Source organism: Pseudomonas sp. GW821-FHT01A09 (assembly GCF_058986725.1).
Genome location: NZ_JBYSWB010000012.1, coordinates 1 through 55957, shown reverse-complemented (window position 1 = coordinate 55957; position 55957 = coordinate 1). Strand labels below are relative to the sequence as shown.

The following is a 55957-nucleotide window of genomic DNA, read 5'->3' as shown; positions in this document are numbered from 1 at the left end:
CGGATACCACTCCTCGGCCTGGTGGCTGGCAATGCCGATATTGACCTCCCCTTCCATGCCTTCCTTGAGCAGATCGCTCAGGCGCGTGAACAGGTCGGTGAGGCGCGAGAAGCCTTTTTTCAGCTCGACGCCCATTTCCCGCATGTGCTCGGGAATCACGCCGCCAACGAAGCGATGGCGTGGGCGCTCGCGGCCTTCCATGTCTTCGCCAGGTTTGAAGTCAGCGACCTGTTCGCAGGCTGCGAACATGAATTGTTGTTGCGCCTTGATCTCCCGCGCCAGTTCCGGCACCTGCTCGATGAGCTTGCCCAGGTCGCCAGGCAGCGGATGCTGGGCCAACAGCTTGGTGAGATTCTTGGCGGTCTGCTCCAGCCAGTCGGCGGTCGAGCGCAGACGGCTGTAATGAGCGAAGTGACCGATGGCCTTGTCCGGCAGGTGATGGCCCTCGTCGAATACATAAAGGGTATCGCGTGGGTCGGGCAGCACGGCGCCGCCGCCCAGAGCCAGGTCGGCCAGCACCATGTCGTGGTTGGTAACGATGACATCGACCTTGCCCATGCCTTCGCGGGCCTTGTAGAACGCGCACTGCTGAAAGTTGGGACAGTGACGGGTGGTGCACTGGCTGTGATCCGTGGTCAGCCGCGCCCAGTGGTGATCCTCCAGCGCCTGGGGCCAGCTGTCGCGGTCGCCGTCCCACTTATTGCCGGCGAGCTTCTCGATCATGCTGGTGAACAGCTTCTGGCTGACTTCATCGACCTCGATCTTGAAGCCCTCGTCTTCGAACAGCTGGGCCGTGGCGGTCTGCGCGTGGCCCTCCTGCAGCAGGGCATCAAGCTTGGACAGACACAGGTAGCGGCCCCGCCCCTTGGCAAGCGCAAAGGTGAAGCTCAGGCCGCTGTTGCGCATCAGGTCGGGCAGGTCCTTGTGGACGATCTGCTCCTGCAAGGCCACGGTAGCGGTGGCAATGACCAACCGTTTGCCCGCCTCCTTGGCGGCCGGGATAGTTGCCAGGCTATAGGCGACCGTCTTGCCGGTACCGGTACCGGCTTCCACGGCCACGACGGCCGGCGGGCCACTGCGGCGACCTTCTTCGTCGACCTCGATGTCACCCAGGACCTTGGCCACCTCGGCGATCATCAAGCGCTGGCCATAGCGTGGCTTGAGGCTCTTGGCTTCGAGGAAACGCGAATAGGCGCCCTGGATCTGGGATTTGAGTGCTGTGCTGATCATGAGTCTTGGGCGCTGAAGCCTGTATAAATTTTCAGTGTTTCAATCGGGTCGCTATCATACCCCGCTAAACCTCGGAACGCCGAACGGAGATATGCATGGCATTGTTCAACTTCTTCTACACCCTGCACGTCCTGGCATCGGTGGTGTGGGTCGGCGGGATGTTCTTCGCTTGGATGATCTTGCGGCCCGTGGCGGCTGCAACCCTGGAGGGCCCGGTGCGTCTGGAATTATGGGCGGGAATTTTCCCACGCTTCTTTTCCTGGGTCTGGCTGTGTTTGCTGACGCTTCCGATAAGCGGCGTGGCCATGCTACACCTGCGCTACCACGGCTTCGACGGTGCGCCGCGTTATGTGCAGGCGATGATCGGCCTGTATGTGGTCATGGCGGCGCTGTTCCTGCGGGTTCAAGGCTTGCAATTGCCCGAGCTGCGACGCGCGGTGGATGCTCAGGACTGGGCTGGCGGCGCGGCGGTGATGTTGCGCATTCGCCGGCTCGTCGCAGTCAATCTGCTGATCGGCCTGGCGGTGATTGCCCTGGCATCGGCGCGGCCGTGGTTCTGAGCGCCTGGCGGTGATAACAGACATTCAAGCCTTGGCAGCCGGGGCCACGCGAGGTATGGAAATGACGTGGAAGATTCCGGTCAGCAGGATCTGCAAGCGGTCGAACCATGGATGACTGCGGCCGCGAAGGCGGCGGTTGAAGCCGATCAGTTCCAGCACATGCAGCCCCAGCAGCGCCAAGGCGGCCAACTGGATCGACAGCTGGAACGGCTGCCCCAAGGGCACCAACAGATTCACCAGCACCACCCACCAAAACAGCAGAGTAAGCATCTTGCCGAACCACAACAGGCCTTTCATCGGCGACCTCGGTAAAAGCCAAAAAGCCTACCTTAACTGATGCCCAACCCTGTAGCGAGGGGGCTTGCCGCAACGGCCGTGCCAGACCCGGTTGCGTCGGCAGCCCCGATTATCGGGGGCGAGCCCCCTCGCTACATTGATATGGCTTCAACGCGTCAGATGCAACTCCACCCGGCGGTTTTGCGATCGGCCTTCGGCAGTGGCGTTATCCGCTACCGGTTCGCTCTCACCTTTTCCTTCACTGGTCAGCAGGCTGGAAGATACGCCTTTGGCCGTCAGGAATTTCACCACACTAGCGGCGCGACGTTCGGACAGCTTCTGGTTGTAGGCATCAGTGCCAACGCTGTCGGTATGCCCCACAACCTTGATGCCCTTGATGTCGGCTTTCTCCAGATCCGCCACCAACTTGCTCAGCTCGGCCTGGAACTCAGGCGTCAGTACCGAGGAATCGAACGCGAACAGCACGTTTTCAGCATCGCTCAGGGTAATCACCTGCTCGGCCACGGGTGGCAGAGGCGGCGGCGCCGCTGGCGCTTTGGCAGGATACTGCGGCAGCGGGCAACCGTTGGCCATACTCACTGGTGTATGAGGAGGCGTCCCTTTGCAACGATCGCGGCGGTCGAACACCCCATCGCCATCTTCGTCGCCGTCATGGGCGAAGCAGATCAACCCCCCGGCGATAGCCCCCAAGGCCGCACCGCCCCCTGCCCACGCTCCACTTTCAATAGCACCGAGGCCGCCGCCGACCAGGCCGCCCACCACGCTGCAAATAGGCCAGTTCCTTTGGTTGAGCGGTGCGCTGCCATCACTGTGTGTGGTCATTGCGCACCCCGAAAGAACACTACTGACCAGAAGAACGGGGATAAAACCCCGCGTGAGATTTCTCATCGTCTTACTCCTGGTTTCTACCGGCCGATGCCGGTTCAGATGCAGTAAAGCAGGCCCTTGATGCCTCTACAAGCTAAAGCCGGCGCGGGCTGTGGAAAAATTGACAGTCTGAAAAAGTTCCCTCGCAAGTGATTGAAATTTGCCAATTATTGACCTGGCTATAGGCTCCGACGCGGGACCCGGCTAGTCTTGGCAGTTCTGATCGAGGACAACCCATGACTGACGGCTTTTCCACCCGCACACCCCAGCAGGCCTTGGCGGCCCTGCTCGACCAACAGGCCGCCCAGCGCCTGCTGGTGGTCGGTGCCGGACAATTCCCCGCGCTGGACGCCTACGCTGCGGCGCACCCGGGTTCGCAAATTTCGTCCTGCGCCCCAGGCGCCCTGCCTGCGGACCTCGCCAGCCAGCGCTTCGACCTGGCAGTGGTCATCGATTGCCTCGAACATCTGCCCAAGCGCGAAGGCTTACAGCTGCTGGGTGGCATCCGCAACCTCAACGCCAGCCGCATCGCCGTGCTGGTGGACCTGGCCGCCAGCGGTTGGAGCGATACCGACTTCTACTCCCTGGCCCTGCAGGCGAACCAGCGTTTCGAGCGCGACGGCCAGGTGCTGACCCTGTTCACCTATGATCTACGTGAATACAAACAGGTGCCGGACTGGCTCAATGCGCGGTTCTGGGCCAACCCGGAAAATTTCGGCAAATATTGGTGGTGACCCTATGAGCACGGCGATTTGCCCCTGCGGCAGCGGCAACCTGTTGAACGCCTGCTGTGGTCACTATCATGACGGCCACCCGGCGCCCTATGCCCAGGCGTTGATGCGCTCGCGCTACAGTGCCTACGTGCTGGGCCATATCGACTACCTGTTGGCCACCACACTGCCGGCCCAGCAGTCCGGCCTTGATCGCGACGCCATCGAGCAATGGAGCGCGCAAAGCACCTGGCTAGGCCTGGAAGTCGAAAACGCTCAGGTCATCGGCGGACAACCCGAGCATGCGTTCGTCACTTTTGTTGCGCGCTGGCATGACAGCAATGGCGAACACAGCCATCGCGAGCGTTCGGCCTTCGTGCAGAACGAGGGGCGGTGGTACTTCATCGATCCGACGGTGGGACTGAATGCAGGACGCAATGACCCCTGCCCCTGTGCGAGCGGGCAGAAGTTCAAGAAGTGTTGTCAGGGGTATTGCGCGAAATAGAATAAGTGTCAGTGTCTAGGCGGCTTAGGCAAAACGCCTCGGTCAATCTCGAAAACGTTTTCGACTGCTCTACCGTCGCCGGCGCGCACGCTGACCTTGGCACCGAAGGTGCTCGCAAGCTCCAGTGACAAGTCGACGTTCGGAATATGCGGGCATTTGCTAAGCATGGCGGCTATCAATGCATCCCTCGCCGAACTGACGGTCACCGAAGTCCGATTCCCGCCTTCGAACAATGCCGCTGCACGCCGCCGCTCTTCCGTATCGGACTTACTAGTGCTGAAATGGCGACTCTGCGGAGCATCCAGGATAAAATCACCATCGGGCAACATGCGTAGCACCGCGTGTCCCTGCTTAATATTTTCCAGTCGGCAATATAATTTATTCAAATTCGGGCCGTCGAGGTTGGCAATACCGGGAGGCGCGAAGGATCCAATAGCAGGGGGTTGATTTGATACGGAGAGCATGATCTTTACCATCATCGTTGTGAACGGCAAATTTCACTACGTCGGCGAAAGAGCCGCTTTCAAGAAGCGATTACAGGCAAGCATTTCCTATGATGGCTGTCTTCAACTGAGCGCGAGTGCCCTTCTGCTTACTCCACAACCCGCAAATGCGAAGTATCCGGCGCAGGTCCGGCCGGCGCCGCTTTGGCCTGACCCAGATCACTGCCCGCAGGCGCCAGGCTCAGCTGGCTGAGGTCCAGTGCCGGTGGCGGCACATCCGGTTTTGGCGGCTGCATCGCTGCGCCCACTTCGGCAATCGCATAATCAGGTGCGTCGACCTCGGTGAATGCAGCCATATAGACATCCCGCGGCACCACCTCGGCGCGCCCGACCGCAGGCGCAGGCGCCATCTCGATTTCCTCGACCTGGGCGCTGAGGTCCAGCACCTCCACGAGAGCACCTGCGCGCTCGAGCGTCGAGCAATACTTTTCGGCGGCGGCGGCATCGAGGTTGTTCTTGAGCACCAGGCGGCGCCCGGAAAACAACAACTCGATGCGCTGCTCGTCGGCCTGAAACAGCCGCGCGAGATTGGCCTTGACCGCTTCCAGCCGCGCGCCGGGCAGCACCTGGCCAGTGAAAACGATTTCGTAAACGCTCATGGCAATTCTCCTGAGTGGGCCGCACAGGCCGCGCCGGCTGGGGGCAAGTATGACCCACGGGCTTTTTACCCAACAAGGCCCGCGTGATATCCCCTCGCAGGGCTTGCCCCTGCCCCCGCGCTTGTTAGACTGCTGGCAAGAGGGAATCATCGATGAACGACAGGACGCACCTCAGATACGCCGTCTGGTTCAAATACGCGCTAGGCCTGGCATTGCTGCTCGGCCTCGGCGGCTGCTCGTCATGGTTCGGCGGCCATTACCGCGATCCGGAAGTGCATCTGGTGCATGTCGAGGTGGTCAAGGCGAAAGTCCTCGAGCAGCGCTTCGTGCTGCGGTTCAGCATCGACAACCCCAACGACTCGCGCCTGCGAGTGCGCGGGCTGATCTATCGCGTGACGCTGGGCGACGTGCTGTTGACCGATGGCGAGGTCGACGACTGGTTCAGCGTGGCGGCCCACAGCAAGGAGTATTACGAGATCCCGGTGCGCACCAATCTGTGGGAACACCTGCGCGACCTGGCCAAACTGCTCAGGCATCCCGACCGCCCCGTTCCCTATCGTCTGGAAGGCAGGCTGAAAACCGGATTTTTATTCAGGCATAACCTGCATCTGGATCGCAGTGGTGAGATAATTCCCGGCGATTATATTCCGGAGTAAGTTCAAATGACCCAGCAACCCCATGTCCATGGCCCCGACTGCAACCACGATCATGACCATGCACATGACCATCACGAGCCTCACGGCCATGTCCACGGCCCGCACTGCAACCATGCTCCGCAAGAGCCGGTGCGCAATGCCTTGAAGGAAGTCGGCCGCAACGATCCTTGCCCCTGCGGCAGCGCGAAGAAATTCAAGAAGTGCCACGGCGCTTGATCTCGCTGCGGTACGCCTGCCCGCGAACGGTGCTCACCTGGGCCCCGTCGCGGGCAACCCGCCCAAGCCGTCACCTCCGGCGGACCAGCCCCACGGAAAAATAAACACCCCGCCCCGTCTTGCGTGGCGTCGATGCGCTCACTAACGTAGCGCCTTTCCGACGCCAGACCCGCAGGAGTTTCACCCATGGCCTCGTCCGCCCGCCTTCGCTTTCTCCCCACCCTCGGCACTGCCGCCGCCGTCACCGCGTTGATGAGCCTGGCCGGTTGCCAGGGCTGGCTCGAAGACCGCTACTCCGCCAGCGTGCCGCCGACCACCGGGGTGCAACCGCTGACCGGGCTGGCCAACAACGTGTCGATCCGCCACAACCGGCTGGGCATGCCGCTGATCGAAAGCAGCAGCTTCCACGACGCGCTGTTCGCCCTGGGGTATGAACACGCCAGCGATCGCATCAGCCAGATGGTCGGCATGCGCCTGCTCGCACAAGGGCGCCTGGCGGAAATGGCCGGCCCGGGCGTGCTCGACGTCGACCGCTTCATGCGCACCGTCAACCTCAAGCGTCGCGCCGACGAGCTGTACGCCGGCGCCTCGCCACGCCTCAAGCGCTTCTTCGAGGTGTACGCCCGCGGCGTCAACGCCTACCTGTTCCGCTACCGCGACAACCTGCCGATGGACCTGGCCCAGGCCGACTTCAAGCCCGAGTACTGGAAGCCCGAAGACTCGGCGCTGATCTTCTGCCTGGTCAACTTCAACCTCTCGGTCAACCTGCAGGAAGAAATCAACGCGCTGGTGCTGACGCAAAAAGTCGGCGCCGACAAGCTCGCCTGGCTGCTGCCGACCTACCCCGACGAGGCCTTGCCCTTTGACGAAACCGGCAAGCTCAAGGGGCTGAACCTGGGCGGTCAACTGGCCAGCCTTGGCGACCTCGACAAGGTGGTCGCACAACTTACCGACCTGAGCATGCTCGGCGTCGCCGCCTCCAACAACTGGGCCATCGCGCCGTCCCATAGCCGTAGCGGCAAGACCCTGTTCGCCAACGACACACACCTGCCGATCTCCTTGCCCTCGGCCTGGAACTACGTGCAGATCAGCGCGCCGAAATATCAGGCCGCTGGCGTTTCCATCGCCGGTGTGCCGGCCATCGTCGCCGGCTTCAACGGCAAGGTGGCGTGGGGCATGACCATGGTCATGGGCGACAACCAGGACCTGTTTCTGGAGAAGGTCAAACGCGAAGGCAGCCGCTTGATGTATCAAGCCGACGGCAAATGGCTACCGGCCGTGGCCCGCAATGAGACCTTCTTCATCAAGGGCCAGCAGGCGGTCCGCGAGACCGTCTACGAAACCCGCCATGGCCCGCTGCTCAACGGCACCCTGGGGCAAAAGCAGCTCGACCTGCAGCCTTCGAGCTTCAGCAGCGGCTATGGCCTGGCGCTGCAGACGCCGGACTTCAAGGACGACAAGAGCCTCGACGCGTTCTTCGATCTGTCCCGCGCGCAGACCGTGGAGCAGGCCTCCGACGCCAGCCGGCAGATTCGCGCCGTAGCGCTGAACCTGGTGTTCGCCGACGCCCAGCACATCGGCTGGCAAGTCACCGGCCGTTACCCTAACCGCAAGGACGGCCTGGGCCTGGTGCCATCGCCGGGCTGGGATTCGCGCTACGACTGGGACGGTTACGCCGACCCGATGCTGCACCCCTATGATCAGGACCCCGCACAGGGCTGGCTCGGCACCGCCAACCAGCGCACCATCGGCAAGGGCTATGGCATGCAGCTGTCCAACTCCTGGTACTACCCGGAGCGCAGCGAGCGTCTGGCGCAACTGGCCAGTGCCACCCAGCAAGATACCCGCAGCATGATCGCCATGCAGTACGACCAGACCACCACTTTCGCCGACAAGCTGAAGAAGATGTTCGAAGCCCCAGGTATGGCCAAGCCGCTCAAGGCCGCCATCGATGCGTTGCCCGAGGGTGATCGCGCCAAAGCCCGCGAAGCCTATTCGCGCCTGATGGCATTCGATGGCCGCCTGAGCCCGACCTCGGCCGATGCGGCGCTGTACGAGCTGTTCCTGCAGGAGAGCGCCAAGCAGATCTTCCTCGACGAACTGGGCCCGGAAGACAGCCCGACCTGGAAAGCCTTCGTAGCCAACGCCGACCTCTCTTACTCAGCCCAGGCCGATCACCTGCTGGGCCGCGAGGACAGCCCGTTCTGGGATGACGTGCGCACCCCGCAGAAGGAAGACAAACCGACCATTCTGGCCCGCAGTCTGGCCAGCGCGGTGACCGCGGGTGACAACCTGCTGGGCGGCGATCGCAAGGCCTGGCAGTGGGGCAAATTGCATACCTACACCTTCAAGTCCGACAGCACCAAACTCGCGCCACTGCTCGGCGCCAGCCAGCGCCTGGGCCTGAGCGCCGCAAGCAGCACCTTGGACCGCGGACCGTACCCGGCCGGCGGCGATCAGAGCACGCTGAACGCCTCGGCCTATCACTGGGGCGGGCAGAACTTCGACACCTTCCTGGCGCCGGCGATGCGCATCATCATCGACTTCGGCCAGCTCGAGCCGATGATGGGTCTGAACAGCACCGGACAGTCCGGCAACCCGGCCAGCCCGCACTATGCGGATGGCATCGATGCCTGGCTGAAGGCGCAGTACGTGTCGTTCCCGATGCAGCGGCAGAACTTCGACAAAGCCTATGGCACGCAGCGCTTGACCTTGGTGCCTGGCAAATAATCAGTACTGCACCCTGTGGCGAGGGGGCTTGCTCCCGATACGGCGTGTCAGCCGCTATTTCACTGACTGACATACCTTATCGGGGGCAAGCCCCCTCGCCACAAAGGGCGTGCTCCGAGGCGGCGTGTCAGCTGCTATTTCACTGACTGACATACCCTATCGGGGGCAAGCCCCTCGCCACAAGGGGCGTGCTCCGAGGCGGCGTGTCAGCCGCTACTTCACTGACTGACATACCTTATCGGGAGCAAGCCCCCTCGCCACAAGGGGCGTGCTCCGAGGCGGCGTGTCAGCCGCTACTTCACTGGCTGACATACCCTATCGGGGGCAAGCCCCCTCGCCACAAGGTACGCATCTGGCTGAACTTCCCGCCGACGCCCCCCCTCATAATTGACAAGCCCTCCACCCCGGCCAGCCCATGGACCTTGTCATCGCCCGCCCCGAAGGCCTTTACTGCCCCGCTGGCGACTTCTATATAGACCCGTGGCGCCCGGTGCCGCGCTCGATCATCACCCATGGCCACGGCGACCACGCCCGGACCGGTAATGAGCATTACCTCGCCGCCGCCCCCGGCGCCGGCATCCTGCGCGCCCGCCTGGGCCAGGACATCAACCTGCAGACCCTCGACTACGGCGAACGCCTGGTCCATCACGGCGTCACCCTGAGCTTCCACCCTGCCGGCCACGTCCTCGGCTCGGCCCAGGTGCGCCTGGAGCACCGCGGCGAAGTCTGGGTCGCCTCCGGGGACTACAAGGTCGAAGCCGATGGCACCTGCGCGCCCTTCGAGCCAGTGCGCTGTCACACCTTCATCACCGAATCGACCTTCGGCCTGCCCATCTACCGCTGGCAGCCCCAGGCCGAGATCTTCGCCGAGGTCAATCAGTGGTGGCGCGCCAACGCCGAGGCCGGCAAGGCCAGCGTGCTGTTCTGCTATGCCTTCGGCAAGGCCCAGCGGCTGCTGCACGGTATCGACCGCAGCATCGGCGCCATCCTCTGCCACGGCGCCGTCGAGCCGCTGAATCGGGTGTACCGCGAAGGCGGCATCGACATCCCGCCAACGCTCTACGCCGGCGACTTCAAGAAGACCGATCCGCTGCTGCGCAGCGCCCTGATCGTCGCCCCGCCCTCGGCCGGCGGCAGCACCTGGATGCGCCGCTTCGGTGACTACAGCGACGCTTTCGCCAGCGGCTGGATGCGCCTGCGCGGCAGCCGTCGGCGGCGCGGTGTCGATCGTGGTTTCATCCTCTCCGATCATGCCGACTGGCCGGGGCTGCTGTGGGCCATCGAGCAGACCGGCGCCGAGCGGGTGATGGTCACCCACGGCTCGGTCAACGTGCTGGTACGCTACCTGCGTGAGCAGCGCGGGCTGGATGCCCAAGGGTTCGCCACGGAATATGGCGATGAAGACGACAGCCCCGAGAGCAGCGCCGAGCCGACTGCGGATGCCGCACCATGAAAGCCTTTGCCGCCCTGTACGCCGAACTTGACGCCACCACCTCCAGCAACGCCAAGCTGCAGGCCCTGCAGGATTACTTCGGCCATGCCGCCCCTGAAGACGCCGCCTGGGCGGTGTACTTTCTGGCCGGCGGCCGCCCGCGCCAGCTGATCCCCACGCGCCTGCTGCGCGAACTGGCGACGCGGCTTTCCGGGCTGCCCGAGTGGCTGTTCGAAGAGAGCTACCAGGCGGTCGGCGATCTGGCCGAGACCGTTTCCCTGGTGCTCCCGGAAAACCCCCACAGCGCTGAGCAAGGCCTGGCCTGGTGGCTGGAGGACGCACTGCTGCCCCTGCGCGGGCTGCCGCCGGAAACGTTGTCAGAGCGCCTGCCGCCTCTGTGGGCGCAACTCGATCAGCAAAGCCTGATGGTGTGCCTGAAGCTGATCACCGGCAGTTTTCGCGTCGGCGTCTCCAAGCTGCTGGTCACCCGCGCCCTCGCGCAGCTGGCCGACCTGGACAGCAAGCGCGTGGCCCAGCGGCTGGTGGGCTATACCGACCTGTCGCACCGCCCCGTGGCCGCCAGTTACCTCAAACTCATTGCCCCCGAATCCGATGACGAGCACGCCCAGCGCGGCGGCCAGCCCTATCCGTTCTTCCTCGCCCATGCCCTGCAGCAGCCGGTCGAACAGTTCGACACCGTGCTCGGCCCCTGCAGTGACTGGCAGGTTGAATGGAAGTGGGACGGCATTCGCGCGCAACTGGTCAAGCGCGAGGGCCGCCTGTGGATCTGGTCGCGGGGTGAAGAACTGGTCACCGACCGCTTCCCCGAGCTGCATGTGCTGGGTGCAAGCCTGCCGGACGGCACGGTGATAGATGGCGAAATCGTGGTATGGAAGCAACCCGCGCGCAGTACCGAGACCGCGCCTGAAGACTTCGTCCTCGAGGAGCAGCTCGATGACCCGCAAGACGCACCGGCAGTGCAGCCCTTTGCCCTGTTGCAGCAGCGCATCGGCCGCAAGACCCTGGGCAAGAAGCTGCTGGACGAAGTGCCCGTGGTGCTGCTGGCCTACGACCTGCTCGAATGGCACGGCGAGGATCAACGCAGTACCGCGCAGTGGCAGCGCCGCGAGGCCCTGGAGCAACTGGTGGCCAGCCAGGGCCAGGCGGTGCTGCGGCTTTCACCGGTGATCAGCGGTAACACCTGGGCCGAGCTGGCCGAGCTGCGCCAGGAGTCCCGGCGCCTGGGCGTCGAAGGCATGATGCTCAAGGCCCGCGAGGCGCTCTATGGCGTCGGCCGCACCAAGGACATGGGCGTCTGGTGGAAATGGAAGGTCGATCCGTTCAGCGTCGACGCCGTGCTGATCTACGCTCAGGCCGGCCATGGCCGTCGCGCCAGCCTCTACAGCGACTACACCTTCGCGGTCTGGGATGGCCCGCCGGGCAGTTCCGAGCGCAACCTGGTGCCGTTCGCCAAAGCCTACTCAGGTTTGACCGATGCCGAGATGCGCCAGGTCGATGCGATCATTCGCAAGACCACGGTGGAGAAGTTCGGCCCGGTGCGAAGTGTTACCCCCACACTGGTGTTCGAACTGGGCTTCGAAGGCATTGCCTTGTCCAAACGCCATAAAAGCGGGATTGCGGTGCGGTTTCCGCGCATGTTGCGCTGGCGCCACGACAAGCCGGTGGACGAAGCGGACAGTCTGGAAATGTTACAAGACCTGTTGAGTTGAGGTCGTCGAAGCACCACAATGGCGCACGAAATTGGCCACGCACCGTTATGCGCACTGATATAGACAGGCGCATACGTCGCTAAAAAACCATTCGGTCGAAACTGCGACGAAAAGCAATTCCCACGCGCCGCGACACCGGCTCGTTCATGGACTATGGTGCGAATATTGCTATTACCCTGATGTCTGGCGATAGCCGGTAACAGAACTCGCGTGCTCGCACGTATTTTTGGTTTTCAAGGACCGCACAATGAAAAAAGCATTGCTGACCCTCTCTGCACTGGCTCTCTGTCTGTCTGCCGGTAGCGCGCTGGCCAAGGAATACAAAGAGCTGCGTTTCGGGGTCGATCCTTCCTATGCACCGTTTGAATCCAAGGCCGCCGACGGCAGCCTGGTCGGCTTCGACATCGACCTGGGCAACGCCATCTGCACCGAGCTGAAGGTCAAGTGCGTCTGGGTCGAAAGCGACTTCGACGGCATGATCCCGGGCCTGAAAGCCAACAAGTTCGACGGTGTGATCTCGTCCATGACCGTGACCCCGGTCCGCGAGAAAGCCATCGACTTCTCCACCGAACTGTTCTCCGGCCCGACCGCCCTGGTGTTCAAAAAAGGTGCAGGCCTGAGCGACGACGTCGCGTCCCTGAAGGGCAAGACCGTCGGCTACGAGCAAGGCACCATTCAGGAAGCCTACGCCAAGGCCGTCCTCGACAAGGCTGGGGTCAAGACCCAAGCCTACGCCAACCAGGACCAGGTCTACGCCGACCTGACTTCCGGTCGTCTGGACGCCTCGGTACAAGACATGCTGCAAGCCGAGCTGGGCTTCCTGAAGTCGCCACAGGGCGCCGACTACGAAGTCAGCAAGCCGATCGACAACGAACTGCTGCCCTCCAAGACCGCTGTCGGCATCAAGCAAGGCAACAAGGAACTCAAGGCGCTGATCGACAAGGGCATCAAGGCCCTGCACGACGACGGCACCTACGCCACTATCCAGAAGAAACACTTCGGTGATCTGAACCTGTACAGCGGCAAATAAGCGCGACCCTGCAGCAACGCCCGCTCCTCACGAGGGAGCGGGCGTTTTATCGAGCGCAAAAGGTTTGATACATGTTTGATTCCCTACTACAAACTCTGGGGCTTGGCTCCCTCAGCCTGAAGGGCTTTGGCCCGCTGCTGATGGAAGGCACCTGGATGACCATCAAGTTGGCAGTGCTGTCGTTGCTGGTGAGCGTACTGCTCGGCCTGCTCGGCGCCAGTGCCAAGCTGTCCAGCGTCAAGGCCGTGCGCATCCCGGCTCAGGTGTACACCACGCTGATTCGCGGTGTGCCTGATCTGGTCCTGATGCTGCTGATCTTCTACAGCCTGCAGACCTGGCTGAGCAATCTGACCGATGCCCTCGATTGGGACTACATCGAGATCGACCCTTTCGCCGCCGGGGTCATTACCCTGGGCTTCATCTACGGCGCCTATTTCACCGAGACCTTTCGCGGCGCGATCCTCGCCGTGCCGCGCGGCCAGGCCGAAGCGGCCACCGCCTATGGCCTCACCCGTGGCCAGCGGTTTCGCTACGTGATCTTCCCGCAAATGATGCGCTTCGCCCTGCCGGGCATCGGCAACAACTGGCAGGTCATGCTCAAGGCCACGGCGCTGGTGTCGCTGATCGGCCTGGCCGACCTGGTGAAGAACGCCCAGGATGCCGGCAAGAGCACCTACGAGCTATTTTACTTCCTGGTGTTGGCGGCGCTGATCTACCTGCTGATCACCAGCGCCTCCAACTTCGTCTTGCGCCGCCTGGAGCGCCGCTACAGCGCCGGTACCCGTGAGGCCGTCCGATGATCGAACTTCTGCAGGAATACTGGAAAGCCTTCCTATACACCGATGGCGTCAACATGACCGGCCTGGCCATGACCCTCTGGCTGCTCAGCGCCTCGATCTTCATCGGTTTCTTCCTCTCCATCCCGTTGTCCATCGCCCGGGTTTCCAGCAAGTTCTGGGTGCGCTGGCCGGTGCAGTTCTACACCTACGTGTTCCGCGGCACGCCGCTGTATATCCAGTTGCTGATCTGCTACACCGGCATCTACAGCCTCGAAGCGGTCCGTGATCAAGCCGTGCTGGGGCCGTTCTTTCGCAACGCCATGAACTGCACCCTACTGGCCTTCGCCCTGAACACCTGCGCCTACACCACCGAGATCTTCGCCGGTGCCATTCGCAGCATGAACCACGGTGAGGTCGAAGCGGCCAAAGCCTATGGCCTGCGCGGCTGGAAGCTCTACGCTTACGTGATCATGCCCTCGGCGCTGCGCCGTTCGTTGCCTTACTACAGCAACGAAGTGATCCTGATGCTGCACTCCACCACCGTAGCGTTCACTGCGACCATCCCGGATATTCTCAAGGTCGCCCGCGACGCCAACTCGGCGACCTTCATGACTTTCCAGTCGTTCGGGATCGCCGCTCTCATCTACCTCGCCATCACCTTCACCCTGGTCGGACTGTTCCGCCTGGCTGAACGTCGCTGGCTGGCCTTTCTCGGCCCGGCGCACTAGGACCTGTCATGGAACATCGTACCCACAGCCTGATTGCCCCGATGCCTGGCACCGCGCGGCAGATCCACAGCTTCCACTTTGCCCCCGAGGCCGCGGCCAACGGCAAGATCTACATCCAGGCCTCGCTGCACGCCGACGAACTGCCCGGCATGCTGGTGGCCTGGCACCTCAAGCAACGCTTGCGCGAGCTCGAAGCCGAAGGCCGCCTGCGCCGCGAAATCGTGCTGGTGCCGATCGCCAACCCTGCCGGTCTGGAACAGGTGCTGATGGACACTCCGCTGGGCCGCTACGAGCTCGAAAGCGGGGAGAACTTCAACCGTCGCTTCGTCGATCTGAGCCAGGCGGTCGGCGATGCCATCGAAAACCTGCTCGACGATGATCCGGCGCACAACGCCAACCTGGTCCGCCAGCACCTGCGCGAAGCCCTCGAACGCGAAGTGCCGACCACGCAATTGCAGTCCCAGCGCCTGACCTTGCAACGCCTGGCCTGCGACGCCGAAATGGTCCTCGACCTGCATTGCGACTTCGAGGCCGTCGAGCACCTGTACACCACTCCGCAAGCCTGGCCACGGGTCGAGGCGCTGTCGCGGTATCTGGGGACCCAGGCCAGCCTGCTGGCCACCGACTCGGGCGGCCAGTCGTTCGACGAGTGCTTTTCGCTGGTGTGGTGGAACCTGCAGCAGCGCTTCGGTGACCGTTTGCCGTTGAGCAGTTTTTCGGTGACGGTGGAATTGCGCGGCCAGCACGACGTCAGCCACCCGCTGGCAATTGCCGACTGCAAGGCAATCCTCGATTACCTGAGCCACTATGGCGCAATCGATGGTGCGGCCGAGTTCCTGCCCAAACTGCTGCAGCCGGCCACCCCGCTTGCCGCCGTCGAGCCGGTGACCACCCCGGCCGGTGGCTTGCTGGTGTTCTTTGCCGTGCCAGGCGATTACGTCGAGGCCGGCACGCTGATTGCCGAAGTCATCGACCCGATCACGGATCAGGTGACCCTGGTCCGTAACACTCAAGCGGGCCTGCTCTACGCCCGTTCGCTGCGGCGCATGGCCACCGCCGGCATGGTCGTCGCCCATGTCGCCGGGCGTGAAGCCTACCGCAGCGGCTACCTTCTTTCTCCTTGAGGACTCCTTGCGCATGTACAAACTGACGATCGATGGCTTGCACAAGAGCTACGGCGACAACCAGGTGCTCAAGGGCGTTTCGCTCAAGGCCAGGACCGGCGACGTGATCAGCCTGATCGGCGCCAGCGGCTCGGGCAAGAGCACCTTTTTGCGCTGCATCAACTTTCTGGAAACCCCCAACGATGGCGCCATGAGCCTGGACGGCAAGCAGGTGCGCATGGTCAGCGATGCCAATGGCATGCGCGTGGCCGACGCCGACGAGCTGCAGCGCATCCGTACCCGCCTGGCCATGGTGTTCCAGCACTTCAACCTGTGGAGCCACATGAGCGTGCTGGAAAACATCACCATGGCACCGCGCCGGGTGCTGGGGGTAAGCAAGCAGGAAGCCGAAGAGCGCGCGCGCCGTTATCTGGACAAGGTCGGCTTGCCGGCCCGGGTCGCCGATCAATATCCGGCCTTCCTCTCCGGCGGCCAGCAGCAGCGGGTGGCGATCGCCCGGGCCTTGGCGATGGAGCCCGAAATCATGCTGTTCGACGAGCCGACGTCGGCGCTCGACCCGGAGCTGGTGGGCGAGGTGCTCAAGGTGATCCAGGCGCTGGCCGAAGAAGGCCGCACGATGATCATGGTGACCCACGAAATGAGCTTCGCCCGCCAGGTGTCCAATCAGATCATGTTCCTGCATCAGGGGCTGGTCGAGGAGCACGGTGAACCGGCCGAGGTGCTGGGCAATCCGAAAAGCGAGCGGTTGCGGCAGTTCTTGAGTGGCAACCTCAAGTAAATCTGCGAAGGCCAAACGATCCTCTTGCCCTGTAGCGAGGGAGCTTGCTCCCGAAAACCCGTGCCCCGACATCTATGTCGCCGGTAGCGGCTGTCGGGCGCAAGCCCCCTCGCTACTGAGTTTTTCGCAACTATCGAGGCCATGGCAGGGTCTGTGAACTACCCCCCACAGGAGTTCACCGACCCGGCATGCCAGCACCTCGCGATATAGCCAAGCACTGGTTCGCCGACCGCGGCTGGAAACCTTTCGCCTTCCAGAAGGCCGTGTGGGCCGCCGTCAAGCGCGGCGAGTCGGGGTTGCTGCATGCCAGCACCGGTGCCGGCAAGACCTACGCCCTGTGGTTCGCCGCGTTGAGGCATCTGGCACCAGCGCCCGCGGCACCGGTGACGGGCAAACGCAAGCCGGTGATGGCGCCGCTGACCGTGCTGTGGATCACACCCATGCGCGCCCTGGCCGCCGATACGCTGCGCGCCTTGCAGCGCCCCATCGACGACCTGAACATCCCCTGGAGCCTCGGCCTGCGTACCGGTGACACCGGCAGCAGTGAACGAGCGCGCCAAAGCCGGCGCCTGCCGAGCACTCTGGTGACCACTCCGGAAAGCCTGACCCTGTTGCTGACCCGCGAAAACGCCGCCAGCGAGCTCGCCAGCGTGCGCATGGTGGTGGTCGACGAATGGCATGAGCTCCTCGGCAACAAGCGTGGTGTGCAGCTGCAACTGGCATTGGCGCGCCTGCGCAGCTGGCAGCCGCAGTTGATGGTCTGGGGTATTTCCGCCACCTTGGGCAACCAGTTGCAGGCGCAACAGGTGCTGCTGCCGGCTGGCGACGGCATCAGCGTGCAAGGTGAAAACGCCAAGACCTTGCTGGTTGACACCCTGCTGCCGCCGACCATCGAGCGCTTCCCCTGGGCCGGACACATGGGCCTGCGGATGCTCAAGCAGGTCACCGAGCAGATCGACGCCTGCGGCAGCTGCCTGGTGTTCACCAATACCCGCGCCCAGGCTGAAGTCTGGTACCAGGCCATCCTCGAAGCACGCCCTGACTGGGCCGGGCTGATTGCTTTGCACCACAGCTCGCTGGCCCGCGAAACTCGCGACTGGGTCGAGCAGGCCCTCAAGGAGGGTCAGTTGCGCGCGGTTGTGTGCACCTCCAGCCTCGACCTCGGGGTGGATTTCCTGCCGGTCGAACGGGTGCTGCAGATCGGCTCGGCCAAAGGTGTCGCGCGCCTGATGCAGCGTGCCGGGCGCTCCGGCCATGCCCCCGGGCGTCCGTCGCGGGTGACCCTGGTGCCGACCCACAGCCTGGAACTGGTCGAGGCCGCCGCCGCTCAGGCCGCTGTCGCCGCGCGCCATATCGAAGCCCGTGAACCGCCGCACAAGCCGCTGGACGTACTGGTTCAGCATCTGGTGAGCATGGCCCTGGGTGGCGGCTTCGAACCCTCCGAGTTGCTGGCCGAAGTGCGCAGTACCTGGGCTTACCACGACCTCACCCACGAGGAATGGGCCTGGGCCCTGGCCTTCGTGCGCCACGGCGGCCACTCGCTGACTGCCTATCCGGACTACCAACGGGTCGCGCCCGACGCCGAAGGCCGTTGGCGTGTGCCGGACGCGCGCCTGGGTCGGCGCCATCGCATGGGCATTGGCACCATCGTCAGCGATGCCAGCCTGCAGTTGAAGTTCTGGAGCAAAGGCGGCGGTGGCCGCACGTTGGGCAGTGTCGAGGAAGGTTTCATCGCGCGGCTGCGGCCCGGCGATGGATTTCTGTTTGCCGGGCGCCTGCTGGAGCTGGTGCGGGTCGAGAACATGACCGCCTACGTCAAGCGCTCGACCGCACGCAAGGCGGCGGTGCCGCGCTGGAATGGCGGGCGCATGCCGCTGTCGAGTGAATTGGCCGATGCCGTGGTGGAGCAACTCGACGCCGCTGCCCGCGGCGAGTACCACAGCCCTGCGCTGCAAGCCGTGCGGCCGCTGCTGGAGTTGCAGAGTCAGTGGTCGGCACTGCCCACGAGCCACACCTTGCTGGCCGAAACCCTCAAGTCCCGCGAAGGCTGGCACCTGTTTCTCTACCCCTTCGCCGGGCGCCAGGTGCATCTGGGGCTGGCCAGTCTGCTGGCCTGGCGCCTGAGCCAGCACCGGCCGCTGAGCTTCTCGATCGCCGTCAATGACTACGGCCTGGAGCTGCTCAGCGCCACGCCCGTCGATTGGCCAGAGGCGCTGACGGGCACCTGGCTCAGCCCGGACAACCTGCTGCACGACGTGCTCGCTAGCCTTAATGCCGGCGAGCTGGCGCTGCGGCGCTTTCGCGAAATCGCGCGGATCTCCGGTCTGGTATTCGGCGGCTACCCGGGCGCGCAAAAGAGCACGCGTCAGGTCCAGGCCTCCAGCGGGCTGTTCTTTGAGGTGTTCAAACAATATGACGCCGGCAATCTGCTGCTCGGGCAGGCCCAGGAGGAAGTGCTGCGCCAGGAGCTCGACGTGCAGCGCCTCGAGCAAACCTTGCAACGCCTGCAACAGCGGCGCCTGGACATCCACCCGATCAAGCGCGCCACGCCCTTGGCCTTCCCGCTGATGGTCGAGCGTTTTCGCGAAAGCCTGAGCTCGGAAAAACTCGCCGACCGCATCCAGCGCATGGTCAGCGACCTGGAACAGGCCGCCGGCCCTGAGGAGCGAGCATGACGGCCTATCATCCCGTCAGCGTGGCAGGCACCGAGCTGTGGTTGCTGCCGGAAAAAGCCGCCTATTGGCCCGAGCAGAAAGTCCTGCTGGTGGCCGATGCGCATTTCGGCAAGGCTGCGGCCTATCGGCGCCTGGGCCAGCCGGTGCCCCACGGCACCACGCAAAGCAATCTGCAGGTGCTGGATCAACTGCTGGCCCAGTATCCCAGCCACGCCCTGGTGTTTCTTGGGGACTTCCTCCATGGTCCCGGTTCCCATGCCATCACCACCTTGGCGGCATTGGCGCAATGGCGGGTCCGGCATCCGCGGCTGGGCATCATCCTGATACGGGGCAATCACGATCTGCGCGCCGGCGATCCACCCGCCGAGCTCGGCTTCGAAGTGGTCACCGAGCCGCTGCGCCTGGGGCCCTTCGCCCTGCAGCACGAGCCCACGCCGTGTCCGGGTCTGCATGTGCTGGCCGGGCACGTGCATCCGGTCTACCGGTTACGCGGCAAGGGCCGCCAGAGCCTGCGCCTGCCGTGCTTCCAGATCGGCACCGAAGTCAGCGTGCTGCCGGCCTTCGGCGCCTTTACCGGTGGCTACGCGGTGCAACGCGAGGCCGGAGTGCGCCTGTTCGTCAGCGGCGATGGTCGGGTGTGGCCGATCAATGACGAGCCACCGGCCACGGATAGGCCAGCCAACGCTGAAATCGCTGGCTGAACCGGCCACTGGCGATGTCCTGATGCAGCCACTGGTCGACGTACTGCTTGAGCACGATGTCCTGGGGCAGCAAGGCGGCCTTTTCGGAGAAGTCGAAGGGTTTGTCCGGGTGCACGGCGCAGAGCTCGGGATGTAGTTTTTGCTGCAGCCGGGTTTCCACCGCATCGGTCATCATCAGGTCGGCCTTGCCATCGACGATCTGCTGGAAGATGGTGACGTTATCCTGATGCACGATGATCTGCGCCTGCTTGAGCTGCGCACGGGCGAACTTCTCGTTGGTGCCGCCCGGATTGACGATGGCCCGCACCTTGGGTTTGTCGATTTGCGCTAGCGTCTGGAATCGGCTCTGGTTCTTGCACAAGGTGATCGGGGTCTTGCCGTCGCGCTGATAGGGCTCGGAGAAAAACGCCTGCTTCTGGCGCTCCATGTTTACCGAAACGCCGCTCAAGGCCAGGTCGTAGCGATCGGCCTGCAGATCCGCCATCAGCGTCGGCCAGGTCGTAGGCACCAGCTCCAGTTTGACCCCAAGCGAATCGGCGAGTCCTTGAGCTATCTCGATATCGAGCCCCACGAAGGTGTCGTTGTCGCCGTTACGGTAGCTGAAGGGTTTGTAATCGCCCGTGGTGCCGACGCGCAGCGTACCGCGGGCGAGGATTTGTTGCAGGTGGTTGCTGGCGGCGGGCGTGACGACCGCAGACTTTTCAGAGGCATCGGCTGCAAAAACAGGCGCGCAGAAGAGCAGCGCAAAGGGCAAAACGCCGATGGCACAGCGCCGCGCTATTGGCTTGAGTCGGGAAGACGAGGACATGGCAGACCTTATTGTCGGAATTATCTGAAGGCCCAAGGGGCGCCGAGCAGATTAGCCGACAACAGGTGCGCTTTGACAGATCGATGAATCAGGCCACCGGCGTGGGCGGCGCTTCATCCGGCTGGGTGGGGCTGCCAGGTTCGGTGGGCTGAGGAAAATCAGGATTGGGATCCTGATCCGGCTGACCGGGTATACCGCCAGCCAGGTGCGCATACGGATCGGCAAGCAATGACCAGGCAAGCACGCCGATCTGATTGGGTTGCAGCTTGGCCAGTTGGGCGCTGATGGTCGGGTCGATTTTCATAGGCACTCCTGAGCAGTGGCCCCGCTCGTAGCCACGAACGGGGGCAATTCGCTCAATAGAGTGCGTTTTCGGCGACTAATTCCGTCGCTTCGTCGGCCCGCAGGCAGGTCAGGTGCGTGGCAGGGTGACGCCGCGCTGTCCTTGGTACTTGCCACCGCGGTCCTTGTAGGACACTTCGCACTCTTCGTCCGATTCCAGGAAGAGCATCTGCGCCACGCCCTCGTTGGCGTAGATCTTGGCCGGCAAGGTGGTGGTGTTGGAGAACTCCAGGGTCACGTGGCCTTCCCACTCCGGCTCCAGCGGCGTGACGTTGACGATGATGCCGCAACGGGCATAGGTGCTCTTGCCCAGGCAGATGGTCAGAACGTTGCGCGGAATGCGGAAATACTCGACGGTGCGGGCGAGCGCGAAGGAGTTGGGCGGGATGATGCAGACGTCGCTCTTGATGTCGACGAAGCTCTTCTCGTCGAAGTTCTTCGGATCGACGGTCGCCGAGTTGATGTTGGTGAATACCTTGAATTCGTCGGCGCATCGCACGTCGTAGCCATAGCTGGACACACCGAAGGAGATGACGCGATCGGCGCCCTCGCCGCGCACCTGGCGCTCGACGAAAGGTTCGATCATGCCGTGCTCTTGCGCCATGCGGCGAATCCACTTGTCCGATTTGATGCTCATGGCGGGCTGTCCTGAATAACGAGGTGAATAGCGAGGTGAAGAAAATCTGACGGGCATCTTACCGGGCCCGGCTCGCGGGTTAAAGGACCTGCGCCATTTGCAGGCGAGCGCCGCGGTCTGCGGGCCTTGCACAGGCTGTGGCAGATGGCCACAGGTGCCGTTGCCAAAGCCATGGATCATGCGGCTTGCAGCGCTGGCGACGCATCTTCGGTCACGAAATACTGCAAAGGGTGCTAAAGGTTATTGGCACCTCTCGGAAAAAGGTTTATGGTGGCGTCACTGTGTTGCTTATGTCTCTGAGAATCTCTACACGATGTTTTACATCTTCACGAATTTTCCTGCTCTTTGCACTCAGTCTCGGCCAGGGCATTTCCTGAACCGCAGTTAACTTTGTCCAAGGAGATACACCATGTCCAATCGCCAAACCGGTACCGTCAAGTGGTTCAACGATGAAAAAGGCTTCGGCTTCATCACCCCACAATCCGGTGACGACCTGTTCGTACACTTCAAAGCCATCAAGGCTGACGGCTTCAAAAGCCTGAAAGAAGGCCAAGCGGTCTCTTTCATCGCTACCCGCGGTCAGAAAGGCATGCAAGCTGAAGAAGTCGAAGTTATCTAACTTCTGCTTCAAAGCTTCGAAAAGCCCCGCCCCTCAAAAGGCGGGGCTTTTTTGTGGCTGGAAACTTCGTGCCTGGAACCTCTATGGCTGGGGCCTCTGTGCCTGGAACCTCTATGGCTGGAACCTCTGTTGCTGGAACCTCTGTTGCTGGAACCTCTGTTGCTGGAACCTCTGTGGCTGGAACCTCTGTGGCGAGGGGGCTTGCTCCCGATACGGTGTGTCAGCCAGAAATCATGTGACTGACACACCGTATCGGGAGCAAGCCCCCTCGCCACAGAGGTGACGATCAATCGTCGGAAACGGTGATATTCGGCATCGCCGGACTGGCCGCATCCTGCAACACCAGCCGCGCACCCACTTGCCGGGCCAGCTCTTGATAGATCATGGCGATCTGGCTGTCCGGCTCGGCGATGGCCGTCGGCTTGCCGCTGTCGGCTTGCTCGCGAATCAGGATCGACAGCGGCAACGAGGCCAGCAGCTCGACCCCGTACTGACTGGCCAGCTTCTCGCCGCCGCCTTCACCGAACAGGTGCTCGGCATGGCCGCACTGCGAGCAGATGTGCACGGCCATGTTCTCGACCACCCCCAGTACCGGGATGTTGACCTTGCGGAACATCTCGACACCCTTTTTCGCATCCAGCAGCGCCAGATCCTGGGGCGTGGTGACGATCACCGAGCCGCTGACCGGGACCTTCTGCGCCAGGGTCAACTGGATATCGCCAGTGCCCGGCGGCATATCGATGACCAGATAATCCAGATCGTTCCAGGCCGTCTGGGTGATCAGTTGCAGCAGAGCCCCCGAGACCATCGGCCCGCGCCACACCATCGGGGTGTTGTCGTCGGTGAGGAAGGCCATGGACATCACCTCCACGCCATGAGCCTCGATGGGCACGAACCACTTCTGTTCCTTGACCTTGGGCCGAGTGCCTTCAGCGATCCCGAACATCACCCCCTGACTCGGACCGTAGATGTCCGCGTCGAGAATCCCCACCCGAGCACCTTCGCGGGCGAGCGCCAAGGCCAGATTGGCCGCGGTGGTCGACTTGCCCACACCGCCCTTGCCGGATGCCACGGCGATGATGTTCTTGACGTTGGCCATGCCGGGAATCTGCGCCTGAGCCTTGTGCGCGGCGATCACGCACGCCACCTCGACCTGCGCCGAGGTCACGCCCTCGAGGCCTTCGATGGCCAGTTGCAGCATCTGCGCCCAACCGGACTTGAACAGGCCGGCTGCATAGCCCAGCTCGAGCTGGACGCGAACCTTGCCGGCGTCGATATCGATGGCGCGCACGCATCCGGCACTGACAGGGTCCTGATTCAGGTAAGGATCGGTATATTGGCGAAGGACGGCTTCCACCGCTGCGCGGTTGACGGCGCTCATGGACACTCCCGGAAATAAAGACTGAGTAAAATAGGCGGCTATCCTAGCGCTTATCGCGGCACATCAACAGCGACTCGGGCAATGCCCGGGGATGAAAAAAAACGCCCCGGGCTTTATAGTGGTCGGTCTTCGATCCCGTTCAAGTAGCCGAGCCCCATGTCCGAGCCCCGCAAGATTCTCGTCACCAGCGCCCTGCCCTATGCCAATGGTTCCATCCATCTTGGCCACATGCTCGAGTACATCCAGACCGACATGTGGGTGCGCTTCCAGAAGCACTACGGCAATCAGTGCACCTATGTCTGCGCGGACGACGCTCACGGTTCGGCCATCATGCTGCGCGCGGAAAAACAGGGCATCACCCCGGAGCAACTGATCGATGAGGTCAAGGCCGAGCACAGCGCCGACTTCGCCGATTTCCTGGTGGACTTCGACAATTTCCACTCGACCCACGCCGAAGAGAATCGCGAGCTGTCGTCGCAGATCTACCTCAAGCTGCGCGCTGCCGGGCATATCGCCACGCGCTCGGTGACCCAGTATTTCGACCCGGACAAGAAAATGTTCCTGGCCGACCGCTTCATCAAGGGCACCTGCCCCAAATGCGGGACCGAGGATCAGTACGGCGACAACTGCGAGAAATGCGGTGCTACCTACGCCCCGACCGAGCTGAAAAACCCCAAGTCGGCGATCTCCGGGGCGACACCGGTACTCAAGGACTCCGAGCATTTCTTCTTCAAGCTCAGCGAATTCCAGGACATGCTCAAGACCTGGACCCGCAGTGGCAGCCTGCAGGATGCCGTCGCCAACAAGCTCGCCGAGTGGCTCGACGCCGGCCTGCACGACTGGGACATCTCCCGTGACGCGCCGTACTTCGGCTTCGAGATCCCCGACGCGCCGGGCAAGTATTTCTATGTATGGCTGGATGCGCCGATCGGCTACATGGCGAGCTTCAAGAACCTCTGCGCGCGCCGCCCGGAACTGGACTTCGATGCCTACTGGGCCAAGGATTCCACCGCCGAGGTGTACCACTTCATCGGCAAGGACATCGTCAACTTCCACGCGCTGTTCTGGCCCGCCATGCTCGAAGGTGCGGGCTATCGCAAGCCGACCGCGCTCAACGTGCACGGCTACCTGACCGTCAACGGTCAGAAGATGTCCAAGTCCCGCGGCACCTTCATCAAGGCGCGCACCTACCTGGACCACCTGGCGCCGGAGTACCTACGCTACTACTACGCCTCCAAGCTGGGCCGCGGCGTCGATGACCTCGACCTCAACCTCGATGACTTCGTGCAGAAGGTCAATTCCGATCTGGTCGGCAAGGTGGTCAACATCGCCAGCCGTTGCGCGGGGTTCATTCACAAGGGCAATGGCGGCACTCTGATCGCCGGCAACGCCGCGCCCGAGCTGACCGATGCCTTCCTGGCCGCCGCGCCGAGCATCGCCGACGCCTATGAAAACCGCGATTTCGCCCGCGCCATGCGCGAAATCATGGCCCTGGCCGACCGCGCCAACGCCTGGATCGCCGAAAAGGCCCCTTGGTCGCTGGCCAAGCAGGAAGGCAAACAGGATGAAGTCCAGGCCATCTGCGCGCTGGGCGTGAACCTGTTCCGCCAGTTGGTGATTTTCCTCAAGCCCGTGCTGCCGAACCTGGCCGCCGACGCCGAAGCCTTCCTAAACGTCGCGCCGCTGACCTGGGACGACCACAAGACCTTGCTGGCCGACCACCCGCTCAATCCGTTCAAGGCCCTGATGAACCGTATCGATCCGGTCAAGGTGCAAGCCATGAGCGATGCCTCCAAGGAAGACCTGGCCGCCAGCGATACCGGCGCGGCAGCCACCGGCAACGGCGAACTGGTCAAGGAGCCACTGGCGGCCGAGATCGAGTTCGACGCCTTCGCCGCGGTCGACCTGCGCGTCGCGCTGATCCTCAAGGCCGAGGCGGTCGAAGGGGCCGACAAGCTGCTGCGCCTGACGCTGGACATCGGCGATCAACAGCGCAACGTGTTCTCCGGCATCAAGAGCGCCTACCCGAACCCGGCCGAGCTCGAAGGGCGGCTGACCATGATGATCGCCAACCTCAAGCCACGCAAAATGCGTTTCGGCATGTCCGAAGGCATGGTGCTGGCGGCGGGCCCGGGAGGCGACGAAATCTACCTGCTCAGCCCGGACAGCGGCGCGAAGCCGGGTCAGCGTATCAAGTAGTCCAGGTGCCGGCCTGGCACATGCCAGGTCGGTTCATTTCCCATACCCGCACCGCCACTCGACCGACCCCATGAGCCTGATACAACGCATCGATGCCCTGCTGCCGCAGACCCAATGCGGCAAATGTGGCCATCCGGGCTGCAAGCCCTATGCACAAGGCATCGCTGCTGGCGAACCGATCAATCGCTGCCCGCCCGGCGGCAGCGAAACCATTGCCGCTCTCGCCGAGCTGCTGCAAACCGAGATCATCGAGCTGGACCTGCAACGTGGCAATGCCCCCGCCCAGGTCGCCTATATTCGCGAAGCGGAATGCATCGGCTGCACCAAATGCATCCAGGCCTGTCCGGTGGACGCCATCCTCGGCGCTGCCAAGCAGATGCATACCGTGTTGATCGACGAATGCACCGGCTGCGATCTGTGCGTGGCGCCCTGCCCGGTGGACTGTATCGATCTGATACCACTGACAGCTTTGGCGCGGCCGCTGATGGCTCTGGTCGGTGACCTGAACCTGACACCCGCGCAACGGCAGGTCCGCGCTGGTAAACGCGATCAGGCCCGGCGGCGCTTCGAGCATCGCACTGCGCGCCTGCAGCGCGATCTGCAACGCAAACACCTGGCGCGGCAGGCCAGACTCGCTGCCGCCGCGGTGCCTGCCACTTTAGAAAGCCCTGCCCCCAGCGCGCCACTCTCGGCGATCGAACGGATCAAGGCGCAAAAGGCCCTGGCCCAGAATACCGCGCTGAAGCAGGCGAAAACCGCCGTCGCCATGACCCGCGCCCAGGTCAACAAGACACGCCAGGCCTACGATTCGCCGCCTACCGCCGAACAGTTCGCCCGCCTGCAGACCTTGCAGGATGAACTCGATGCCGCCGAAGCCCGGCTGCTTCGCCTGCAGCCCCCTATCCTCCCCTCTGCTCAGGATTGTCGTCCTCGATGAATGCCCTCAAACGCCGTGAAATGTTCCGCCGCTGGCACGAGGACAATCCCGAACCAAAAACCGAATTGGCCTACACCTCGGCATTCGAATTGCTGATCGCAGTGATTCTGTCGGCGCAGTCCACCGATGTCGGGGTCAACAAGGCCACCGCCAAGCTCTATCCCGTGGCCAATACCCCGGCGGCGATCCATGCCTTGGGCGTTGAAGGGCTGTCGGAATACATCAAGACCATCGGTCTGTATAACAGCAAGGCCAAGAACGTCATCGAGACTTGCCGCTTGCTGCTAGAGCTGCATGGCGGTGAGGTCCCGCAGACGCGAGAAGCCCTCGAAGCCTTGCCTGGAGTAGGCCGCAAAACTGCCAACGTGGTACTGAACACCGCGTTTCGACAGCTGGCCATGGCGGTGGACACCCATATTTTCCGGGTCTCGAACCGCACAGGGCTGGCACCTGGCAAGAATGTCGTGGACGTGGAAAAGGCTCTGATGAAGTTCGTGCCGCGCGAATATCTGCTGGACTCTCATCACTGGCTGATTCTGCACGGCCGCTATGTGTGCCAGGCGCGCAAGCCCAGGTGCGGCAGTTGCCGCGTCGAAGATCTATGCGACTACAAGTTCAAGACCTCGGACGATTAAGGGCTTGCAGGACTGTTAGTGAGCTCTTCATTGGTGCTTTATAGAAAAAGCCCATCACCCGATTGAAAAAATCTTTTTTACCCGCTCTGCGAATATCGCTATAAGAGGCGCCAACGGCCCATGCCTGGAGAGGACAGATGAGCACTGGTAAAGAACAACTTGATGTCGATGAAGATTTCGTCGCGGGCGATACCGACGACACCGAAGCACCGGTTGAAGTCGCCAAGACCAACCTGAGCAAGCGCCGCACCATCGACAACCTGCTGGAAGAACGACGGCTGCAAAAGCGCCTGGCCGATCTGGACTTCGATATCTAGCCCCTGACGCCTGCGAACGCTTTTTGCCACAATGGTGCCGATCCTTGCATGGCACCGGGCAGCGACCTGCGTCTGGCAGGGTTCAGACGAGACCATTGCGCTGGGCGAGCTCGATCAGGTCTACCAGCGAGCGGGCATTGAGCTTGCTGAGCAGCCGAGTCTTGTAGGTACTCACCGTCTTGTTACTGAGGCACATGCCCTCAGCGATCTCTTTGTTGCTCTTGCCTTGGGCCAATTGTTGCAACACCATCATTTCTCGCCCCGAAAGGCGCTCGACCATGTCAGCCTCCGAAGCGTTCGCCATGTCGGCCCGGACTGAATGCAAGGCCTGATTGGGAAAATAGCTGTACCCGGAAAGCACGGCGCGGATGGCGCTCAGCAGCTCCGTGAGATTCTGCTCCTTGCACACATACCCAGCGGCCCCGGACTGCATGCAACGTCCGGAAAAGTGGCCCGGGGTCTGCGAGGTCAGCACCAGCACCTTGACGGGTGGAGCATGCACCGGCGCCGTCAGGCGATGAATGACTTCCAGGCCGCCGAGCCTGGGGATACGTATGTCGAGAATGACGATGTCCGGTTTGTGTTCCCGCGCCAGTTGCAGGGCATCGACGCCATTATCGGTTTCCGCCACCACCTCGTAGCCGTGCCGTTCCATCAGCATGCGCACCGCCAGGCGAACGACCGGATGATAATCCACGATCAGCACTCTATTCATGGGGCATCCAAATTTCGCTGTTAGAATTTTTAGAGCGCGCAAGATAGCGCAGTCTTTCTTCCGTTTGCATCGCAGCACTCCATCCAACTAGCAGTCGAGACGATTCCTACAACAGAGAACGAAATTTCCTACAAAAGATCCTTCCGGCGTCACCCTATTGCATCGTCATGCATCGCTCGCCAAAAGCTGTCTCTCGGCAAGCTGCAAACGGTACACAAGCGTTCAGTGATCAGCAAACGAACAGGCACCTGCAATCTTCACAAGGCGTTTCCGAGTAACATCCAACTCGGCTAAATGTTTTAACCTGTTATTTCATTTAATGAAGCGATCCGTTGAATCTACGCGCGCTATCTATGTACGCCGTCGCCCCCCAGCGCGGTTGAGACAATCGAGAAAACCACCCGCGCATCTCTGGATCGAGCCTGACGCTGTGCCGCGAAGCGCGCGACGCGCGGACTCGCCCGGCAGGAACCGGCTTGCAGCGCCACTTCAACTTGGAGCGCAGATTTATGGAAAGCACGAAATTAGCCAAAAGCCCGTTGACGATCATTGCTATCTTTGCGGCGACTATCGAAGCGTCGGCACTTGCATCACTTCCCCTGCTCGAATCGGACAATCAGTACATATATACCTGGTTCCTGATCGGCTTCCCGCCTTTTCTGACATTGTTGTTTTTCGTGACACTCAACTTCAATAACCGCGCACTCTATTCGCCGTCGGACTTTACTGATCAGGAGAACTTTCTGAAGACACAAAATGCTAGCAATCAAATATCCGCAGAAATCCCCGGATCCGCCAATGACTACAATCAGTTGGCGATTGCCGCCCGAACCGCCAGCAAGATTGCCGAGTCGACGTATCTCCCCTTACCGGGAGGGTTGGTGCATGTGATCGACTGTCAGCATGTCAGGGACCGCCACCATTGCTTCGAACTGATCGAAAAAATCAGCGCATTGTCGCGTGCCAGCGACCAGCAGACCGTGGACAGCCAAGTGGTCATATTGGTCAGCAGCGATCGCCTGAGCACCTGAAAGCGTCACCACATTACGGATGAAAAAAAGCCCCGGCATGAGCCAGGGCTTTTTCAGTCGGCAACCGTCGGTCAGAACAGTTTGCGACCTTTGTTGGCAGCAATACGCATGCGCAAAGCATTGAGCTTGATGAAGCCCGCCGCGTCGGCCTGGTTGTAGGCGCCGCCATCTTCTTCGAAGGTAGCGATATTCGCGTCGAACAACGACTCGTCGGACTTGCGGCCGGTAACGATGACGTTGCCCTTGTACAACTTCAAGCGAACCACGCCATTCACGTGGGCCTGAGAGGCGTCGATCATCTGTTGCAACATCAGACGCTCAGGGCTCCACCAGTAGCCGGTGTAGATCAGGCTGGCGTACTTGGGCATCAATTCATCCTTGAGATGCGCGACTTCGCGGTCAAGGGTGATGGACTCGATGGCGCGGTGCGCGCGCAGCATGATGGTGCCGCCCGGGGTTTCGTAGCAGCCACGGGACTTCATGCCCACGTAACGGTTCTCGACGATATCGAGACGGCCGACACCGTGTTCGCCGCCGATGCGGTTGAGGGTCGCAAGCACCGTGGCCGGGGTCATCTCGACGCCGTCCAGCGCCACGATGTCACCGTTGCGGTAGGTCAGTTCGAGGTACTGTGGCTTGTCGGGAGCGTTCTCCGGGGAGACGGTCCAACGCCACATGTCTTCTTCGTGCTCGGTCCAGGTGTCTTCCAGCACGCCGCCTTCATAGGAGATGTGCAGCAGGTTGGCATCCATGGAATAGGGGGATTTCTTCTTGCCGTGACGCTCGATCGGGATGGCGTGCTTTTCGGCGTAATCCATCAGCTTCTCGCGGGACAGCAGGTCCCACTCACGCCATGGAGCGATCACTTTGACGCCAGGCTTGAGGGCGTAGGCGCCCAGTTCGAAGCGCACCTGATCGTTGCCCTTGCCGGTCGCACCGTGGGAGATGGCGTCGGCGCCGGTCTCGTTGGCGATTTCGATCAGACGCTTGGCGATCAGCGGACGAGCGATGGAGGTACCCAGCAGGTACTCACCTTCATAGACGGTGTTGGCGCGGAACATCGGGAACACGAAATCGCGCACGAACTCTTCGCGCAGGTCGTCGATGTAGATTTCCTTGACGCCCATGGCCTGAGCCTTGGCGCGTGCCGGTTCGACTTCTTCGCCCTGACCCAGGTCAGCGGTGAAGGTCACGACTTCACAGTTATAAGTATCCTGCAGCCACTTGAGGATCACCGAAGTGTCCAGGCCGCCGGAATACGCCAGAACGACCTTGTTTACGTCCGCCATGCCATCACTCCACGGGGTTGTACGGAAAACCGCTGATTCTACCGTTCAAACCCACGGATTTACAGTGGCGCGACAGCCAATGACGACAAAGCGACGGTTTATAAGGTTTTTGGAGCCTGCTCCTTCGCTGTGGGAGCGGGCTCCCACAGTGTTTCAGGGCTTGGCTGGCGTGGCGGGCGGTATCGCCGGCTTGAGCGGAGCTGCGCCGGCGGTCGGTGCAGCGGCGGGCGCAATTGGCGCAGCAGGCTTGGCGGCCGTTACCGGTATCACCGACGGTGCGGCAGTTGGCGCTTGCGCACTGGACACTGGCGTTGGCGGCATCGTGAACGGCGCCGGAGCGGCTTTCTGCTCGCCGGTCACGCGCTCAAGCTCGATATTGACCCGACGATTGCGCGCACGATTGGCCGGCGAATTGTTCGGCACCAGCGGGAACTGCTCGCCATGAAAACGCACGACGATATGCTCCTCGGGCACGCCGTTGGCCTTCAAGTACTCCATGACCGCCAAGGCGCGACGACGCGAGAGATCACGGTTGGTCAGGCGGTTGCCGCTGTTGTCGGAGTGGCCGTCGAGCTCGACATGGTTGACGGTCGGATCGGCCTTCATGAAGGCGAGAATCACATCCAGATGTTTCTTCGCCGCAGCGTCCAGCTCGATGTCCTTGGGAAAACCGACCTGGGATTCGCGCACCTGATCGAAGTTCATCGCCAGCAGCTTGCCGGCGCAGATCTGAAAATCGCTGTAAGCCTTGGTGAAGTTGATCGGCAGAACCCGCACCTCGGTGCCGCGCGGGCCTTCGCCGGGGCCACGGACGACGACGCTACGGCCTTCGAGCAAGCCGTTGAGCAGCCGACTGGCTTGCCCCTGAGTACTGCTCAGCAGATTGTCGCCGGCGCCCAGACGCACGGCGCCCAGGTTGATGTCGTTGCGCCCGGGCTGCCAGGCTGCAGCGGCGGCCAGCAAGGTCGCCGAGCCGTTGCCCAGCATCGACGAGGTCGAGGCCAGGTGAAAAGTGGCCTGCTCGCCGGCGCGGCGCACGAACCCGCCCGTGCCAAAACCATTGACGGGTTGGGTCAAGCGGCACTCGAACTGATCGCCGTCGACGGTCCATGCGGCATTCTCCATGCGCGTCTGGAAAGTCAGCGCCATGGCAGGCACGCTGGCGAATGCAGTGAATAGGGCTAGATAGAGCTGGCGCACGGGAGACTCCCCTGATTGCTTTTACATACTCTGGGGATATCGGTCGGTTGCGGCAAAACTTGATACCGAGTGCCTGGACCGCCGTTTTCCGGTAGCATTCGCCGGGAGTTCGACCCGCCTGGAATCCCCAATGTCCGACCGCCTGACCCTCCTGCGTCCCGACGACTGGCACATCCATCTTCGTGATGGCGCAGTGCTTCCCCATACCGTAGCCGACGTGGCCCGCACCTTCGGGCGCGCGATCATCATGCCCAACCTGGTACCGCCGGTGCGCAACGCCGCCGATGCCGGCGCCTACCGCCAGCGCATCCTCGATGCGCGCCCGGCCGGCAGCGCGTTCGAGCCCCTGATGACGCTGTACCTCACCGACCGCACTCAGCCCGAAGATATCCGTGCGGCCTTCGCCACCGGCTTCGTGCGCGCCGCCAAGATGTACCCGGCTGGCGCTACCACCAACTCGGACTCCGGGGTCACCAGCCTCGACAACATCAGCGCCGCCCTGGAAACCATGGCCGAGCTGGGCATGTTGCTGCTGGTGCACGGTGAAGTGACTCGTGGCGAGGTCGACGTGTTCGATCGCGAGAAACTTTTCATCGACGAGCATCTGCGCCGTGTGGTCGACCGTTTCCCGACACTGAAGATCGTCTTCGAACACATCACCACCAGCGAAGCCGCGCAGTTCGTCACCGAGGCCCCGGCCAACGTCGCCGCGACCATCACCTGCCAGCATCTGCTGTACAACCGCAATCACATGCTGGTCGGCGGCATTCGCCCGCACTTCTACTGCCTGCCGATCCTCAAGCGCAATACCCATCAGGTGGCCTTGCTGGACGCCGCGACCAGCGGCAACCCGAAGTTCTTCCTTGGCAGCGACTCGGCGCCCCACGCCCAGCACGCCAAAGAAGCAGCCTGCGGTTGCGCCGGGTGCTACACCGCCTACGGCGCCATCGAGCTGTATGCCGAGGCCTTCGAACAGCGCAACGCGCTGGACAAGCTCGAAGGCTTCGCCAGCCTGTTCGGCCCGGCGTTCTACGGCTTGCCGGTGAATACCGACAGCATCACCCTGGTCCGTGAAGAATGGACTGCCCCGGTCAGCCTGCCGTTCGGCGAGCAGACTGTCATCCCGCTGCGCGCCGGTGAAAAACTGCGCTGGCGCCTGCTGGAGAAAAATGCGTGAGTGAAGATCAGTTCGACGACGAGTCCGAAGGCAGCGGTGGCGGCGGTTCGCGCCATCCCATGGCCGCACGCTTCCGCGGCTACCTGCCCGTAGTCGTCGATGTAGAGACCGGCGGTTTCAATTGCGCCACCGACGCCCTGCTGGAGATCGCCGCGACGACCATCGGCATGGACGAAAAAGGCTTCGTGTTCCCCGATCACACTTACTTCTTCCGGGTCGAACCGTTCGAGGGAGCCAACATCGAAGCCGCGGCGCTGGAGTTCACCGGCATCAAGCTGGACCATCCGCTGCGCATGGCGGTGAGCGAAGAAGCCGCCCTGACCGACATCTTCCGTGGCGTGCGCAAGGCGCTGAAGGCCAACGGCTGCAAGCGGGCGATCCTGGTGGGCCACAACAGCAGCTTCGATCTGGGCTTCCTCAACGCCGCCGTGGTGCGCGGCGACATCAAACGCAACCCGTTCCATCCCTTCTCGAGCTTTGACACGGCCACTCTTGCCGGCCTGGCCTACGGGCAGACCGTGCTGGCCAAAGCCTGTCAGGCGGCGGATATCGATTTCGACGGCCGCGAGGCGCACTCGGCTCGCTATGACACCGAGAAGACCGCCGAGCTGTTCTGCGGGATCATCAACCGCTGGAAGGAAATGGGCGGTTGGCCTGATTACGACGAGTAATACTCGTCTTGTAGCGAGGGGGCTTGCCCCCGAAAAGTATGTCAAGCAACGTTCTGTTGCCCATACACCTTTCGGGGGCAAGCCCCCTCGCTACATTCAAGCTCAGACCGTTCATCGCCGGTTACAGATCCTTCATGTTCGTACTTTGACAAGCATTCTCATTAACATTAAGATCTCCGTCATCAGCTTTTCACCGCGACGGTTTTTCTCTATGTACGTCTGCCTCTGCAAAGGTGTCACCGATCATCAAATCCGCGATGCAATCTACGAAGGCTGCTGCAGCTATCGTGAAGTCCGGGAAGCAACCGGCGTAGCCTCGCAATGTGGTAAATGCGCATGCCTTGCCAAGGATGTGGTTCGCGAGACCCTCACTGGGCTTCAGGCGACCCAGGCAGCCATACCCTATCCAGTAGAATTTACAGCGGCTTGAAAACTCGTTTTTTAAAGAACCGGACCTAGTGTCCGGTTTTTTTATGCATGCAATTCAATTAGTTAGCACCATGATGCGGAACACAAACATTCTTATTCCGATTAATTTTCACTTATTATTCAATAACTTAGGTTTGACAGTCTTGGTGGCCGGGCTCAAACTCCTGCTCATTGACAGTTAAAGAGCCGATGAGGGCCAACCATGAAAGGCGATATCAGTGTTATCCAGCATCTCAACAGGGTCCTCGGGAATGAGCTGATTGCAATCAATCAGTACTTCCTGCATGCACGCATGTATGAGGACTGGGGCCTGAATCGCCTCGGCAAGCTCGAGTACAAAGAATCCATCGATGAGATGAAGCACGCCGACAAGATCATCAAGCGCATTCTGTTCCTCGAAGGCATCCCCAACCTTCAGGAACTGGGCAAGATCCTCATCGGCGAACACACCCAGGAAATGCTCGAATGCGATCTCAAACTCGAGCACAAGGCCCATCAGGATCTCAAAGCCGCGATCGCCCACTGCGAAAGTGTCGGTGACTTTGGTAGCCGCGAAATGCTCGAAGACATCCTCGAGTCGGAAGAAGAACATATCGACTGGCTGGAAACCCAACTGGGGCTGATCGACAAGGTAGGTATCGAAAACTATCTGCAATCGAGCATGGGCGAAGAAGACTGATTTCCCCCAGCCACGAAAAAGCCCGGCTCCTGTAAAGGAAGCCGGGCTTTTTTGTGGGCGCTTGACACATCGCCTCTGGCGATGAGGGCGGGCTTGGCCGCCCCCACGGGGAATCAGGCGTTGGCCTGAGGTTCCGCTGCCTTGGCCTTTTCGACCGCGGCCTTGATGGTGCTTTGCAGTTCACCGCTGTCGAACAGGTCAGCGATGATGTCGCTGCCGCCGATCAGTTCACCACCGACCCACAGTTGTGGGAAGGTCGGCCAGTTGGCGTATTTAGGCAGATTGGCGCGGATTTCCGGGTTCTGCAGGATGTCCACGTAAGCGAATTTTTCGCCGCACTGCATGATGCACTGCGATGCCTTGGCCGAAAAACCGCACTGCGGTGCGTTGGGTGCACCTTTCATGTAGAGCAGTACGGTGTTGTTGGCAATCTGGTCTTTGATCGTTTCGATGATATCCATTGGAGCACCTCGGCTGAACTTTCCGACTCAGAATGTCGGCACGGTGACCAATGGTAACAAAAAGCCGAGCAAAACGGTCAAGCATGGGACCATCGGCTATCCGCCTCCATGCTCAAGAGGTCAGCGGTACCACGGTGGAAGGCGGATTGAGCAGCTGGATCTCCAGCACGGTCTCCACTTCTTCCTGCGCCAATGGCACGCCGGTCAGCTCGCCAATCAAGCGCCAGTGCTCGTCAAGCCCGGTGCTGATGGTCGCCATGCGGTCGATCATGCGTTTGCCCGCGGCACGGGTGACGGCGTCGTCACTGCGCAGCAGCTCGAACGACATCGAGGTCATCGATGCCGTCAGATGGGTCAACGTACGGGCGGTGATGCCCAGCAATTCCATCAATTGTTGCTCTCTCGAATCCATTCCACGACTCCCTGTATCGCATGGGACACAGTATATATCTCACCCAAGGATTTTATGGAACGTCCCGCCATCGGATCACAGCGAATTGCGGACTGTCCGCCTTAACCAATGACAGTGGGCCGTTGCGGGGAGTTCATTGCCATGGACAGGGGCGCAGGTGTACAAAAAGTCACCGCAGGCCAAGCTACGAGTAGCTGGCGCTGAAAAGTGCTGTTCACAAGCGCTTGTCATAACTCGTTGCACTCTTTTCCGTCGCACGCCGATAGCGGTTTTGTCGTGGGTTGGACGCATTATTTTTTGCAAACCGATCGATAAAAGGTAGCCGCCATTGGTAAGGCGCGACATTTTCTTATACGATCGCGTCCTTCCCTTATTTTCGTCGCCCCGTGCGGCTTTCGCCTGCAGGTCTCAACTGTTTTTGTCGAAACGGTCTTATAGAGGATCTGCGGTCCGTTGCAAAAAGGTAGTCAATGATGAGCGCAAGGCACTTTCTCTCCCTGATGGATTGCACGCCCGATGAGCTGGTCGGCATCATTCGTCGAGGGATCGAGCTCAAAGACCTGCGTAACCGCGGTGTACTGTTCGAACCATTGAAAGGCCGGGTGCTGGGCATGATTTTCGAAAAGTCCTCGACCCGGACCCGGTTGTCCTTCGAAGCCGGCATGATCCAGCTCGGTGGCCAGGCGATCTTCCTGTCGCCGCGCGATACCCAATTGGGCCGCGGCGAGCCGATCGGCGATTGCGCCATCGTCATGTCGAGCATGCTCGACGTGATGATGATCCGCACCTATGCCCACAGCAATCTCACCGAGTTCGCGGCCAATTCCCGCGTACCGGTGATCAATGGCCTGTCCGACGATCTGCACCCTTGCCAGCTGCTGGCGGACATGCAGACCTTCCTCGAACATCGCGGCTCGATCAAAGGCCGCACCGTGGCGTGGGTCGGGGATGGCAACAACATGTGCAACAGCTATATCGAAGCGGCCATCCAGTTCGATTTCCAGCTGCGCATCGCCTGCCCGGAAGGCTTCGAGCCGAATCCCGCATTCGTCGCCCAGGCCGGCGATCGCGTGCAGATCTTCCGTGATCCGAAAGAGGCCGTACGCGGCGCCCATCTGGTGAGTACCGACGTCTGGACCTCAATGGGCCAGGAAGAGGAAACCGCCCGCCGTCTTAAGCTGTTCGCGCCCTATCAGGTCAACCGCGAACTGCTCGACCTGGCGGCCGGCGATGTGCTGTTCATGCACTGTCTGCCGGCCCATCGCGGCGAAGAAATCAGCATGGACGTGCTCGACGACCCTCGTGCGGTCGCTTGGGATCAGGCCGAGAACCGTCTGCACGCTCAGAAAGCCCTGCTCGAATTCCTCGTCGAGACGGGCTATCACGAAGCATGAGCCTGCTCGAGCTTCGGGACCTGGCATGCGGCTATGGCGGCAGGCCGGTCGTCCAGCAGTTGAACCTGGAGTTGCAGGCGGGCGACATCGGTTGCCTGCTGGGGGCTTCGGGTTGCGGCAAGACCACCACCCTGCGCGCCATCGCCGGCTTCGAAACGGTTTGCAGCGGCAGCATCCACCTGGGCGGCGAAATTGTCGCCCGGCCAGGCTTCACCCTCGCTCCGGAAAAACGCCGGATCGGCATGGTGTTCCAGGATTACGCGTTGTTTCCCCACCTGAGCGTGACCGATAACGTGCTCTTCGGCATTCGCCAGCAGGCCGAGGCGCGCAAGCTGGCCGATGAGATGCTCGAACTGGTCAACCTGCAAGGGCTGGGGCAACGCTTTCCCCACGAGCTGTCCGGTGGCCAGCAGCAACGTGTCGCCCTCGCCCGCGCCTTGGCACCGCAGCCACGGTTGCTGCTGCTCGACGAGCCGTTCTCCAACCTCGACGTCGAGTTGCGCCGGCGCCTCAGCCATGAGGTGCGCGATATTCTCAAGCAGCGCGGCACCAGCGCCATTCTGGTCACCCATGACCAAGAGGAGGCCTTTGCCGTCAGCGATCAGGTCGGCGTTTTCAAACAAGGCCGCCTGGAGCAGTGGGATACCCCCTACAACCTCTATCACGCGCCGCAAACGCCTTACGTCGCGCGTTTTATCGGCCAGGGGTTGTTCATTCGGGGTCAGCAAGGCCAAGGGCAGCGGGTGATGACCGAGTTGGGTGAGGTGCACACGCAGGCCGAGGTCAAGCCCGGGCAGGCCGTCGAAGTTTTGCTTCGTCCGGACAGCCTGCAATACGTTGCCGACAGCCCGGTGCGGGCGCGAGTGCTGGGCGCGGTGTTCCAGGGCGCCTCGATTCTGTACCGCTTGCAGCTGCCCAGCGGCGCTGCGGTAGAGGCTTTGCTGCCGAGCCAGCAGCAGCATGCGCAAGGAAGCGAGATCGGTGTGGCTTTGGCGACAACCCGACTGGTGAGTTTTCCCGCCGCAAACTGACGGCTAGTCCACCAGCAATCTGCCGCTGGCCACCAGGCGGACAAACCCGCCGATCTTCACCCGATCGTCCTCCAGACGGCACGCCAGCTCACCGCCACGCGCGGAACACTGCCAGGCGCTGAGCAAGGTCTTGTTCAAGCGATGCGACCAATAGGGAATCAGGCTGCAGTGCGTGGCACCCGTGACCGAATCTTCGTTGATACCGATGGCCGGGGCGAAATAGCGCGAGACAAAATCGTGATGCTCGCCCCGCGCCGTGATGATCACCCCCGGCCACAGCAATTTCGCCACCGCCGCGAAATCGGGCTTGCATGCCCTGACCGCAGCTTCCGACTCCAGCACCACCAGCAACGACATCGACGCCAGCACGTCGACCACGGGCGTGCGCAACGCCCGCTCGACATCGACCGTGACCCCCAGCTCACTGGGTTCGATCACCGGAAAATCCAGCCATAGCCGACCGCCCTCGCGGGTGACGCTCAGACGCCCGGATTTGCTGGCGAACTCGATGACATCGCCAGGCGCCCCATAGAGTTCGAACAGCACATGGGCAGCCGCCAGGGTGGCGTGCCCGCACAGCGGTACCTCGGTGGTCGGGGTAAACCAGCGGATATGCCAGCCCGTCGCCTCATGCACCACGAACGCCGTCTCCGCCAGATTATGCTCTGCGGCGATCTGCTGCATGCGCTCCTCAGGCAGCCAGGCATCCAGACGGTAGACCATGGCCGGATTACCGGCGAACGGACGCTCGGTGAAAGCATCAACCTGGTGAAAGTCCAGTGGCATGGCCAGACCTCTCGAATAAGCGAAGGACGGTTGAAAAACTCAGGCCTTGGCAATGGCGGCGAACTGCGCCTGCGTGTGCTCGGCCAGCGTCGATGCTGCCAACTCCACCTCGAGACCACGGCGGCCGGCGCTGACGAAGATGGTGCTAAAAGGTTGAGCCGATTGATCGATGAAAGTTCGCAGGCGTTTTTTCTGCCCCAATGGGCTGATGCCGCCCAGCAGATAGCCAGTAGAGCGCTGCGCTGCGGCTGGGTCGGCCATCTCGCACTTCTTCACGCCCGCGGCCTGGGCCAGCGCCTTGAGATCGAGGCTGCCGACTACCGGCACGACCGCCACCAGCAATTCGTGGCGTTCAGTGGCGGCCAGCAGGGTCTTGAACACCTGCTCAGGTTGCAGGCCAAGTTTTTCCGCCGCCTCCAGGCCATAGGACGGCGCCTTGGGGTCATGCTCGTAACTGTGAATCCGATGTTCGGCGCGGGCTTTTTTCAACAGGTCCAAAGCGGGTGTCATGGGGGCTCCTGCAATTCAAGGAAGACGCCGGCCTGTTTCGCCAGCGCTCATGGATTCTGGCTGATCCGGCGGTATTTTTCCCCCTTGACCGACACATTCCGAAGTCTTTTCGCCGCCATCGCTTACCCCGGCGGTCATATAATGGCCGCCGGTTCACTTTCGACCTTTGACATATGCGTTTCTTGTCTATATTTTTTCGTTTGTGAAGATTCCGCGCTCAAACGCGACTATTCGCCGCAATACCGCCGACCGTGATGGGGTTTTACGGTCGGGACAATACAGAGCGCCAGAACGGCGCCAGACAAAAACAAAAACGAGGTACCGCATGACCCAGTCTATCCAGCAACCGACGTTGTCCAGTCAATGTGTGGCCGAGTTCCTCGGAACCGCACTGTTCATTTTTTTCGGTACCGGTTGCGTCGCCGCGCTCAAGGTCGCGGGCGCCAGCTTCGGCTTATGGGAAATCAGCATCATCTGGGGTGTGGGCGTGAGTCTCGGGGTGTATTTGAGCGCCGGGGTGTCAGGGGGGCATCTGAGCCCGGCGGTGAGCATCGCCTTGTGCGTGTTCGCCGGTTTCGAAAAACGCAAACTGCCGTTTTACATCGTCGCCCAGGTCGCCGGCGCCTTCTGCGGCGCCGCGCTGGTGTACACGCTCTACAGCTCGCTATTCTTCGATTACGAACAAACCCATCACATGGTGCGTGGCAGCGTCGAAAGCCTGCAGCTGGCTTCGGTCTTCTCGACCTACCCGCATCCAGCCTTGAGCACCGCCCAGGCGTTTCTGGTCGAAATGGTCATTACCGCCATTCTGATGGCGGTGATCATGGCGCTGACCGACGACAACAACGGCGTGCGCCGCGGTCCGTTGGCACCGCTGTTGATCGGCCTGCTGGTGGCGGTCATCGGCAGCTCCATGGGGCCCTTGACCGGCTTCGCGATGAACCCGGCACGGGACGTCGGCCCCAAGCTGATGACCTTCTTCGCTGGCTGGGGTGACATCGCCTTCACTGGCGGTCGCGATATCCCCTACTTCCTGATTCCCATCTTTGCCCCGATCATAGGCGCCTGCCTGGGCGCCGGCGCCTACCGGTTGCTGATCGGCCGCAATCTGCCCGTCGCCGTACCAGAGCCTATAGTCGCTGATAACGCTGAAAACATTGCCGGGGACAAGGCCCGAGCCTGACCAGCTGCGTGCCCCACCGTGCTGATCCATCCACTTTTTGCGCAAGGCCATCGCCATGACCGATATCCAGAACAAGAACTACATCATCGCCCTTGACCAGGGCACCACCAGTTCGCGGGCGATCATCTTCGATCGCGACGCCAATGTGGTCTGCACCTCGCAGCGCGAATTCACCCAGCATTACCCGCAGCCGGGTTGGGTCGAACACGATCCGATGGAAATCTTCGCCACGCAGAGCGCGACCATGGTCGAAGTGCTGGCCAAAGCCGGCCTGCACCATGATCAGGTTGCCTGCATCGGCATCACCAACCAGCGCGAAACCACCGTGGTCTGGGAGAAGGAAAGCGGCCGGCCGATCTATAACGCGGTGGTCTGGCAGTGCCGACGCAGTGCCGAGATCTGCCAGCAGCTCAAGCGCGACGGCATGGAGGAATACATCAAGGCCACCACGGGCCTGGTCATCGACCCCTATTTCTCCGGCACCAAACTCAAGTGGATTCTGGACAACGTCGAAGGCAGCCGCGAACGCGCGCGCCGCGGCGAGCTGCTGTTCGGCACCGTCGATAGCTGGCTGATCTGGAAATTCACCGGCGGCAAGACCCACGTCACCGACTTCACCAACGCCTCGCGCACCATGCTGTTCAACATCCATACGCTGGAGTGGGACGCCAAGATGCTCGAAACCCTGGACATCCCGCGCGAGATGCTTCCAGAGGTCAAGTCGTCCTCCGAAATCTACGGCCGCACCAAGAGCGGCATCGCCATCGGCGGTATCGCCGGCGACCAGCAGGCGGCGCTGTTCGGGCAGATGTGCGTAGAGCCAGGCCAGGCCAAGAACACCTATGGCACCGGCTGCTTCCTGTTGATGAACACCGGCTCCAAGGCGGTCGAGTCCAAGCACGGCATGCTCACCACCATCGCCTGTGGCCCTCGCGGCGAAGTCGCCTACGCATTGGAAGGCGCGGTATTCAACGGCGGCTCCACCGTGCAGTGGCTGCGCGACGAGCTCAAACTGGTCAACGATGCCTATGACACCGAGTACTTCGCCAGCAAGGTCAAGGACAGCAACGGCGTGTATCTGGTACCGGCCTTCACCGGCCTGGGCGCGCCCTACTGGGACCCGTACGCCCGTGGCGCGCTGTTCGGGCTGACCCGTGGGGTCAAGGTCGACCACATCATCCGTGCCGCACTGGAATCGATCGCCTACCAGACCCGCGACGTACTGGACGCCATGCAGCAGGATTCCGGCGAACGCCTGAAGGCACTGCGTGTGGACGGCGGCGCAGTGGCCAACAACTTCCTGATGCAGTTCCAGGCCGACATCCTCGGCACCCACGTCGAGCGCCCGCAAATGCGCGAGACCACGGCACTGGGCGCGGCGTATCTGGCGGGTCTGGCCTGTGGCTTCTGGAAGAGCCTGGATGAGCTGCGCGGCAAGGCCGTGATCGAGCGCGAGTTCGAGCCGCTGCTGGACGATGCGGAAAAAGAGAAGCTCTATGCCGGCTGGCAGAAAGCGGTCGAGCGCACCCGCGACTGGGAACCGCACGACGCCGATTGATTGCGGTTCGCCACGGTGGCGAGGGGGCTTGCTCCCGATACGGTGCTGTAGTCGACTCATCTGTAGCTGACACACCGTATCGGGAGCAAGCCCCTCACCACAGGGTTGGCAGCCACGCTGGCTCTGACACTCAACCTGCGGCATCATGGGGGAATTTGTACGGCAGCCCGAAGGAATGCCCATGAACCTGCCTCCGCGCCAACAACAAATCATCGAACTGGTCCGCGAACGCGGCTACGTCAGTATCGAAGAAATGGCCCAGCTGTTCGTCGTGACCCCGCAGACCATCCGCCGCGACATCAACCAGCTTGCCGAGAGCAACCTGCTGCGTCGCTACCACGGCGGTGCGGCCTACGACTCCAGTATCGAAAACACCGCCTACGCCATGCGCGCCGATCAGATGCGCGACGAAAAACAGCGCATCGCCGAAGCCATCGCCGCGCAGATTCCAGATCACGCCTCGCTGTTCATCAACATCGGCACCACCACCGAATCCATTGCCCGCGCCCTGCTCAACCACAACCAGCTGAAGGTCATCACCAACAACCTGCACGTGGCCTCCATCCTCAGCGGCAAGGATGATTTCGAAGTGCTGTTGGCCGGTGGCAACGTGCGCCGCGACGGTGGCGTCGTGGGCCAGGCCAGTGTCGATTTCATTAACCAATTCAAGGTCGATTACGCGCTGGTGGGCATCAGCGGCATCGACGAAGACGGCAGCCTGCTGGACTTCGACTATCAAGAGGTGCGGGTGTCTCAGGCGATCATCGCCAACGCGCGGCAAGTCATCCTCGCCGCCGACTCCAGCAAGTTCGGGCGCAACGCCATGGTTCGCCTGGGGCCGATCAGCCTGATCGACTGCCTGGTGACCGATCAGCCACCCGTGGCATCGCTCACGCAGTTGCTGAGCCAGCATAAGGTCCGTCTCGAAGTCGTATGACCAACGGTGAGGGGCCCTCGCCCCTCCCGATCCAGGGCCCTTCGCGCCCGAAAATGTTCGTTAATGTTCCTTTCTCGCCTTCGCCCATCAATAAATTCAATCGAATTCGACTGGATACCCCTTCGCTATTGCGCTAGTATTTTCGGAATCGAACATCAATGTTCGAAATCACTCTAATAATTTTCGCCGCAATAACGCCCAGGAGGCTGCCCGATGCCCCATTCAACCGTGCCCACCCCACCGCTGGCCGAGGTTTACGACGTTGCCGTGATCGGTGGCGGCATCAATGGTGTCGGCATCGCTGCGGATGCTTCCGGTCGAGGCCTGTCGGTCTTCCTGTGCGAAAAGGACGACCTGGCCAGCCACACGTCTTCCGCCAGCAGCAAATTGATCCACGGCGGCCTGCGTTATCTGGAGCATCATGAATTTCGCCTGGTGCGCGAAGCACTGGCCGAGCGTGAAGTCCTCTTGGCCAAGGCGCCACACATCGTCAAGCCCATGCGCTTCGTGCTGCCGCACCGCCCGCACCTGCGCCCGGCGTGGATGATCCGTGCCGGCCTGTTTCTCTATGACCACCTGGGCAAGCGGGAAAAACTGCCAGGCTCGCGCAGCCTGCGCTTCGGTGCCGACAGCCCGCTCAAGCCCGTGATCAGCCGCGGTTTCGAATACTCCGACTGCTGGGTCGATGACGCACGCCTGGTGGTGCTCAACGCCATCGCCGCCCGTGAAAACGGCGCGCACATTCATACCCGCACCCGTTGCCTGAGCGCTCAGCGCGTGGGCAGCCAGTGGCTGGTGCAACTGGAACGCGCCGATGGCTCGCGCTTCTCGATCATCGCCAAGGCGCTGGTCAATGCCGGCGGACCCTGGGTCGCCAAGTTCATCCGGGAAGACCTGAAACTGGATTCTCCCTACGGTATCCGCCTGATCCAGGGCAGCCACCTGATCGTGCCCAAGCTGTACGAGGGCGAGAACGCCTTCATTCTGCAGAACGAGGATCAGCGCATCGTGTTCGCCATTCCTTACCTGCAGCGCTTCACCATTCTGGGCACCACCGACCGCGAATACACCGGCGATCCGTCCAAGGTTGCCATTACCGAGGGCGAGACCGACTACGTGCTGAACGTGGTCAACGCGCACTTCAAAAAGCAGCTGACCCGCGACGACATCATCACCACCTACTCCGGTGTGCGCCCACTGTGCAACGACGAGTCGGACAACCCGTCGGCCATTACCCGCGACTACACCCTGTCGCTCAGCGGTTCGGCGCAAGAGGCGCCGTTGCTGTCGGTGTTCGGCGGCAAGCTGACCACCTACCGCAAGCTGGCCGAGTCGGCCATGGCCCAGTTGGCGCCGTTCTTCAAGCAGATGACCGCGCCCTGGACCGCCAAGGCGACCCTGCCCGGCGGCGAAGACATGACCACGCCGCAGGCACTGGCGCAGACGCTGCAGAACCGTTTCGGCTGGCTCCCGCAGGGCCTGGCTCAACGTTGGTCGATCACCTACGGCAGCCGCGTCTGGCAATTGCTCGAAGGCGTGCAAGCGCTCAGCGATCTGGGTGAACACCTGGGTGGCGGCCTGTACAGCCGCGAAGTCGATTACCTGCGCAGCCACGAATGGGCGGTGGAGGCCCAGGACATTCTCTGGCGCCGCACCAAGCTCGGCCTGTTCACCACTCCCGACGAGCAGGCCAACCTGGCGCGCTACCTGGACAAGGCCAAGCAGGCCAGCGGCACGGTCGCCGCCTGACTCCAATTCCACTCTTGTAGCGAGGGGGCTTGCCCCCGAAAACCGTCAGACAGCCAAGGCATCAGCGTCTGACCATTTGATCGGGGGCAAGCCCCCCCGCTACAGTGGGGTACGTCGAGCGTTCGGATTTCCGAATGCTCCCACGCCAGGCATTCGCAAACCCGTACGAATCTCCCCCGCGCAACCTCCTCGCACTTAATAAAATCCCTTTCAAATCAATACAGAACCGGCCCGTGCACGGTCTGGCATGACTCCTGCTCTATGCTTTGCATCGGATGTTCTGCAGCAAGGCAGAGCGTTCGCCCGAGCGAGCCTGCGGGCTCCATAAAAAAAACAATGTTCGAGGAGTAGTCGATGCGTATCGTTCCCCACCTGTTGGGCGTTGCCATTACCGCCGCACTGATCAGCACCCCCGTATTCGCCGCCGAGCTCACCGGTACCCTGAAAAAGATCAAGGAGTCCGGGACCATCACCCTCGGCCACCGCGATGCCTCCATTCCGTTTTCCTACATGGCCGATGCCTCGGGCAAACCCGTGGGCTACTCCCATGACATCCAGCTCAAGATCGTCGAGGCCCTGAAAAAAGACCTGGACATGCCGGACCTGAAGGTCAACTACAACCTGGTCACTTCCCAGACGCGTATCCCACTGGTACAGAACGGCACCGTCGACATCGAATGCGGCTCCACCACCAACAACGCCGAACGCGCGCAACAAGTGGCGTTCTCGGTAGGCATTTTCGAGATCGGCACCCGTCTGCTGTCCAAGGAAGGCTCGGCCTACAAGGACTTCGACGACCTCAAGGGCAAAAACGTGGTGACCACCGCCGGCACCACCTCCGAACGCCTGCTCAAGTCGATGAACGCCGACAAGCAGATGGGCATGAACATCATCTCGGCCAAGGACCACGGCGAGTCCTTCCAGATGCTCGAGTCAGGCCGCGCTGTGGCCTTCATGATGGACGACGCCTTGCTGGCCGGTGAAATGGCCAAGGCCAAGAAGCCTGGCGACTGGGCCGTCACCGGCACCGCGCAGTCCTATGAAATCTATGGCTGCATGATGCGCAAGGGCGATGAGCCGTTCAAAAAGGCGGTCGATGACGCCATCAAGGCAACCTTCGCCTCAGGCGACATCAACGGTATCTACAACAAGTGGTTCACCCAGCCGATCCCACCGAAGGGCCTGAACCTGAACTTCCCGATGAGCGACGAGCTCAAGCAACTGATCGCCAACCCCAGCGACCAGCCCGCCCCGGAAAAAAAGCAGTAACAACTGACTGAACTCACTGGCCCGCCATCGCGCGCGCCAGTGAGCAACCGTGGCTCGCTACAGAGGGGAGACCCTATGAATTACAACTGGGATTGGAGCGTGTTCTTCAAATCCACCGGTGTCGGCAGCGAGATCTACCTCGACTGGTACATCGCCGGCCTGGGCTGGACCATCGGTATCAGCATCGTCGCCTGGCTGATCGCGCTGGTGCTCGGCTCGCTGTTGGGGGTGATGCGCACGCTGCCCAACCGCTGGGTGGCTGGCATCGCCACCGCTTATGTCGAACTGTTTCGCAATGTGCCGCTGCTGGTGCAGCTGTTCATCTGGTACTTTCTGGTGCCCGACTTGCTGCCGGAACATCTGCAGGAGTGGTACAAGCAGGACCTCAACCCGACCACCTCGGCCTTCCTCAGCGTGGTCGTGTGCCTGGGGCTGTTCACCGCAGCACGGGTCTGCGAACAGGTGCGCACCGGTATCGAAGCCCTGCCCCGCGGTCAGGAATCGGCCGCTCGCGCCATGGGCTTTCGCCTGCCGCAGATCTACTGGAACGTGCTGCTGCCGCAAGCCTATCGGGTGATCATTCCGCCGCTTACCTCGGAGTTTCTCAACGTTTTCAAGAACTCTTCGGTGGCCTCGCTGATCGGCCTCATGGAGCTGCTGGCGCAAACCAAGCAGACCGCCGAATTCTCCGCCAACCTGTTCGAAGCCTTCACCCTGGCGACGCTGATCTACTTCACCTTGAACATGGGCCTGATGCTGCTGATGCGCCTGATCGAGAAGAAAGTCGCGGTGCCCGGGCTGATCTCCCTGGGGGGTAAATAATGGACTTCAGTGGCATCATCCCAGCCCTGCCCGGCCTGTGGAACGGCATGCTGATGACCTTGCAGTTGATGGTCATGGGCATCGTCGGCGGCATCGTCCTGGGCACCCTGCTGGCGCTCATGCGCCTGTCGCCGAGCAAGCTGCTCTCGCGCATCGCCGGGGCCTACGTCAATTACTTCCGCTCTATCCCGCTGCTGCTGGTGATCACCTGGTTCTACCTGGCGGTGCCGTTCGTGCTGCGCTGGATCACCGGCCAGGACACCCCGGTCGGCGCGTTCACCTCTTGCGTGGTGGCGTTCATGATGTTCGAGGCCGCGTACTTCTGCGAAATCGTGCGGGCCGGCGTGCAGTCGATCGCCAAGGGCCAGATGGGCGCGGCGCAGGCACTGGGCATGACCTACGGCCAGACCATGCGCCTGATCATCCTGCCCCAGGCGTTCCGCAAGATGACGCCGCTGCTGTTGCAGCAGAGCATCATCCTGTTTCAGGACACCTCGCTGGTCTACACCGTCGGCCTGGTGGACTTTCTCAATGCTGCCCGCGCCAATGGCGACATCATTGGCCAGGCCAATGAGTTCCTGTTGTTCGCGGGTGCGGTGTACTTCGTGATCAGCTTCAGCGTATCGCTGCTGGTCAAACGTCTGCAGAAAAGGTTGGCCGTATGATTTCCATCAAGAACATCAACAAGTGGTATGGCGAATTCCAGGTGCTGACCGATTGCAGCACCGAAGTCAAAAAGGGCGAAGTGGTGGTGGTCTGCGGGCCATCGGGTTCGGGCAAGTCGACCCTGATCAAGTGCGTCAACGCCCTGGAGCCCTTTCAGCAGGGTGACATCGTGGTCGACGGTACCTCGATCGCCGATCCCAAGACCAATCTGCCCAAGCTGCGCTCGCGAGTCGGCATGGTGTTCCAGCATTTCGAGCTGTTCCCGCACCTGACCATCACCGAAAACCTCACCATCGCGCAAATCAAGGTGCTGGGCCGCAGCAAGGAAGAGGCCACGCAAAAGGGTTTGCAACTGCTTGATCGCGTTGGCCTCAAGGCCCATGCCCACAAGCATCCGGGACAACTTTCCGGCGGCCAGCAACAGCGTGTGGCGATCGCCCGCGCCTTGGCGATGGACCCGGTGGTGATGCTGTTCGACGAGCCGACTTCGGCGCTCGATCCGGAAATGGTCAACGAGGTGCTCGACGTCATGGTGCAACTGGCCCAAGAGGGCATGACCATGATGTGCGTGACCCACGAGATGGGCTTCGCCCGCAAGGTCGCCAATCGGGTGATTTTCATGGATCAGGGGCAGATCGTCGAAGACTGCCAGAAGGAAGCATTCTTCGGCGATGTCAGCGCACGCTCCGAGCGCGCCCAGCAGTTCCTGGCGAAAATCCTGCAACACTGACAGCCGCCCCTACCCCCCGTAGCGAGGGGGCTTGCCCCCGAATGGTTGACCAGCAATGAACAGGTCGCTGAGAGCATTTTCGGGGGCGAGCCCCCTCGCTACAGGTTTATGATGCTGGTCGGCCCAAGGCGACTGTGATGAAATGCGCTCCCTCTCAATTTCGCGCCGCGCCGCCCGATCTCGCCGTGAAACCCCGACTGATCCGCCAAGTGTTCCTGCCTCCCCTGCTGGTCGCCCTGATGCTCGGCCTGGGTTACCTCGGCTTCTGGATCAGCGATCGCGCCGGTATCCGTAGCCTCAGCGAAAGCGGCCAGCGCCAGCTGGAACTGCAAGCGCGGGCGGTCGAGAGCGAAATCAACCGCTACACCTACCTGCCCAGCCTGCTGGAGCTGGAAAACACCGTCTCGGCCCTGCTTGCGCACCCGGACGCCGACCACCGCGGCCCGGTCAACGAATACCTGGACGGCCTCAATCGGCGCAGCAACAGCCGCGCCATTTACGTGCTCGACACCAGCGGCCGGGTGCAGGCCAGCAGCAACTGGCGCGACAGCGACAGCTATGTCGGTGAAGACCTGGCCTTTCGGCAGTACTTCCAGGATGCCATCCGCGGCCTGCAAGGGCGCTTCTACGGCATCGGCAGCACCTCGGGCGAGCCCGGCTACTACCTGGCCCACGGCCTGGAACAGAACGGCCGGATCATCGGCGTGGCCGTCATCAAGGTGCAATTGCAGGCGCTGGAATCGCTGTGGCAACGGGCGCACCTGGAGACCTTCGTCAGCGACGAGAACGGCATCATCATTCTTTCCAGCGATCCCGAGCGCCGACTCAAATCGACCCGCCCGTTGTCGCCTGACATCAAGGAGCGCCTGGCCCGCAGCCTGCAGTACTACTGGACGCCGTTCTCGGAACTGCAGCCGCTGGCGCGGGAAACCCTGACCGATGGCATCGAAAAACTCACCTTCCCAAGCAACGACAGGTTGCACAGCAACACCGCGTATCTGGCCCAGAGCCAACCGCTGAACGACTCGCGCTGGCAATTCACCTTGCTCACCCCACTGCAGGACCAGCGCCGCGAAGCCATCATCCACGGTGTGCTGGTGGCGGTGGCCTTCGCCCTGTGCACCATCCTGCTGATCGCCTGGAACGAGCGGCGCAAGGTCATCGCCACCCGCTTGGCGGCCCGCGAAGCACTGGAAGAAGCCAATAACCTGCTGGAGCGGCGCATCACCGAACGCACCAGCGACCTGCGCGCCAGCAACGAGCGGCTCAAGGGCCAGATCCGCGAACGGCGCCAGGCTGAAGATACCCTGCGCAAGGCCCAGGACGAACTGGTGCAGGCCGGCAAGCTGGCGGCCATCGGGCAGATGTCTACCAGCATCGCCCACGAGCTCAACCAGCCGCTGGCGGCGCTGCGCACCCTGTCGGGCAACACCGTGCGCTTTCTCGAGCGCGGTGCCCTCGACACCGCCAGCACCAACCTGCGCACCATGAACGATCTGATCGACCGCATGGGTCGTATCACCGCCAGCCTGCGCGCCTTCGCCCGGCGCGGTGACGACAAGGGCCAGGCGTCTCTGACCGGCGCGATCGATGCCGCGCTGCAACTGCTGGAAGCGCGCTTGCAGGGCGTGCAGATAAACCGTGATGTGGCCGCCGCCCAGCTGCCCATCGATCAGACCCGCCTCGAACAGATTCTCGTCAACCTGATCGGCAATGCGCTGGACGCCATGCAAAGCCAGGCCGAGCCGCAACTGTGGCTGAGCAGCGAACTGGATCAGCAGCAAGCGTCCGGCAAATACCGCCTGCGGGTGCGCGACAATGGCCATGGCATCAGCGGCGAGGCCCGTGAGCACCTGTTCGAACCCTTCTTCACCACCAAGCCGGGCGACCACGGCCTGGGCCTCGGCCTGACGCTGTCGGCCAGCCTCGCCGCTGCCGCCGGCGGCCATCTGGGCATGGAAAGCTCCGGCCCCGACGGCACCGTGTTCATCCTCAGCCTGCCTTTGGGCACGCCCCTTTTGACGAGTCCCACAGCATGAACCAGCCCTTGAGCGTTTTGATCGTCGAAGACGATCCCCATGTGTTGCTGGGCTGCCAGCAGGCCTTGGCCCTTGAAGACATCGTCAGCGAAGGGGTCGGCAGCGCCGAGGAGGCGCTGGCGCGGATCGGCGACGACTTCGCCGGTATCGTCGTCAGCGATATCCGCCTGCCTGGCATCGATGGCCTGCAACTGCTCGACCAGTTGAAGGCCCGCGACCCAAGCCTGCCAGTCGTCTTGATCACCGGCCATGGCGACATCTCCATGGCGGTCGGGGCGATGCGCGCCGGTGCGTACGACTTCATGGAAAAGCCCTTTTCCCCGGAGCGCCTGGTCGATGTGGTGCGCCGCGCCCTGGAGCATCGCGGCCTGGCACGCGAGGTGAGTTCGCTGCGGCGCCAGCTGGCCGGTCGCTCGGCGCTGGAGACGCGCATCATCGGCCGCTCGCCGGCCATGGAGAACCTGCGCGAGCTGATCGCCAACGTCGGCGACACCTCGGCCAACGTGCTGATCGAGGGGGAAACCGGCACCGGCAAGGAGTTGGTCGCGCGCTGTCTGCACGACTTCAGCCGGCGTCAGGGCAACGCCTTTGTCGCACTCAATTGCGGCGGCTTGCCGGAGAGCCTGTTCGACAGCGAGATCTTCGGCCATGAAGCCAACGCCTTTACCGGCGCCGGCAAGCGCCGCATCGGCAAGATCGAACATGCCGATCAGGGCACGTTGTTCCTCGACGAGATCGAGAGCATGCCGATGTCGATGCAGATCAAGCTGCTGCGGGTGCTGCAGGAGCGCACCCTGGAGCGGCTGGGCTCGAACCAGAGCATCGAGGTCGATTGCCGGGTCATCGCCGCGACCAAGTCCGACCTGGAAGCGCTGAGCCAGCAGCGGCAGTTCCGCAGCGACCTGTACTACCGCCTCAACGTGGTGACCCTGGAGCTGCCGCCCTTGCGCGAGCGCCGTGAGGACATCCTCATGCTGTTCGAGCACTTCCTGCAATTGTCGGCATTGCGCTTCGACCGCGACCCGGCGCCGCTGGATGCCAGCACCGTATCGCGCTTGATGAGCCACGACTGGCCGGGCAACGTGCGCGAACTGCGCAACGTTGCCGAACGCCATGCGCTGGGCCTGCCGGCGTTCAAGAAGAGCGCCAGCGATGCCCTGCAGCAGCCGGCGAATTTCGCCGAGGCGGTGGAGGCCTTCGAGCGCAATCTGCTCAGCGAGGCGCTGCAGCGCAGTGGCGGCAATCAGAGCCAGGCCAGCCAGGAGCTGGGCATGGCCAAGACCACCCTGTTCGACAAGGTCAAGAAGTACGGCCTGGGCTGACGGCCGGGGCGGTCAGAGCCTCTGCCCCCTTACGCCAATTGGCGGCGCAACTGCCGCGCCGCCGCCACCATGTTCACTAGCGCCGCTTCGGTCTCGGGCCAGGCACGGGTCTTGAGACCGCAGTCCGGGTTGACCCACAGGCGCTCGGCCGGGATGCGCTGGATCGCCTTGGTCATCAGTTTGACCATCTCGGCGCTGTCGGGCACCCGCGGCGAGTGGATGTCATAGACACCAGGGCCGATGTCGTTGGGGTAGTCGAAGGCTTCAAAGGCTTGCAGCAGTTCCATGTCCGAGCGCGAGGTCTCGATGGTGATGACATCGGCATCCATGGCCGCAATCGCTTCGATCACGTCGTTGAATTCGCTGTAGCACATGTGGGTATGGATCTGCGTTTCGTCCCGCACGCTGCTGGCACACAGGCGGAAGGCCTCGACCGCCCAATCCAGATACGCCTGCCATTGCGCCCGACGCAGCGGCAAGCCCTCACGAAAGGCGGCTTCGTCGATCTGCACGATCTTGATGCCGGCTCGCTCCAGATCCACCACTTCGTCGCGAATCGCCAGCGCCAGCTGCTGCGCCTGCACCTGACGCGATACGTCTTCGCGCGGGAACGACCACATCAGCATGGTCACCGGCCCGGTCAGCATGCCTTTCATGACCTTGTCGGTCTGGCGTTGCGCGTATTCGATCCAGGCCACGGTCATGGCCTGCGGGCGGCTCAAATCGCCGTAGATGATCGCCGGCTTGACGCAGCGCGAGCCGTAGCTCTGGACCCAGCCGAAGCGGGTGAACAGGTAACCCTCCAGCTGCTCGGCGAAGTACTCGACCATGTCGTTGCGCTCGGCCTCGCCATGCACCAGCACATCCAGCCCCAGGCGCTCCTGTACCTGCACCGCGTGGCGGATCTCGCTGTGCATCGCGTCGGTGTAATCATTGGCCGAGAGCTTGCCTTGCTTGAACGCCTGACGCGCCAGGCGGATGGCCGAGGTCTGCGGGAACGAGCCGATGGTGGTGGTCGGGAAGGCTGGCAGTTGCAGGCGCGCACGCTGTGCTTCGATGCGCTGGGCGAAGGGTGACTGGCGCTGACTGTCGGCGGCAGTCACCGCTTTCAGACGCGCTTGCACTTCAGGCTTGTGAATGCGCGCCGATTGCTCGCGGCTCTGCAGTACCGCACGGCTGGCAGCCAGCGCTTGCAGCACGTGCGCAGCCTGGGGCGCGTCCAGCGCCTGGGCCAACAAGGCGATCTCGCCGCACTTCTGCACGGCGAAGGCGAGCCAGCTCTTGAGCTCGGCGTCGAGTTTGTCTTCACGGCCAAGGTCCACCGGGCTGTGCAGCATGGAGCAGGAACCCGCCACCCACAGATTGTTGCCAAAGCGCTGGGCGGCCTCGCGCAACAACGCCAGGGCCTGGTCCAGATCGCAGCGCCAGACGTTGCGGCAGTTGACCACACCCAGCGACAGCACCTTGTAACTGGGCAGGCGATCGAGCACCGCCGGCAGTTGCTCGGGGGCGCGCACCAGGTCCACGTGCAGGCCATCGACCGGCAGACCGGCAGCCAGCCCCAGGTTGTCTTCGAGACCGCTGAAATAGGTGGCGATCAGCTTCTTGAGGGGCGAGTACTGGAGGATGTGGTAGGCGCGCTCGAAGGCGTTTTTCCAGGCCTGCGGCAGGTCCAGGCCGAGGATCGGCTCGTCGATCTGCACCCACTCCACGCCTTGGCGGGCCAGGCGGCTGAGGATTTCGCCGTACACCGGCAACAGGCGTTCGAGCAGGTCGAGCTTGTCGAACTCGGCCCCCTTGGCCTTGCCGAGCCACAGGTAGGTCAGCGGCCCGATCAATACCGGCTTGACCTTATGGCCCAGCGCCAGCGCCTCGTCGACCTCTTCGAACAGCTGGTCCCAACTGAGCAGGAAGCGCTGGTCGGCGCTGAACTCCGGGACCAGGTAGTGGTAGTTGGTGTCGAACCACTTGGTCAGTTCCTGAGCGTATTGCGCCTTGCCGGGCTCACCGCCACAGCAGGTGCTGGCACCACGAGCCATGGCGAACAGCGTATCGAGGGTCGGTCGGCCGTCGGCACCCTTGAGCGTGGCGAAGCGTTCGGGGATGACGCCCAGCGCCAGGGAGTGACCCAGCACTTGGTCGTACCAGGCGAAATCGCCCACGGGCAGCAGTTCGATGCCGGCGTCCTTCTGCAATTGCCAATGACGGGCGCGCAGCTCGCGGCCGACGGCCAGCAGGCTGGCCTGATCGAGATCGCCCTTCCAATAGGCCTCCTGGGCCTTCTTGAGTTCGCGGTCGGCGCCGATGCGGGGAAATCCGAGGTTGTGGGCCAGTGCCATGAAATGTGCTCCCTGTAAAAGATGGCGCCATTGTCGACAGGGAAGACAACATGAGACAAACTCAATAAATTCGCTTTCAACTCAAATATCATTCATGGAGCACGACGGTGCTGGAAATTCGTCATCTCAAGACCCTGCACGCCCTGCGCGAAGCCGACAGCCTGGTGGAAGCCGCCGAACGCCTGCACCTGACCCAGTCGGCGCTGTCTCACCAGTTCAAGGAGCTAGAAGAGCGCCTGGGCATGCAGTTGTTCATGCGCAAGACCAAACCGATCCGCTTCACCAGTGCCGGGCTGCGGCTGCTGCAACTGGCCGACGCCGCCCTGCCGTTGCTGCGCGGCGCCGAACGCGATATCGCGCGGCTCGCCGGCGGCACTGCCGGGCGCCTGCACATGGCAATCGAATGCCACAGTTGCTTCCAGTGGCTGATGCCGACCATCGACCAATTCCGCGATGCCTGGCCCGAGGTGGAACTCGACTTGGCCTCGGGCTTCGCCTTCGCACCACTACCAGCCCTGGCCCGCGGCGATCTCGACCTGGTGGTGACGTCCGACCCGGTGGAGCTGGCCGGTATCACCTATGTGCCGCTGTTCACTTACGAGGCGATGCTCGCCGTGGCCAATCAGCACCCACTGGCCAGCAAGCCGTTCATCGTGCCCGAGGATCTGGCCAGTGAGACGCTGATCACCTACCCCGTGGAACGCGACCGCCTGGACATCTTCACGCGTTTCCTCGAACCCGCCGACATCGAACCCGGACAGGTGCGCACGGCCGAGCTGACGGTGATGATGATGCAACTGGTGGCCAGCGGCCGTGGCGTGTGCGGCATGCCCCACTGGGCCTTGCACGAGTACAGTTCGCGCGGCTATGTGAAGGCCAAGCGCTTGGGCGACAAGGGCCTGTTCGCGACCTTGTACGCGGCGGTGCGCACCGACATGCTCGATGCGCCGTACATGCGGGACTTTTTGCTGACTGCCAAGGACACCTCGTTCTCGACGCTGGACGGGGTCAGCGCGGCGCGTTGAGGACGGCCTGGCGCTGCAACGGCAGGATCAGGTCGCGGGTCAGCGGTGCCAGTTCAAGATGCTCGACCTGATCAATGTCGACCCAGCGCGCCTCTTCGATTTCAGCGGCGGGGTGCACGGCGCCGGCGCAGTGCAGGCGAAACAGCTCGGCGCGTACTTCGAATCCCGGCTCGTTGGCAGCTGGGGCGCTGAACTGGCCAAGATACTCCGCCTGCCGAGCCTCGATGGTCAGCCCCAGCTCTTCGAACAGTTCCCGGGCCAGCGCCTCGACAGGCTGTTCATGAGCCTCGATCTTGCCGCCGGGCTGCATGAAGGCGGTGGTGCCACGCTTGCGCACCAGTAGGGTTTGCCCTTGGGCGTCGAGCAGCAAGGCGGCCGCTATATGGATCATTTTCGGCATTGGGGGTTCGTCCTGAATGAAGGCGGCGCAGGATCGCATGAGGGGGCTTGATCGCCAAGGTCATAGCGGGATTTGCTCCAATTGTGTCGGGAAGGGTATTGAGGGTCACGACAGCAACATCAACGGCAACGGCAACGGCAACGGCAACGGCAACGGCAACGGCAACGGCTTGTAGGCGGTGGGATGGGGATTTGTGTGCAGGCCCTGCTTGCGCTCCAGCCTGGGCGGCGCCCCACATTGGCCCCTCGCTGACGCTCGGGGTTCCCGCGTTCCGGCTTCAGAATCGGTGGCACGCCGCGAATCGCCGTCCATGGCTCAGCGCGGCTCCCCCGGCATCCATGCCGGGGGACCACCGATTCAGAAGCCTCCACGCGGCCTGCTGGAGGGGCGCCGCCCAGGCTGGAGCGC

Annotated in this window: 55 protein-coding genes and 1 pseudogene (1 of these 56 cut by a window edge); 38 read left to right on the top strand and 18 right to left on the bottom strand. The window is 62.3% G+C overall.

What is annotated here, in order from left to right:
- Window positions 1–1230, bottom strand: partial view of an ATP-dependent DNA helicase DinG gene (dinG, locus tag AC3WJP_RS15425; protein ID WP_493722183.1) — the 5' portion only. It extends 915 nt beyond the left edge of the window; the window shows 1230 of its 2145 coding nt (coding positions 1–1230); it begins with the start codon at window positions 1228–1230; the stop codon falls past the left edge of the window.
- Between the two features lie 95 nt (window positions 1231–1325).
- Between dinG and AC3WJP_RS15420 the strand changes: the two genes are divergently transcribed.
- Complete coding sequence (locus AC3WJP_RS15420; protein WP_493722184.1) at window positions 1326–1790, top strand: CopD family protein; 465 nt, start codon at window positions 1326–1328, stop codon at window positions 1788–1790.
- Between the two features lie 24 nt (window positions 1791–1814).
- On the opposite strand, the gene AC3WJP_RS15415 is transcribed toward AC3WJP_RS15420, so the two are convergent.
- Together AC3WJP_RS15415 and AC3WJP_RS15410 are read right to left on the bottom strand one after the other, a co-directional pair.
- Entirely contained in the window at window positions 1815–2087 is a 273-nt protein-coding gene (locus AC3WJP_RS15415) for a DUF1145 domain-containing protein (RefSeq protein WP_493722185.1), read from the bottom strand.
- A 147-nt stretch (window positions 2088–2234) separates the two neighbouring features.
- On the bottom strand, window positions 2235–2975 hold the full coding sequence (locus tag AC3WJP_RS15410; RefSeq protein ID WP_493722186.1) for a PA1041 family peptidoglycan-binding anchor lipoprotein: 741 nt from the start codon (window positions 2973–2975) through the stop codon (window positions 2235–2237).
- Window positions 2976–3190: 215 nt separating this feature from the next.
- Here AC3WJP_RS15410 and AC3WJP_RS15405 point away from each other — a divergent pair, with 215 nt between their 5' ends.
- Both AC3WJP_RS15405 and AC3WJP_RS15400 read left to right on the top strand, forming a co-directional pair.
- On the top strand, window positions 3191–3688 hold the full coding sequence (locus tag AC3WJP_RS15405; protein WP_493722187.1) for a DUF6231 family protein: 498 nt from the start codon (window positions 3191–3193) through the stop codon (window positions 3686–3688).
- Between the two features lie 4 nt (window positions 3689–3692).
- Window positions 3693–4169 carry a YchJ family protein gene (locus tag AC3WJP_RS15400; protein WP_493722188.1) on the top strand — a complete coding sequence of 159 codons (477 nt, stop codon included), beginning with the start codon at window positions 3693–3695 and terminating at the stop codon, window positions 4167–4169.
- Window positions 4170–4177: 8 nt separating this feature from the next.
- On the opposite strand, the gene AC3WJP_RS15395 is transcribed toward AC3WJP_RS15400, so the two are convergent.
- Window positions 4178–4633 (bottom strand): hypothetical protein, encoded by a 456-nt coding sequence (locus tag AC3WJP_RS15395; RefSeq protein WP_493722189.1) that lies wholly within the window; start codon window positions 4631–4633, stop codon window positions 4178–4180.
- Window positions 4634–4761: 128 nt separating this feature from the next.
- Window positions 4762–5271, bottom strand: a complete 510-nt coding sequence (locus AC3WJP_RS15390) for a hypothetical protein (protein WP_493722190.1) — start codon at window positions 5269–5271, stop codon at window positions 4762–4764.
- Window positions 5272–5423: 152 nt separating this feature from the next.
- Here AC3WJP_RS15390 and AC3WJP_RS15385 point away from each other — a divergent pair, with 152 nt between their 5' ends.
- The 12 genes from AC3WJP_RS15385 (at window position 5424) to pdeM (ending at window position 19850) form a co-directional block, all read left to right on the top strand.
- The gene (locus tag AC3WJP_RS15385; protein ID WP_493722191.1) at window positions 5424–5927 is read left to right on the top strand and encodes an LEA/WHy family protein; all 504 of its coding nucleotides are present in this window, start codon (window positions 5424–5426) and stop codon (window positions 5925–5927) included.
- A 6-nt stretch (window positions 5928–5933) separates the two neighbouring features.
- Window positions 5934–6143 carry an SEC-C metal-binding domain-containing protein gene (locus AC3WJP_RS15380; protein WP_226505074.1) on the top strand — a complete coding sequence of 70 codons (210 nt, stop codon included), beginning with the start codon at window positions 5934–5936 and terminating at the stop codon, window positions 6141–6143.
- 186 nt (window positions 6144–6329) lie between these two features.
- The gene (locus AC3WJP_RS15375) at window positions 6330–8873 is read left to right on the top strand and encodes a penicillin acylase family protein (RefSeq protein WP_493722192.1); all 2544 of its coding nucleotides are present in this window, start codon (window positions 6330–6332) and stop codon (window positions 8871–8873) included.
- Window positions 8874–9288: 415 nt separating this feature from the next.
- The gene (locus AC3WJP_RS15370; protein WP_493722193.1) at window positions 9289–10326 is read left to right on the top strand and encodes a ligase-associated DNA damage response exonuclease; all 1038 of its coding nucleotides are present in this window, start codon (window positions 9289–9291) and stop codon (window positions 10324–10326) included.
- A complete protein-coding gene (locus AC3WJP_RS15365) occupies window positions 10323–12035 on the top strand; it encodes an ATP-dependent DNA ligase (protein WP_493722194.1) in 1713 nt (570 codons plus the stop codon). The genes AC3WJP_RS15370 and AC3WJP_RS15365 overlap by 4 nt, the downstream gene beginning before the upstream one ends.
- A gap of 247 nt (window positions 12036–12282) precedes the next feature.
- Entirely contained in the window at window positions 12283–13065 is a 783-nt protein-coding gene (locus AC3WJP_RS15360) for a transporter substrate-binding domain-containing protein (protein WP_493722195.1), read from the top strand.
- A 71-nt stretch (window positions 13066–13136) separates the two neighbouring features.
- A complete protein-coding gene (locus AC3WJP_RS15355; RefSeq protein WP_493722196.1) occupies window positions 13137–13865 on the top strand; it encodes an ABC transporter permease in 729 nt (242 codons plus the stop codon).
- Window positions 13862–14572 (top strand): ABC transporter permease, encoded by a 711-nt coding sequence (locus AC3WJP_RS15350; RefSeq protein WP_493722197.1) that lies wholly within the window; start codon window positions 13862–13864, stop codon window positions 14570–14572. The genes AC3WJP_RS15355 and AC3WJP_RS15350 overlap by 4 nt, the downstream gene beginning before the upstream one ends.
- Before the next feature lie 8 nt (window positions 14573–14580).
- The gene (locus AC3WJP_RS15345; RefSeq protein ID WP_493722198.1) at window positions 14581–15696 is read left to right on the top strand and encodes a succinylglutamate desuccinylase/aspartoacylase family protein; all 1116 of its coding nucleotides are present in this window, start codon (window positions 14581–14583) and stop codon (window positions 15694–15696) included.
- A gap of 13 nt (window positions 15697–15709) precedes the next feature.
- Window positions 15710–16474, top strand: a complete 765-nt coding sequence (locus tag AC3WJP_RS15340; protein ID WP_493722199.1) for an ABC transporter ATP-binding protein — start codon at window positions 15710–15712, stop codon at window positions 16472–16474.
- A 188-nt stretch (window positions 16475–16662) separates the two neighbouring features.
- Window positions 16663–19149, top strand: coding sequence for a ligase-associated DNA damage response DEXH box helicase (locus AC3WJP_RS15335; RefSeq protein WP_493722200.1), 2487 nt, complete (start codon window positions 16663–16665; stop codon window positions 19147–19149).
- Window positions 19146–19850 (top strand): ligase-associated DNA damage response endonuclease PdeM, encoded by a 705-nt coding sequence (pdeM, locus tag AC3WJP_RS15330; RefSeq protein WP_493722201.1) that lies wholly within the window; start codon window positions 19146–19148, stop codon window positions 19848–19850. The genes AC3WJP_RS15335 and pdeM overlap by 4 nt, the downstream gene beginning before the upstream one ends.
- On the opposite strand, the gene AC3WJP_RS15325 is transcribed toward pdeM, so the two are convergent.
- From AC3WJP_RS15325 to dcd, 3 genes are all read right to left on the bottom strand, one after another.
- Entirely contained in the window at window positions 19795–20658 is an 864-nt protein-coding gene (locus AC3WJP_RS15325; protein ID WP_493722202.1) for a transporter substrate-binding domain-containing protein, read from the bottom strand. The two genes, pdeM and AC3WJP_RS15325, sit on opposite strands and share 56 nt — an antisense overlap.
- Before the next feature lie 88 nt (window positions 20659–20746).
- A complete protein-coding gene (locus AC3WJP_RS15320; RefSeq protein WP_493722203.1) occupies window positions 20747–20962 on the bottom strand; it encodes a hypothetical protein in 216 nt (71 codons plus the stop codon).
- A 108-nt stretch (window positions 20963–21070) separates the two neighbouring features.
- Window positions 21071–21637: a dCTP deaminase gene (gene dcd, locus AC3WJP_RS15315; RefSeq protein ID WP_002554836.1), complete on the bottom strand. Its 567-nt coding sequence runs from the start codon at window positions 21635–21637 to the stop codon at window positions 21071–21073.
- A gap of 409 nt (window positions 21638–22046) precedes the next feature.
- Here dcd and AC3WJP_RS15310 point away from each other — a divergent pair, with 409 nt between their 5' ends.
- Window positions 22047–22256 (top strand): cold-shock protein, encoded by a 210-nt coding sequence (locus AC3WJP_RS15310; RefSeq protein WP_010221054.1) that lies wholly within the window; start codon window positions 22047–22049, stop codon window positions 22254–22256.
- A 286-nt stretch (window positions 22257–22542) separates the two neighbouring features.
- Here AC3WJP_RS15310 and apbC read toward each other — a convergent pair whose 3' ends face one another.
- Window positions 22543–23637: an iron-sulfur cluster carrier protein ApbC gene (gene apbC / locus AC3WJP_RS15305; protein ID WP_493724208.1), complete on the bottom strand. Its 1095-nt coding sequence runs from the start codon at window positions 23635–23637 to the stop codon at window positions 22543–22545.
- A 156-nt stretch (window positions 23638–23793) separates the two neighbouring features.
- Between apbC and metG the strand changes: the two genes are divergently transcribed.
- From metG to AC3WJP_RS15285, 4 genes and pseudogenes are all read left to right on the top strand, one after another.
- Window positions 23794–25836 (top strand): methionine--tRNA ligase, encoded by a 2043-nt coding sequence (metG, locus tag AC3WJP_RS15300; RefSeq protein WP_493724209.1) that lies wholly within the window; start codon window positions 23794–23796, stop codon window positions 25834–25836.
- Window positions 25837–25849: 13 nt separating this feature from the next.
- Window positions 25850–26749 (top strand): annotated as a pseudogene (gene rsxB / locus AC3WJP_RS15295) (electron transport complex subunit RsxB); the annotation flags it as partial.
- Window positions 26750–26769: 20 nt separating this feature from the next.
- A complete protein-coding gene (gene nth, locus AC3WJP_RS15290) occupies window positions 26770–27408 on the top strand; it encodes an endonuclease III (RefSeq protein ID WP_493724210.1) in 639 nt (212 codons plus the stop codon).
- A gap of 137 nt (window positions 27409–27545) precedes the next feature.
- Window positions 27546–27725, top strand: a complete 180-nt coding sequence (locus tag AC3WJP_RS15285) for a PA3496 family putative envelope integrity protein (protein ID WP_493724211.1) — start codon at window positions 27546–27548, stop codon at window positions 27723–27725.
- A gap of 82 nt (window positions 27726–27807) precedes the next feature.
- On the opposite strand, the gene AC3WJP_RS15280 is transcribed toward AC3WJP_RS15285, so the two are convergent.
- The gene (locus tag AC3WJP_RS15280) at window positions 27808–28440 is read right to left on the bottom strand and encodes a response regulator (RefSeq protein ID WP_493724212.1); all 633 of its coding nucleotides are present in this window, start codon (window positions 28438–28440) and stop codon (window positions 27808–27810) included.
- A 509-nt stretch (window positions 28441–28949) separates the two neighbouring features.
- Here AC3WJP_RS15280 and AC3WJP_RS15275 point away from each other — a divergent pair.
- A complete protein-coding gene (locus AC3WJP_RS15275) occupies window positions 28950–29471 on the top strand; it encodes a hypothetical protein (RefSeq protein ID WP_493724213.1) in 522 nt (173 codons plus the stop codon).
- Between the two features lie 71 nt (window positions 29472–29542).
- On the opposite strand, the gene AC3WJP_RS15270 is transcribed toward AC3WJP_RS15275, so the two are convergent.
- Entirely contained in the window at window positions 29543–30760 is a 1218-nt protein-coding gene (locus tag AC3WJP_RS15270; RefSeq protein ID WP_493724214.1) for an argininosuccinate synthase, read from the bottom strand.
- A 153-nt stretch (window positions 30761–30913) separates the two neighbouring features.
- A complete protein-coding gene (locus tag AC3WJP_RS15265; RefSeq protein ID WP_493724215.1) occupies window positions 30914–31960 on the bottom strand; it encodes a flagellar protein MotY in 1047 nt (348 codons plus the stop codon).
- Between the two features lie 130 nt (window positions 31961–32090).
- Between AC3WJP_RS15265 and pyrC the strand changes: the two genes are divergently transcribed.
- From pyrC to bfr, 4 genes are all read left to right on the top strand, one after another.
- Window positions 32091–33137, top strand: a complete 1047-nt coding sequence (gene pyrC / locus AC3WJP_RS15260; RefSeq protein ID WP_493724216.1) for a dihydroorotase — start codon at window positions 32091–32093, stop codon at window positions 33135–33137.
- On the top strand, window positions 33134–33808 hold the full coding sequence (gene rnt / locus AC3WJP_RS15255; RefSeq protein ID WP_493724217.1) for a ribonuclease T: 675 nt from the start codon (window positions 33134–33136) through the stop codon (window positions 33806–33808). The genes pyrC and rnt overlap by 4 nt, the downstream gene beginning before the upstream one ends.
- 211 nt (window positions 33809–34019) lie before the next feature.
- The gene (locus AC3WJP_RS15250; protein WP_493724237.1) at window positions 34020–34238 is read left to right on the top strand and encodes a bacterioferritin-associated ferredoxin; all 219 of its coding nucleotides are present in this window, start codon (window positions 34020–34022) and stop codon (window positions 34236–34238) included.
- A gap of 201 nt (window positions 34239–34439) precedes the next feature.
- Entirely contained in the window at window positions 34440–34916 is a 477-nt protein-coding gene (gene bfr, locus AC3WJP_RS15245) for a bacterioferritin (protein ID WP_493724218.1), read from the top strand.
- A 113-nt stretch (window positions 34917–35029) separates the two neighbouring features.
- Here bfr and grxD read toward each other — a convergent pair whose 3' ends face one another.
- The gene (gene grxD / locus AC3WJP_RS15240) at window positions 35030–35377 is read right to left on the bottom strand and encodes a Grx4 family monothiol glutaredoxin (RefSeq protein ID WP_493724219.1); all 348 of its coding nucleotides are present in this window, start codon (window positions 35375–35377) and stop codon (window positions 35030–35032) included.
- A gap of 112 nt (window positions 35378–35489) precedes the next feature.
- On the bottom strand, window positions 35490–35789 hold the full coding sequence (gene plzR, locus AC3WJP_RS15235; RefSeq protein WP_493724220.1) for a PlzR type 4 pili assembly inhibitor: 300 nt from the start codon (window positions 35787–35789) through the stop codon (window positions 35490–35492).
- Window positions 35790–36262: 473 nt separating this feature from the next.
- Here plzR and argF point away from each other — a divergent pair, with 473 nt between their 5' ends.
- Window positions 36263–37183 carry an ornithine carbamoyltransferase gene (gene argF / locus AC3WJP_RS15230; RefSeq protein WP_493724221.1) on the top strand — a complete coding sequence of 307 codons (921 nt, stop codon included), beginning with the start codon at window positions 36263–36265 and terminating at the stop codon, window positions 37181–37183.
- Window positions 37180–38214 carry an ABC transporter ATP-binding protein gene (locus tag AC3WJP_RS15225; protein WP_493724222.1) on the top strand — a complete coding sequence of 345 codons (1035 nt, stop codon included), beginning with the start codon at window positions 37180–37182 and terminating at the stop codon, window positions 38212–38214. The genes argF and AC3WJP_RS15225 overlap by 4 nt, the downstream gene beginning before the upstream one ends.
- Window positions 38215–38217: 3 nt before the next feature.
- On the opposite strand, the gene AC3WJP_RS15220 is transcribed toward AC3WJP_RS15225, so the two are convergent.
- Together AC3WJP_RS15220 and ybaK are read right to left on the bottom strand one after the other, a co-directional pair.
- On the bottom strand, window positions 38218–39000 hold the full coding sequence (locus AC3WJP_RS15220) for a PhzF family phenazine biosynthesis protein (RefSeq protein WP_493724223.1): 783 nt from the start codon (window positions 38998–39000) through the stop codon (window positions 38218–38220).
- A 39-nt stretch (window positions 39001–39039) separates the two neighbouring features.
- On the bottom strand, window positions 39040–39510 hold the full coding sequence (gene ybaK / locus AC3WJP_RS15215) for a Cys-tRNA(Pro) deacylase (protein WP_493724224.1): 471 nt from the start codon (window positions 39508–39510) through the stop codon (window positions 39040–39042).
- Between the two features lie 325 nt (window positions 39511–39835).
- Here ybaK and AC3WJP_RS15210 point away from each other — a divergent pair, with 325 nt between their 5' ends.
- From AC3WJP_RS15210 to aauR, 10 genes are all read left to right on the top strand, one after another.
- Entirely contained in the window at window positions 39836–40693 is an 858-nt protein-coding gene (locus tag AC3WJP_RS15210; protein ID WP_493724225.1) for an MIP/aquaporin family protein, read from the top strand.
- Between the two features lie 55 nt (window positions 40694–40748).
- A complete protein-coding gene (gene glpK, locus AC3WJP_RS15205; RefSeq protein WP_493724226.1) occupies window positions 40749–42251 on the top strand; it encodes a glycerol kinase GlpK in 1503 nt (500 codons plus the stop codon).
- 181 nt (window positions 42252–42432) lie between these two features.
- Window positions 42433–43188 carry a DeoR/GlpR family transcriptional regulator gene (locus tag AC3WJP_RS15200; RefSeq protein WP_493724227.1) on the top strand — a complete coding sequence of 252 codons (756 nt, stop codon included), beginning with the start codon at window positions 42433–42435 and terminating at the stop codon, window positions 43186–43188.
- Between the two features lie 213 nt (window positions 43189–43401).
- Window positions 43402–44937 carry a glycerol-3-phosphate dehydrogenase gene (gene glpD / locus AC3WJP_RS15195; RefSeq protein ID WP_493724228.1) on the top strand — a complete coding sequence of 512 codons (1536 nt, stop codon included), beginning with the start codon at window positions 43402–43404 and terminating at the stop codon, window positions 44935–44937.
- Window positions 44938–45291: 354 nt separating this feature from the next.
- Window positions 45292–46206 carry a glutamate/aspartate ABC transporter substrate-binding protein gene (locus AC3WJP_RS15190; protein WP_493724229.1) on the top strand — a complete coding sequence of 305 codons (915 nt, stop codon included), beginning with the start codon at window positions 45292–45294 and terminating at the stop codon, window positions 46204–46206.
- A 75-nt stretch (window positions 46207–46281) separates the two neighbouring features.
- Window positions 46282–47028, top strand: coding sequence for an amino acid ABC transporter permease (locus AC3WJP_RS15185; protein ID WP_493724230.1), 747 nt, complete (start codon window positions 46282–46284; stop codon window positions 47026–47028).
- The gene (locus AC3WJP_RS15180) at window positions 47025–47693 is read left to right on the top strand and encodes an amino acid ABC transporter permease (protein WP_493724238.1); all 669 of its coding nucleotides are present in this window, start codon (window positions 47025–47027) and stop codon (window positions 47691–47693) included. Before AC3WJP_RS15185 ends, AC3WJP_RS15180 begins: the two co-directional genes overlap by 4 nt.
- Window positions 47690–48424, top strand: coding sequence for an amino acid ABC transporter ATP-binding protein (locus tag AC3WJP_RS15175; protein ID WP_493724231.1), 735 nt, complete (start codon window positions 47690–47692; stop codon window positions 48422–48424). The genes AC3WJP_RS15180 and AC3WJP_RS15175 overlap by 4 nt, the downstream gene beginning before the upstream one ends.
- A 137-nt stretch (window positions 48425–48561) precedes the next feature.
- Window positions 48562–50463 (top strand): sensor histidine kinase, encoded by a 1902-nt coding sequence (locus AC3WJP_RS15170; RefSeq protein WP_493724232.1) that lies wholly within the window; start codon window positions 48562–48564, stop codon window positions 50461–50463.
- The gene (aauR, locus tag AC3WJP_RS15165; protein WP_493724233.1) at window positions 50460–51785 is read left to right on the top strand and encodes a two-component response regulator AauR; all 1326 of its coding nucleotides are present in this window, start codon (window positions 50460–50462) and stop codon (window positions 51783–51785) included. Before AC3WJP_RS15170 ends, aauR begins: the two co-directional genes overlap by 4 nt.
- Window positions 51786–51814: 29 nt before the next feature.
- Here aauR and metE read toward each other — a convergent pair whose 3' ends face one another.
- Window positions 51815–54124, bottom strand: a complete 2310-nt coding sequence (metE, locus tag AC3WJP_RS15160) for a 5-methyltetrahydropteroyltriglutamate--homocysteine S-methyltransferase (protein WP_493724234.1) — start codon at window positions 54122–54124, stop codon at window positions 51815–51817.
- Between the two features lie 107 nt (window positions 54125–54231).
- Between metE and metR the strand changes: the two genes are divergently transcribed.
- On the top strand, window positions 54232–55149 hold the full coding sequence (gene metR / locus AC3WJP_RS15155) for a transcriptional regulator MetR (RefSeq protein ID WP_493724235.1): 918 nt from the start codon (window positions 54232–54234) through the stop codon (window positions 55147–55149).
- Here the strand turns inward: metR and AC3WJP_RS15150 are convergent.
- A complete protein-coding gene (locus AC3WJP_RS15150) occupies window positions 55133–55549 on the bottom strand; it encodes an NUDIX hydrolase (RefSeq protein ID WP_493724236.1) in 417 nt (138 codons plus the stop codon). The two genes, metR and AC3WJP_RS15150, sit on opposite strands and share 17 nt — an antisense overlap.
- Between the last annotated feature and the right edge of the window lie 408 nt (window positions 55550–55957).

What these genes read in the sequence shown, in the direction of transcription:
- AC3WJP_RS15420 (WP_493722184.1), top strand. Translation starts at nt 1,326, where the DNA reads ATGGCATTGTTCAACTTCTTCTACACCCTGCACGTCCTGGCATCGGTG.
- AC3WJP_RS15415 (WP_493722185.1), bottom strand. Translation starts at nt 2,087, where the DNA reads ATGAAAGGCCTGTTGTGGTTCGGCAAGATGCTTACTCTGCTGTTTTGG.
- AC3WJP_RS15410 (WP_493722186.1), bottom strand. Translation starts at nt 2,975, where the DNA reads ATGAGAAATCTCACGCGGGGTTTTATCCCCGTTCTTCTGGTCAGTAGT.
- AC3WJP_RS15405 (WP_493722187.1), top strand. Translation starts at nt 3,191, where the DNA reads ATGACTGACGGCTTTTCCACCCGCACACCCCAGCAGGCCTTGGCGGCC.
- AC3WJP_RS15400 (WP_493722188.1), top strand. Translation starts at nt 3,693, where the DNA reads ATGAGCACGGCGATTTGCCCCTGCGGCAGCGGCAACCTGTTGAACGCC.
- AC3WJP_RS15395 (WP_493722189.1), bottom strand. Translation starts at nt 4,633, where the DNA reads ATGCTCTCCGTATCAAATCAACCCCCTGCTATTGGATCCTTCGCGCCT.
- AC3WJP_RS15390 (WP_493722190.1), bottom strand. Translation starts at nt 5,271, where the DNA reads ATGAGCGTTTACGAAATCGTTTTCACTGGCCAGGTGCTGCCCGGCGCG.
- AC3WJP_RS15385 (WP_493722191.1), top strand. Translation starts at nt 5,424, where the DNA reads ATGAACGACAGGACGCACCTCAGATACGCCGTCTGGTTCAAATACGCG.
- AC3WJP_RS15380 (WP_226505074.1), top strand. Translation starts at nt 5,934, where the DNA reads ATGACCCAGCAACCCCATGTCCATGGCCCCGACTGCAACCACGATCAT.
- AC3WJP_RS15375 (WP_493722192.1), top strand. Translation starts at nt 6,330, where the DNA reads ATGGCCTCGTCCGCCCGCCTTCGCTTTCTCCCCACCCTCGGCACTGCC.
- AC3WJP_RS15370 (WP_493722193.1), top strand. Translation starts at nt 9,289, where the DNA reads ATGGACCTTGTCATCGCCCGCCCCGAAGGCCTTTACTGCCCCGCTGGC.
- AC3WJP_RS15365 (WP_493722194.1), top strand. Translation starts at nt 10,323, where the DNA reads ATGAAAGCCTTTGCCGCCCTGTACGCCGAACTTGACGCCACCACCTCC.
- AC3WJP_RS15360 (WP_493722195.1), top strand. Translation starts at nt 12,283, where the DNA reads ATGAAAAAAGCATTGCTGACCCTCTCTGCACTGGCTCTCTGTCTGTCT.
- AC3WJP_RS15355 (WP_493722196.1), top strand. Translation starts at nt 13,137, where the DNA reads ATGTTTGATTCCCTACTACAAACTCTGGGGCTTGGCTCCCTCAGCCTG.
- AC3WJP_RS15350 (WP_493722197.1), top strand. Translation starts at nt 13,862, where the DNA reads ATGATCGAACTTCTGCAGGAATACTGGAAAGCCTTCCTATACACCGAT.
- AC3WJP_RS15345 (WP_493722198.1), top strand. Translation starts at nt 14,581, where the DNA reads ATGGAACATCGTACCCACAGCCTGATTGCCCCGATGCCTGGCACCGCG.
- AC3WJP_RS15340 (WP_493722199.1), top strand. Translation starts at nt 15,710, where the DNA reads ATGTACAAACTGACGATCGATGGCTTGCACAAGAGCTACGGCGACAAC.
- AC3WJP_RS15335 (WP_493722200.1), top strand. Translation starts at nt 16,663, where the DNA reads ATGCCAGCACCTCGCGATATAGCCAAGCACTGGTTCGCCGACCGCGGC.
- pdeM (WP_493722201.1), top strand. Translation starts at nt 19,146, where the DNA reads ATGACGGCCTATCATCCCGTCAGCGTGGCAGGCACCGAGCTGTGGTTG.
- AC3WJP_RS15325 (WP_493722202.1), bottom strand. Translation starts at nt 20,658, where the DNA reads ATGTCCTCGTCTTCCCGACTCAAGCCAATAGCGCGGCGCTGTGCCATC.
- AC3WJP_RS15320 (WP_493722203.1), bottom strand. Translation starts at nt 20,962, where the DNA reads ATGAAAATCGACCCGACCATCAGCGCCCAACTGGCCAAGCTGCAACCC.
- dcd (WP_002554836.1), bottom strand. Translation starts at nt 21,637, where the DNA reads ATGAGCATCAAATCGGACAAGTGGATTCGCCGCATGGCGCAAGAGCAC.
- AC3WJP_RS15310 (WP_010221054.1), top strand. Translation starts at nt 22,047, where the DNA reads ATGTCCAATCGCCAAACCGGTACCGTCAAGTGGTTCAACGATGAAAAA.
- apbC (WP_493724208.1), bottom strand. Translation starts at nt 23,637, where the DNA reads ATGAGCGCCGTCAACCGCGCAGCGGTGGAAGCCGTCCTTCGCCAATAT.
- metG (WP_493724209.1), top strand. Translation starts at nt 23,794, where the DNA reads ATGTCCGAGCCCCGCAAGATTCTCGTCACCAGCGCCCTGCCCTATGCC.
- nth (WP_493724210.1), top strand. Translation starts at nt 26,770, where the DNA reads ATGAATGCCCTCAAACGCCGTGAAATGTTCCGCCGCTGGCACGAGGAC.
- AC3WJP_RS15285 (WP_493724211.1), top strand. Translation starts at nt 27,546, where the DNA reads ATGAGCACTGGTAAAGAACAACTTGATGTCGATGAAGATTTCGTCGCG.
- AC3WJP_RS15280 (WP_493724212.1), bottom strand. Translation starts at nt 28,440, where the DNA reads ATGAATAGAGTGCTGATCGTGGATTATCATCCGGTCGTTCGCCTGGCG.
- AC3WJP_RS15275 (WP_493724213.1), top strand. Translation starts at nt 28,950, where the DNA reads ATGGAAAGCACGAAATTAGCCAAAAGCCCGTTGACGATCATTGCTATC.
- AC3WJP_RS15270 (WP_493724214.1), bottom strand. Translation starts at nt 30,760, where the DNA reads ATGGCGGACGTAAACAAGGTCGTTCTGGCGTATTCCGGCGGCCTGGAC.
- pyrC (WP_493724216.1), top strand. Translation starts at nt 32,091, where the DNA reads ATGTCCGACCGCCTGACCCTCCTGCGTCCCGACGACTGGCACATCCAT.
- AC3WJP_RS15250 (WP_493724237.1), top strand. Translation starts at nt 34,020, where the DNA reads ATGTACGTCTGCCTCTGCAAAGGTGTCACCGATCATCAAATCCGCGAT.
- bfr (WP_493724218.1), top strand. Translation starts at nt 34,440, where the DNA reads ATGAAAGGCGATATCAGTGTTATCCAGCATCTCAACAGGGTCCTCGGG.
- grxD (WP_493724219.1), bottom strand. Translation starts at nt 35,377, where the DNA reads ATGGATATCATCGAAACGATCAAAGACCAGATTGCCAACAACACCGTA.
- plzR (WP_493724220.1), bottom strand. Translation starts at nt 35,789, where the DNA reads ATGGATTCGAGAGAGCAACAATTGATGGAATTGCTGGGCATCACCGCC.
- argF (WP_493724221.1), top strand. Translation starts at nt 36,263, where the DNA reads ATGAGCGCAAGGCACTTTCTCTCCCTGATGGATTGCACGCCCGATGAG.
- AC3WJP_RS15225 (WP_493724222.1), top strand. Translation starts at nt 37,180, where the DNA reads ATGAGCCTGCTCGAGCTTCGGGACCTGGCATGCGGCTATGGCGGCAGG.
- AC3WJP_RS15220 (WP_493724223.1), bottom strand. Translation starts at nt 39,000, where the DNA reads ATGCCACTGGACTTTCACCAGGTTGATGCTTTCACCGAGCGTCCGTTC.
- ybaK (WP_493724224.1), bottom strand. Translation starts at nt 39,510, where the DNA reads ATGACACCCGCTTTGGACCTGTTGAAAAAAGCCCGCGCCGAACATCGG.
- AC3WJP_RS15210 (WP_493724225.1), top strand. Translation starts at nt 39,836, where the DNA reads ATGACCCAGTCTATCCAGCAACCGACGTTGTCCAGTCAATGTGTGGCC.
- glpK (WP_493724226.1), top strand. Translation starts at nt 40,749, where the DNA reads ATGACCGATATCCAGAACAAGAACTACATCATCGCCCTTGACCAGGGC.
- AC3WJP_RS15200 (WP_493724227.1), top strand. Translation starts at nt 42,433, where the DNA reads ATGAACCTGCCTCCGCGCCAACAACAAATCATCGAACTGGTCCGCGAA.
- glpD (WP_493724228.1), top strand. Translation starts at nt 43,402, where the DNA reads ATGCCCCATTCAACCGTGCCCACCCCACCGCTGGCCGAGGTTTACGAC.
- AC3WJP_RS15190 (WP_493724229.1), top strand. Translation starts at nt 45,292, where the DNA reads ATGCGTATCGTTCCCCACCTGTTGGGCGTTGCCATTACCGCCGCACTG.
- AC3WJP_RS15185 (WP_493724230.1), top strand. Translation starts at nt 46,282, where the DNA reads ATGAATTACAACTGGGATTGGAGCGTGTTCTTCAAATCCACCGGTGTC.
- AC3WJP_RS15175 (WP_493724231.1), top strand. Translation starts at nt 47,690, where the DNA reads ATGATTTCCATCAAGAACATCAACAAGTGGTATGGCGAATTCCAGGTG.
- AC3WJP_RS15170 (WP_493724232.1), top strand. Translation starts at nt 48,562, where the DNA reads ATGAAATGCGCTCCCTCTCAATTTCGCGCCGCGCCGCCCGATCTCGCC.
- aauR (WP_493724233.1), top strand. Translation starts at nt 50,460, where the DNA reads ATGAACCAGCCCTTGAGCGTTTTGATCGTCGAAGACGATCCCCATGTG.
- metE (WP_493724234.1), bottom strand. Translation starts at nt 54,124, where the DNA reads ATGGCACTGGCCCACAACCTCGGATTTCCCCGCATCGGCGCCGACCGC.
- AC3WJP_RS15150 (WP_493724236.1), bottom strand. Translation starts at nt 55,549, where the DNA reads ATGCCGAAAATGATCCATATAGCGGCCGCCTTGCTGCTCGACGCCCAA.